At 39.4% G+C, this 44,823-nt stretch carries 43 protein-coding genes and 6 pseudogenes; 40 read left to right on the top strand and 9 right to left on the bottom strand.

Going from position 1 to position 44,823, the window contains the following annotated elements:
- Nucleotides 1-126, bottom strand: a pseudogene (locus AC4HAF_RS08975) (transposase); the annotation flags it as partial.
- Nucleotides 117-260, bottom strand: a pseudogene (locus tag AC4HAF_RS08970) (IS3 family transposase); the annotation flags it as partial. The pseudogenes AC4HAF_RS08975 and AC4HAF_RS08970, both read right to left, overlap by 10 nt.
- A gap of 339 nt (nt 261-599) precedes the next feature.
- On the opposite strand from AC4HAF_RS08970, the gene AC4HAF_RS08965 reads away from it, so the two are divergent.
- From AC4HAF_RS08965 to AC4HAF_RS08945, 5 genes and pseudogenes are all read left to right on the top strand, one after another.
- Nucleotides 600-1,493, top strand: coding sequence for a Ppx/GppA phosphatase family protein (locus tag AC4HAF_RS08965; protein WP_491097485.1), 894 nt, complete (start codon nt 600-602; stop codon nt 1,491-1,493).
- Nucleotides 1,494-1,509: 16 nt separating this feature from the next.
- Nucleotides 1,510-2,562, top strand: coding sequence for a polyphosphate kinase (locus tag AC4HAF_RS08960; RefSeq protein ID WP_491097484.1), 1,053 nt, complete (start codon nt 1,510-1,512; stop codon nt 2,560-2,562).
- Nucleotides 2,563-2,565: 3 nt separating this feature from the next.
- Nucleotides 2,566-2,919 carry a phospholipase D-like domain-containing protein gene (locus AC4HAF_RS08955; RefSeq protein ID WP_491097483.1) on the top strand — a complete coding sequence of 118 codons (354 nt, stop codon included), beginning with the start codon at nt 2,566-2,568 and terminating at the stop codon, nt 2,917-2,919.
- Nucleotides 2,898-3,680 (top strand): hypothetical protein, encoded by a 783-nt coding sequence (locus AC4HAF_RS08950; protein WP_491097482.1) that lies wholly within the window; start codon nt 2,898-2,900, stop codon nt 3,678-3,680. The genes AC4HAF_RS08955 and AC4HAF_RS08950 overlap by 22 nt, the downstream gene beginning before the upstream one ends.
- A gap of 64 nt (nt 3,681-3,744) precedes the next feature.
- Nucleotides 3,745-3,960 (top strand): annotated as a pseudogene (locus AC4HAF_RS08945) (23S rRNA (uracil(1939)-C(5))-methyltransferase RlmD); the annotation flags it as partial.
- 200 nt (nt 3,961-4,160) lie between these two features.
- Here the strand turns inward: AC4HAF_RS08945 and AC4HAF_RS08940 are convergent.
- Together AC4HAF_RS08940 and AC4HAF_RS08935 are read right to left on the bottom strand one after the other, a co-directional pair.
- Nucleotides 4,161-4,774, bottom strand: a pseudogene (locus AC4HAF_RS08940) (IS982 family transposase); the annotation flags it as partial.
- A 317-nt stretch (nt 4,775-5,091) separates the two neighbouring features.
- On the bottom strand, nt 5,092-5,979 hold the full coding sequence (locus AC4HAF_RS08935) for a LysR family transcriptional regulator (RefSeq protein WP_491097481.1): 888 nt from the start codon (nt 5,977-5,979) through the stop codon (nt 5,092-5,094).
- 109 nt (nt 5,980-6,088) lie between these two features.
- Between AC4HAF_RS08935 and AC4HAF_RS08930 the strand changes: the two genes are divergently transcribed.
- From AC4HAF_RS08930 to AC4HAF_RS08895, 8 genes and pseudogenes are all read left to right on the top strand, one after another.
- Nucleotides 6,089-7,051 carry an NmrA family NAD(P)-binding protein gene (locus AC4HAF_RS08930; protein WP_491097480.1) on the top strand — a complete coding sequence of 321 codons (963 nt, stop codon included), beginning with the start codon at nt 6,089-6,091 and terminating at the stop codon, nt 7,049-7,051.
- 784 nt (nt 7,052-7,835) lie between these two features.
- On the top strand, nt 7,836-9,701 hold the full coding sequence (locus tag AC4HAF_RS08925; protein ID WP_491097479.1) for a BglG family transcription antiterminator: 1,866 nt from the start codon (nt 7,836-7,838) through the stop codon (nt 9,699-9,701).
- Nucleotides 9,702-9,949: 248 nt separating this feature from the next.
- Nucleotides 9,950-10,413, top strand: a pseudogene (tnpA, locus tag AC4HAF_RS08920) (IS200/IS605 family transposase).
- 245 nt (nt 10,414-10,658) lie between these two features.
- Entirely contained in the window at nt 10,659-10,964 is a 306-nt protein-coding gene (locus AC4HAF_RS08915) for a PTS sugar transporter subunit IIA (protein WP_491097478.1), read from the top strand.
- 14 nt (nt 10,965-10,978) lie between these two features.
- Nucleotides 10,979-12,250 carry a PTS sugar transporter subunit IIC gene (locus AC4HAF_RS08910; protein ID WP_491097477.1) on the top strand — a complete coding sequence of 424 codons (1,272 nt, stop codon included), beginning with the start codon at nt 10,979-10,981 and terminating at the stop codon, nt 12,248-12,250.
- Between the two features lie 11 nt (nt 12,251-12,261).
- Nucleotides 12,262-13,170, top strand: coding sequence for an alpha/beta hydrolase (locus AC4HAF_RS08905; RefSeq protein ID WP_491097476.1), 909 nt, complete (start codon nt 12,262-12,264; stop codon nt 13,168-13,170).
- Between the two features lie 23 nt (nt 13,171-13,193).
- Nucleotides 13,194-14,486, top strand: coding sequence for a glycoside hydrolase family 140 protein (locus AC4HAF_RS08900; RefSeq protein ID WP_491097475.1), 1,293 nt, complete (start codon nt 13,194-13,196; stop codon nt 14,484-14,486).
- Between the two features lie 19 nt (nt 14,487-14,505).
- Entirely contained in the window at nt 14,506-14,814 is a 309-nt protein-coding gene (locus AC4HAF_RS08895; RefSeq protein WP_491097474.1) for a PTS sugar transporter subunit IIB, read from the top strand.
- A 346-nt stretch (nt 14,815-15,160) separates the two neighbouring features.
- On the opposite strand, the gene AC4HAF_RS08890 is transcribed toward AC4HAF_RS08895, so the two are convergent.
- Nucleotides 15,161-16,183, bottom strand: a complete 1,023-nt coding sequence (locus AC4HAF_RS08890) for a LacI family DNA-binding transcriptional regulator (protein WP_491097473.1) — start codon at nt 16,181-16,183, stop codon at nt 15,161-15,163.
- Between the two features lie 201 nt (nt 16,184-16,384).
- Between AC4HAF_RS08890 and AC4HAF_RS08885 the strand changes: the two genes are divergently transcribed.
- The 13 genes from AC4HAF_RS08885 to AC4HAF_RS08825 all read left to right on the top strand — a co-directional run bounded on the left by AC4HAF_RS08885 (nt 16,385) and on the right by AC4HAF_RS08825 (nt 27,538).
- Nucleotides 16,385-17,218 (top strand): transketolase, encoded by an 834-nt coding sequence (locus AC4HAF_RS08885; protein ID WP_491097472.1) that lies wholly within the window; start codon nt 16,385-16,387, stop codon nt 17,216-17,218.
- Nucleotides 17,208-18,155, top strand: coding sequence for a transketolase family protein (locus tag AC4HAF_RS08880; protein WP_491097471.1), 948 nt, complete (start codon nt 17,208-17,210; stop codon nt 18,153-18,155). The genes AC4HAF_RS08885 and AC4HAF_RS08880 overlap by 11 nt, the downstream gene beginning before the upstream one ends.
- A gap of 1 nt (nt 18,156) precedes the next feature.
- Entirely contained in the window at nt 18,157-19,593 is a 1,437-nt protein-coding gene (locus tag AC4HAF_RS08875; RefSeq protein ID WP_491097470.1) for an L-fucose/L-arabinose isomerase family protein, read from the top strand.
- A 4-nt stretch (nt 19,594-19,597) separates the two neighbouring features.
- Nucleotides 19,598-21,052: an FGGY-family carbohydrate kinase gene (locus tag AC4HAF_RS08870; RefSeq protein WP_491097469.1), complete on the top strand. Its 1,455-nt coding sequence runs from the start codon at nt 19,598-19,600 to the stop codon at nt 21,050-21,052.
- Between the two features lie 559 nt (nt 21,053-21,611).
- Complete coding sequence (locus AC4HAF_RS08865) at nt 21,612-22,688, top strand: DUF8617 domain-containing protein (protein WP_491097468.1); 1,077 nt, start codon at nt 21,612-21,614, stop codon at nt 22,686-22,688.
- Nucleotides 22,689-22,986: 298 nt separating this feature from the next.
- Nucleotides 22,987-23,481, top strand: a complete 495-nt coding sequence (locus tag AC4HAF_RS08860) for a hypothetical protein (protein WP_491097467.1) — start codon at nt 22,987-22,989, stop codon at nt 23,479-23,481.
- A gap of 229 nt (nt 23,482-23,710) precedes the next feature.
- Nucleotides 23,711-24,160 (top strand): MerR family transcriptional regulator, encoded by a 450-nt coding sequence (locus AC4HAF_RS08855; RefSeq protein WP_491097466.1) that lies wholly within the window; start codon nt 23,711-23,713, stop codon nt 24,158-24,160.
- A gap of 211 nt (nt 24,161-24,371) precedes the next feature.
- Entirely contained in the window at nt 24,372-24,794 is a 423-nt protein-coding gene (locus AC4HAF_RS08850; RefSeq protein WP_491097465.1) for an MmcQ/YjbR family DNA-binding protein, read from the top strand.
- Nucleotides 24,795-24,908: 114 nt separating this feature from the next.
- The gene (locus AC4HAF_RS08845) at nt 24,909-25,298 is read left to right on the top strand and encodes a PaaI family thioesterase (protein ID WP_491090703.1); all 390 of its coding nucleotides are present in this window, start codon (nt 24,909-24,911) and stop codon (nt 25,296-25,298) included.
- 49 nt (nt 25,299-25,347) lie between these two features.
- Nucleotides 25,348-25,821 carry a hypothetical protein gene (locus AC4HAF_RS08840; protein ID WP_491097464.1) on the top strand — a complete coding sequence of 158 codons (474 nt, stop codon included), beginning with the start codon at nt 25,348-25,350 and terminating at the stop codon, nt 25,819-25,821.
- 115 nt (nt 25,822-25,936) lie between these two features.
- A complete protein-coding gene (locus tag AC4HAF_RS08835) occupies nt 25,937-26,347 on the top strand; it encodes an acyl-CoA thioesterase (RefSeq protein WP_491097463.1) in 411 nt (136 codons plus the stop codon).
- A gap of 82 nt (nt 26,348-26,429) precedes the next feature.
- Nucleotides 26,430-27,275, top strand: coding sequence for an SDR family oxidoreductase (locus tag AC4HAF_RS08830; protein WP_491097462.1), 846 nt, complete (start codon nt 26,430-26,432; stop codon nt 27,273-27,275).
- Between the two features lie 38 nt (nt 27,276-27,313).
- On the top strand, nt 27,314-27,538 hold the full coding sequence (locus AC4HAF_RS08825; protein WP_491090698.1) for a DUF4649 family protein: 225 nt from the start codon (nt 27,314-27,316) through the stop codon (nt 27,536-27,538).
- Between the two features lie 100 nt (nt 27,539-27,638).
- Here AC4HAF_RS08825 and AC4HAF_RS08820 read toward each other — a convergent pair whose 3' ends face one another.
- Nucleotides 27,639-28,001, bottom strand: coding sequence for a thioesterase family protein (locus AC4HAF_RS08820; protein ID WP_491097461.1), 363 nt, complete (start codon nt 27,999-28,001; stop codon nt 27,639-27,641).
- Between the two features lie 182 nt (nt 28,002-28,183).
- Here AC4HAF_RS08820 and AC4HAF_RS08815 point away from each other — a divergent pair, with 182 nt between their 5' ends.
- The 6 genes from AC4HAF_RS08815 to AC4HAF_RS08790 all read left to right on the top strand — a co-directional run bounded on the left by AC4HAF_RS08815 (nt 28,184) and on the right by AC4HAF_RS08790 (nt 32,396).
- Nucleotides 28,184-28,312, top strand: coding sequence for a DUF4044 domain-containing protein (locus tag AC4HAF_RS08815; RefSeq protein ID WP_491097460.1), 129 nt, complete (start codon nt 28,184-28,186; stop codon nt 28,310-28,312).
- 54 nt (nt 28,313-28,366) lie between these two features.
- A complete protein-coding gene (gene obgE, locus AC4HAF_RS08810) occupies nt 28,367-29,677 on the top strand; it encodes a GTPase ObgE (RefSeq protein WP_491097459.1) in 1,311 nt (436 codons plus the stop codon).
- A gap of 552 nt (nt 29,678-30,229) precedes the next feature.
- The gene (locus AC4HAF_RS08805; RefSeq protein ID WP_491090695.1) at nt 30,230-30,391 is read left to right on the top strand and encodes a hypothetical protein; all 162 of its coding nucleotides are present in this window, start codon (nt 30,230-30,232) and stop codon (nt 30,389-30,391) included.
- Between the two features lie 128 nt (nt 30,392-30,519).
- Nucleotides 30,520-30,891, top strand: a complete 372-nt coding sequence (locus AC4HAF_RS08800) for a GntR family transcriptional regulator (RefSeq protein ID WP_491097486.1) — start codon at nt 30,520-30,522, stop codon at nt 30,889-30,891.
- Nucleotides 30,892-30,894: 3 nt separating this feature from the next.
- Entirely contained in the window at nt 30,895-31,746 is an 852-nt protein-coding gene (locus tag AC4HAF_RS08795) for an ATP-binding cassette domain-containing protein (RefSeq protein ID WP_491097458.1), read from the top strand.
- A complete protein-coding gene (locus tag AC4HAF_RS08790; RefSeq protein WP_491097457.1) occupies nt 31,743-32,396 on the top strand; it encodes an ABC-2 transporter permease in 654 nt (217 codons plus the stop codon). Before AC4HAF_RS08795 ends, AC4HAF_RS08790 begins: the two co-directional genes overlap by 4 nt.
- Nucleotides 32,397-32,490: 94 nt before the next feature.
- Here AC4HAF_RS08790 and AC4HAF_RS08785 read toward each other — a convergent pair whose 3' ends face one another.
- The 3 genes from AC4HAF_RS08785 to AC4HAF_RS08775 all read right to left on the bottom strand — a co-directional run bounded on the left by AC4HAF_RS08785 (nt 32,491) and on the right by AC4HAF_RS08775 (nt 37,540).
- Nucleotides 32,491-33,996 (bottom strand): ATP-binding cassette domain-containing protein, encoded by a 1,506-nt coding sequence (locus tag AC4HAF_RS08785; protein ID WP_491097456.1) that lies wholly within the window; start codon nt 33,994-33,996, stop codon nt 32,491-32,493.
- Nucleotides 33,997-34,613: 617 nt separating this feature from the next.
- Nucleotides 34,614-35,354, bottom strand: a complete 741-nt coding sequence (locus AC4HAF_RS08780; protein ID WP_491097455.1) for an amino acid ABC transporter ATP-binding protein — start codon at nt 35,352-35,354, stop codon at nt 34,614-34,616.
- Complete coding sequence (locus AC4HAF_RS08775; RefSeq protein ID WP_491097454.1) at nt 35,354-37,540, bottom strand: ABC transporter substrate-binding protein/permease; 2,187 nt, start codon at nt 37,538-37,540, stop codon at nt 35,354-35,356. Before AC4HAF_RS08775 ends, AC4HAF_RS08780 begins: the two co-directional genes overlap by 1 nt.
- A 182-nt stretch (nt 37,541-37,722) precedes the next feature.
- On the opposite strand from AC4HAF_RS08775, the gene AC4HAF_RS08770 reads away from it, so the two are divergent.
- From AC4HAF_RS08770 to AC4HAF_RS08735, 8 genes and pseudogenes are all read left to right on the top strand, one after another.
- Entirely contained in the window at nt 37,723-38,649 is a 927-nt protein-coding gene (locus AC4HAF_RS08770) for a CPBP family intramembrane glutamic endopeptidase (RefSeq protein WP_491097453.1), read from the top strand.
- A 73-nt stretch (nt 38,650-38,722) separates the two neighbouring features.
- A complete protein-coding gene (uvrB, locus tag AC4HAF_RS08765) occupies nt 38,723-40,714 on the top strand; it encodes an excinuclease ABC subunit UvrB (protein WP_491097452.1) in 1,992 nt (663 codons plus the stop codon).
- 90 nt (nt 40,715-40,804) lie between these two features.
- Nucleotides 40,805-40,912: pseudogene (locus AC4HAF_RS08760) on the top strand (8-oxo-dGTP diphosphatase); the annotation flags it as partial.
- 102 nt (nt 40,913-41,014) lie between these two features.
- On the top strand, nt 41,015-41,830 hold the full coding sequence (locus AC4HAF_RS08755) for a transporter substrate-binding domain-containing protein (RefSeq protein WP_491097451.1): 816 nt from the start codon (nt 41,015-41,017) through the stop codon (nt 41,828-41,830).
- A gap of 181 nt (nt 41,831-42,011) precedes the next feature.
- Nucleotides 42,012-43,130, top strand: coding sequence for an aminotransferase (locus AC4HAF_RS08750; RefSeq protein ID WP_491097450.1), 1,119 nt, complete (start codon nt 42,012-42,014; stop codon nt 43,128-43,130).
- 51 nt (nt 43,131-43,181) lie between these two features.
- Complete coding sequence (locus AC4HAF_RS08745; protein WP_491097449.1) at nt 43,182-43,994, top strand: transporter substrate-binding domain-containing protein; 813 nt, start codon at nt 43,182-43,184, stop codon at nt 43,992-43,994.
- A 146-nt stretch (nt 43,995-44,140) separates the two neighbouring features.
- On the top strand, nt 44,141-44,317 hold the full coding sequence (gene rpsU, locus AC4HAF_RS08740; protein WP_000048058.1) for a 30S ribosomal protein S21: 177 nt from the start codon (nt 44,141-44,143) through the stop codon (nt 44,315-44,317).
- A 279-nt stretch (nt 44,318-44,596) separates the two neighbouring features.
- The coding region (locus AC4HAF_RS08735) for a transposase (RefSeq protein WP_491097448.1) at nt 44,597-44,823 on the top strand (227 nt) is incomplete at its 3' end.

Genomic DNA, 44,823 nt, shown 5'->3' with positions numbered 1-44,823 from the left:
CTTGGCTAGAAAGTCTCCAGATTCATAGTGTCTCAGGTCAATACCGATAAAGGCGTTGATCTGATTGGCAGACTGAAAACGACGAATGTCACCGAGTTCGCCAATGATGCTAGTTGCAGTTGTTTTAGTTTTGTCTTAATGTGTTTATTGTTGTAGTAAAAAATATAATCTGTAATAGCTTGTTCTAAGTCATCAAGTGAGTGGTACAACTTTTCATAGCCATAAAACATCTCAGATTTCAGAATACCAAAGAAGGATTCTCCAGCATGAGCATCGACAGCTCCATAACAATAGCGATATTCCCTGATGCAATGACTAGAAACGATGGGGCGTGTTCCTAGTGGTGTCCAGCATTTCCCGAGTTTACTGATACGACTAAAACCAGCCTCGTCCTGATACATCAGTCTGACTTTATTATAACGAAGACTATGCTTAAAGCACTTTCTTTCCTTCCTGAAGATAGATTTTATTTTTAAAGGGCCCCTAATCTACTTTTATAGGATAAAAATCAATGAATTGTAAACTTTTTGTAATTTTTTAAAAAGTCGATTTTTTAATCTTCTAAGAATAGTATAATGATAACTACGAGGAGGAATATTATGAATTATGGAATTGTTGATATTGGTTCAAATACAATCCGTTTGAATGTTTATCAAGTTAGTGAACAGGACTGTTCAATATTATTTTCGAAGAAATATACTGCTGGTTTAGCATCTTATTTTAAAAAAGGTAAATTATCTCTTGATGGTATTGATATCTTAAAAAATACGATTAAAAGTATTCTCGAGATTGAGAAATCCGTTAAAATGGAAAAACTTCTCTTTTTTGCGACTGCATCATTACGAAACGTTGATAATAATCAAGAGGTTATTGCTGAAATCAAAGAAGAGCTTCAAGTGAATATTCACCTTTTATCTCAAAAGGAAGAAGCGCGCCTAGGACATATAGGGATTGAGGAAGTTTATGGTAAAACAGATGGCCTTTCAGTTGATATTGGTGGCGGTTCATCTGAAATTACCATCTTCCAAGGGAAAGATAGCCTAGGAGATGCTAGCTTGTCAATCGGTAGTCTTAGCCTATTTAAGGAATATGTGAAAGAAGTCTTACCTACGAATGAAGAATTTGATATCATGAGAAATTCAGTTAGAGTCATGATGAAGACCAATAAAGATTTTGGGGAATATCATACGCTTTTTGGTATCGGTGGAACAATTCGAGCTATTGGACGTGTGATTAAGATAATGGAAAAAACAGATAGTGAGACTCATTTTACCACCAAACACCTTAAAAATTTATCTAAGAAAGTCATTGCTCGCGATAAGAAAGCAATTAAAGCTATTTTTAAAGCAGCACCTGATCGTATTCACACTCTTATGCCTGGAATGGCTATATTATTAGAAGTTTGTAGAAAATTTGATGTTGAAGTTGTTTTTGTCTCTAATAAAGGGATTCGTGAAGGTTATTTATTAGACTATTTAAAAAACAAATCGTAAGAGAAAGTAGGAACGTATGGAACAAGTTCCTTTTATGCAAAATAGAGAGGTTGCTTGGTTACGATTTAATGAGCGTGTTTTAGATGAGGCACAAATGAACGAAGTTCCGTTGCTGGAACGTTTGAAATTTATTAGTATTTTTACTAGTAACCTTGATGAATTTTTTATGGTGCGTCTAGGTACCTTACATGATTTAAAATTATTGAAAAAGGTAACGCTTGATTCAAAAACAGGTATGAATCCAGACCAACAGATTACTAAGATTCTGGAAATGGTTCCTGCCATGTATCAGAAAAAAGATACCATTTATTTAAAACTTTTATCATTATTGGAAGAAAATCATATTCGTTCTCTAGAGTTTTCTCAATTAAATAATGAACAAGCTGAATTTGCAGAGCGATATTATCATACTCAAATTGAAAAATTACTGTCTCCGCAAGTTATCAATAAAAGTCATCCTCTTCCTTTCTTAGAAAATAAAAAACTTTATATCGTGACTGAATTAGAATCGGAAAATGAGAATTTACTTGGTCTAGTCCCTATCGATAAACACTTTCCTAGTTTATTAATGTTAACAGGTCATAAGATTGACTTTATGCGTATAGAAGAATTGATCCTAGGAAAAATTGAATCCATTTTTAAAGATTATAAAGTACTATCTAAGACGATCATATCTGTCACTAGAAACGCAGATTTAAATACAGATAATGAGAATCAAGATCTCTTTGAAGACTACAAAGAGTTTATGAAATTTATCGTTAAGAAACGAAAGCGTCTTAGTACTATACGCTTGGAATCACAAGGAAAATTACCTCATACGGTTAAAAAATTCTTGTTATCAAGTCTAAAATTAGGAAGTGATCATTACTTTATCTCACAGAGCCCATTAAAGATGGACTTTGTTTTCCCATTGATAAATGCTGTTCCATCAGCTTATAAGGAAAAACTTCTATATACCCCTATTCATGCTTATAACCCATTTTTAAATAGTCCATCTATTATTAAAAAAGTTCGTGAAAAAGATCAGTTTTTATCCTATCCATACGATGATATTAATGGATACATTTAACTCTTGAAAGAAATTGCTAATGATTCAGAATGTGTGGCTATTAAAATTACCATTTATCGCTTGGCCAAGAATTCTCAGATTGTCAAATATCTCTGTCAAGCTGCTGAAAATGGGAAAGAAGTGACCGTTTTGATGGAATTGAAGGCTCGTTTTGATGAAGAAAGTAATATCAAATATGCGGGTATTTTAGCAGAAGCTGGCTGCAATATCATTTATGGATTTGAAGAATATAAAACCCATTCTAAAGTTTTTCTAGCCATTTTCAAGGATAAAAAAGCAATGTTAGTTATATTACCCAGATTGGTACAGGAAATTATAACGAATCAACTTCAAAATTGTATACAGATTTTTCTCTGATTACAGCAGATCACGAGATTGGTTTAGATGCTAGTGATTTCTTTAAAAACCTTTCTCTGGGAAATCTTAATGGCAAGTATAAACATTTACTTCAAGCTCCGACTAGTATGGGACAGCAATTTGAAGAGTTAATAAACCGTGAAATTGTAAAAGGGAAACAGGGTTACCTTTTCTTCAAATTTAATTCCTTAACGGATTATCATTTTATCCATAAACTGGTTGAGGCTTCTCAGGCCGGGGTTCGAGTGAAATTAATTGTCCGTGGTATTTGTTGCCTATTGCCAGGTGTCGAAGGAAAAAGTGAAAATATTGAAATTCACAGTATTGTAGGACGTTATTTGGAACATCCGCGAGTTTATATATTTGGTAATGATTCGGAACAAGTTATTTATATTGCTTCGGCTGATTTAATGACGCGTAATATGAAAGAACGGGTTGAAATTGCTGTGCCTGTCTTTGACGTGGATATTCAGGCACGGATTCGAGATTATATGGAGAAACAATTCAGTGATACCGTAAAAGGCCGTCAGATACTTCCTAGTGGAGAATATTCCGCTATCAAAATGGAAATGGACAATCGTGCAATCTCATCACAGGATCAATTTATTCAGGAAGCTGAGAGAAATTACCAGAAGCAACTTGATTTAGTATTGGAAAATGAAAGACAAGAAATAGATGAAACAGCAATTTTAAATGACCCAAAATCTCATTGGTTGCTAAAACTGAGGTCTCATTTTAAAAAAATAATGAAAAAATCGTAAGAAAATTTTTTTCAGCATGATTAAAAAATTTGACAATGATTTAGACAAACTTATTGGAACCATTGGCCTCACTGAAAACTTCATCAAAGCCAGCAGCGCCGTGCAGCCTAAGAAAATCACCTACATTTCCTGCAATCCAGCCACCGTGGCGCGTGACATCAAACGCTATGAAGAGCTTGGCTACAAGCTGAAAAAAGTGCAGCCGGTCGATCTGTTTCCACAGACGCATCATGTGGAAGCAGTATCACTGCTTGTACGATCTGATTTGTCAGCGAAGTAAAAGGAGATGATCTGCCCATGCGCTATAGGATAGCCCTTGTTGCTTAATTTAGGGATATGCTAAGTATAGTTATTCCAAGAAAGTGAAACAACGAAGCTTGATTGATAAATGGGGACAAAGAAATACTAAAATATTGCGAAGAGAATTAGTCATATAAAGTATTGTTAATTATTATATATTATACCCGTTGTGCTAGTTAATTAGGCATAGGCGTGAGAATATTTCAAACTGGTGCCAAATTCATTATGACTGCTTTCGAGCATAAAAGAATAGTTAAGCAATATCGCCTCCGCTCTAAATTTGAGTGCCGCTAGGCTTCGGTAGCGTAAACATTCAATCCCCAAACTGCTCTAAACTTGAAAATACAGTCTCTGTAGGCTTCCTCAATCGACTGATTCTATAATTGTCAAACCACGAATACTCAATCATATTTTTCCTTAGTTGTGAAATCAACTTAATACCACAACGTGCTAGTTCCGCTTTTGTTTCCCCATCCACATAGCTTTCATCTCCATAAATAATTGGAATCGGACTGTTTTCAAGGAGTTCCAAAGCGACATTACCGTTATAAACAGAGGCTAGAGTTACCACATAATCTATTGGGAACACACTATCACTCACAAGTACTGAAAACGTGATACCATAGTAGTGCAGTTCTTAGTAGCGTTATAGCCAATATTTGCCACTTCTGATAATAGTGTTGCTCTCAGATTACGAATGGGTTGACACAAAGCACAAGGAAAGCTGTCAATCAAGCCGAAAACAGGTCTAAGACCATAAAATAGCACATGCGCTGAATGCTTTGGTCAAGATTTTTGAAAAAATGACTTGTGTTTGATCGGGAGTTGCGAGATAATGGACTTGACATTGCATATCATACCCTCATTTCGTGGTTGTTTTGAGTTTATGATACGCAAAGTTTTTTAGTTTGGCTAGAATTAACTAGCACAACGGATAGTAAATTGTTTTTTGATTGCTTATCGAAGATTACGTTTTACTGGGATGTATCAAAAGAAATTAAGACTAACGGAACATAGTTACATTTCCCACTCATAATAGTTACTTAAAAGAAAATGAGTATCTCTTTTAAGCACAAATAGAAAGTCTATGTTATTAGGAATTGCGAAGGAACTAACTACTAAAAACTATCTTAGCTAACTCCACCAGATGTTCAATAGCAGGTGTTTTCTCTTGTTGAGAGGTCGCTATTCCATAGGTTAGTTGGTCATCAACAGCTAAGGGAATGGTTAAAAGGTGTTTATTTTCAGGTAGAGTCACAAAAGATGGCATTATAGCGATACCAAGACCTCCCTGAACCATAGTGTGGCTAAGGATAATCGAATCGGTAAAGGAAACATGAGCATTTGGGCATTGTTTTTGGATGAGTATTTGGATGTCACTTTGTTGGGGTGGTGCCTGAAGGGCGTTGAAAAGGATGAGATTTTCAGCTTTCAAATCCTCCAATGTGAGGTACTCCTTTTTGGCAAGTGGTGTTTCTTCTAAAAGCAAGCAAACAAATTGCCCTTCAAGTAAGGGGGTAAATGAAATGGCATGCAAATGTTCAACATCATCAAGAGTTGTTAAAATCGCATCACAATCTCCGTTTAATAGCTGTTTTTGCAAGTTATTGTGGTTGGCATTAGAGAGATAGAGTTGGGCAGTCGGGTCCGTTTCCTTATATGCTTGAATTAGGAGTGGGAGGCGGTGCATTTCCAAAAGGGTATTGGTGTAGCCAATAGCAAGGGTTGTTTCTGACCGTTGGGAAATACTGCGAGCACGGTTGATAGCTATTTCCATTTTTTCAGAGATTTTTTTACAATCATCGTAAAAGCTAACTCCTGCATCTGTTAGACGAACATAACGCTTGCCTCTGTGGAAAAGGGAAAAACCAATTTCCTCCTCTAGAGTTTTTATGGTCTTAGTAACAGCTGGTTGGCTGATGTGAAGACTCTCTGCGGTATGTGAGAAATTTAGTGTTTCTGCTAAATGTAAAAAGACAGATAATTTTTGAAAATCCATAACAGTTCCTCTGATAACTTTTTGTTATTAAGTATAGCAAACTTCTATTTCAAAAGAAAGCGGTTTTATGCTATTCTTTTCACATAGAAATAAAGAGGAGGGCGTGACCATGCGCTATATCGTAACTGGAGTTGACGGACAACTAGGTCGTCGTATTGCTAAAAATATGTTGGAGGCTGTGGACGGAACAGAGTTAACTTTCACAGCATCACATCTTGACTTTCTCAAACCTGAACAAGTAGCAGAATGGGAGGCAGCAGGTGTTCGTGTTGCCGAGGCAAACTATGATAATTTTGATCAAATGGTAGAGTCTTTTAAAGACGGAGACCGTATTTACATTATGTCAGGTCTTGAAGTTGGAAAACGTACCAAACAGCATCGAGATGCGATTGACGCGGCTATAAAAGCAGGTGTTAAACACATTGTTTACAATTCGTGTATTGGTGCAACTGAACCAGAATATAAGAAAGTTTACATTACACCAGATCACACTGCAACAGAGCTTTACTTGCGTACTTTAGACAATATTACTTGGAATACGATGCGTAATAATCTTTATTTAGAAAATTATTTGACCATGTATCCAATGCTTGCTTTCATGGCAGACAATGAGTGGTATTCAACGGCTAAAGATGGTTGTGCTACTTTTGTTCACAAAGATGATGTTGCGCGTGCGGGTGCTGCCCTTTTACTTGGAAAAGGAGAACCTAACATGTCATACAATATCTGTGGTTCAGAGCATATTTCAGTTGGTGAAATATGCGAATTGGTTGCGAAAGCATCAGGTCGCCCCTTGAAATATTTTGGTGTTGACCCAGAAGAATATTACCAATATCTTGAAAAACTTCACATCCCACGTTTGATTACAGGCGACTTTTCACAATCTCCTGTTCCGTTCTGTGGAGCTGATATTGTTACCAATGACGAGGCGGTTTTGAATGGTATGGAAGATGTTGAATCGACAGCGATTAAAGATTTAACGGGTCAGGATCCTAAAACAGCAGCCGATATTGTTAATGATTATAGTTACATTTGGGAAGAAAACATTACCAACTGGAACCAAATGCGTTAGTGACTTGATAAATCCTAAAAACCAAAAGGAAACCGAAGTGTCGTTCTTCAGTTTCCTTTTTTAGTGTTTAATTGGCGATGAATGAGGTCTAGGAGGACACCGACATAGCAGATGCCTGCCAGCATGTCGATACCAATTTGCCAGCTAAAGCTGGTGTAGTGATTTGGCTCTACAAAGGAGAGCACGGTTAGTCCTATTGCTTAGCCGCAGAGGCAGGTGGGTGTTGAGATGAGTTTTGGCAACAGGCTACCGATGATGGCAGCAGTACCACCCATGATAGCAAGGGTTAGAAAGACGGTCACATTGGGATTGAGTGGGCGGTTGGTTAACAAGAAGAAGTGAGAAACCAATACTTTCTATTGACTATTGTATTGATTATGATTCAAATACTGATGAAGAGACTCATATTTTTGAAGTTTTAAATATTGGACAAGTTCTAACAACCTTACTTTATGAAGGATTAGTTATACATAAAATATTACGTTTCAGTCATAAGATAGATTTCGATGGTATCTTGGAATGGACATATTAATATAGTGTCCCCTGTTGAATACATTGCCCAGGGATGATTGTTGTAAAATAGAGAAATAGTAATTCAATGGTGAGTATGTTGATATTTTTGTTATTTGGAACCTAGTTTATCATACTAATATGATGGTAAGAATATGCTAATGATTTTATAAAATACCGTTATAAAAACGGTAAATGATGGTATAGAGATTTTTTAGGTGATCTGATATGATATGTTTAGTATAAAATCAGGGAAAGCGGGGCTCATCGAATAATGGATAATAAACTCTATGATTTATTGATGTTGCTCTCTGTTGAAGATTTTCAAACATCTAGTGACTTAGCTCAAAAATTGGGAATTAGTGAGCGAACAGTTCGTACCCGAATGAAAGACCTATCGGAAATTCTTCCGAAATTTGGTGCAACTATTGTTTCAAAACGTCATTTTGGTTACCAAATCACAGTTAAAGATGAAGCAGCTTTTCTTAAAATTACAAGAGATAGTGATGTTATTCCAGAAACTAGTGAAGACCGTCAGCAGTTTTTGCTGAAATTTCTTTTAGAAAATGACGATTATGCTAAAATTGATGATATTGCAGCCACCTTGTTTATTTCTAGAAATACCTTGACAAAAACCTTAAGACGAGTTGAAGATATTTTAGCAATCTATGATTTAAACTTAGAAAGAAAACCAAATTACGGTATTAAGGTTATAGGGAAAGAGTTTGATAAAAGAACGTGTTTTGTCAATAATCTTTACTCCTATTATCATAATAATAAAATTGCATCTTATGTGATGAACATGCTTGTTGATGGTAACCAGTCATACAAGGTAACAATGTCCGAGGTTGCCATGGAGAACTTCGTTCGGTATGTTATCATTAGCATGATGCGAATTAAGACTGGTCATTCGATCAATGTCAAAAAAGAAACAACAGAAATTAGTCAGGCAACGAAGAGAATAATTGCTAACTACTGTTTACAATTAACTGACCAACTTGAACTTGTGTTTTCAGAGACAGAGCAGGAATATTTAGCGATTCATTTTAGCTCCAAGTTATCATCAGATTCCTATAGTGAATATGGTCCTAATTTTATTATTAGTAGTAAAATTGATGAACTCGTTTTTAAAATGTTGACTCAAGTTTACGATAGCTTTGCTTTAGACTTTAGAAATAATTTAGAATTACGTATGTCTCTAAATCAGCATCTTGTTCCAATGGATATTCGTATACGGTACAATATTCCAGTGACAAATCCTCTGCTTGATATGATTAAACAAGAGTATCCTTATCCTTATACATTGGCTAGTGCAGCTTGTATTAGTTTAGCAGAGTACTACGGTAGAAGAATCCCAGAAGATGAGATTGCCTATATCGCGATTATTTTTGCTTTGGCAACCGAAAAGCGAAATCGACAAATTCAAAAGAAAAATATCGTTCTAGTTTGTGTATCTGGTAAGAGTAGTTCCCAATTATTTAAGTTTAAGTATAAACAGGCTTTTGGTGATTATATTAATGATATTTTTGAATGTACAGTAGCCGAGCTGGATTATTTTGATTTTGAAAAGTATAATATTGATTATATTTTTACGACAGTATCTTTAAATCGTAAGTATCCAGTACCGATTTATGAAATCAATCTTTTCATTGATGTAAATGACATCTTAAACTATCGTCAATTTTTTGAAGCTGGTGATTATAATCATTCTGAAATTTTAAATTATTATTCTACTAATCTGTTTTTACCTCGGTTGAATGCCAATAGCAAGGAAGAAGTTATTTCATTAATGTGTCAGCATATTGAGCATTATGGTCTATTGCCTGATGGTTTTGAACAAGCAGTTTTGAAACGTGAGGAGCTAGGACAGACAGATTTTGGGAATATGGTTGCCCTCCCTCACCCGTATCAGGTGATGAGTGAGCAAAGTTTTGTTACCGTTGCTATATTAGAAAAACCTATTCTTTGGAAAAATAATATGGTGCAGGTTGTCTTTCTTTTATCAATAGGACAGAAAGATGATCCCTATTTAGAAGACTTTTATAAAAGAACAAGTGAACTTTTTTTTGATGAAGAAGCTATTCAAATATTAATCGCTCATCCCAGTTTTGAAACGTTAGTTAAAATATTGCAAAAATAGGAATTGTACGTTTCCTATCCATTAAAGATTTAGTGGTAGTCAAGAAGTAACATAGTATTAATAAAAGGATTTAATTTAATCAGGAATTAAATCCTTTTATTATGTGACTTTTAGTCCGTCTCGCTCCGTAGGTGCGAGACAAATAAACCACCCGCTATGCGGGTGCGCAACAGAGGTTATACCAAAAAAACTCCAAACGCGCTACAATAGAGGTGTTCAAGCCTATTGTAAAGCGAAAGGAGAAAAGTATGGCTCAAAACGCGCATAATTTATCACACACAAAGTGGATGTGTAAATACCACATTGTGTTCACCCCTAAGTATAGACGAAAAGTAATCTATAATCAATATCGCAGCAGTTTAGGTGAGATATTTCACCGATTATGTCGCTACAAAGGTGTTGAGATTATTGAAGGGCATTTGATGCCTGATCATGTTCATATGTTGGTCAGTATTCCGCCTAGAATTAGCGTTTCGAGTTTCATGGGGTATTTAAAAGGTAAGAGTGCTCTTATGATGTTTGACAAACACGCCAACCTCAAATATAAATTTGGGAATCGCCATTTCTGGGCAGAAGGCTACTATGTCAGTACAGTTGGACTTAACGAAGCCACGATAAAGAAATAGATACAGGATCAAGAAAACCATGACATCGCACTTGATTCTTGAGTGTGAAAGAATACGAAGATCCCTTTAGGGATAATGGCAAGTAATGTGAATGCCTCTTTAAGAGGCTGGTGACGAGTCAATAGCAGTGAGGCTTGAACAACGTGAAAGCCAGCGTCTTTAGGCGCTGGCTGGTTATCTGGGCTTATAGCCCTGCTTCAAACCACCCGTTTGACGGGTGGTTATGATTTTGTTACCGTTTTCAAAACGGAAAAAAAGAGTATGGAGTTCAGAACTACAATAGAATATGATATAGATTATAAAAGCAAAATAATTAGAAAGGAGTGGGAGAATGGATAACCAAATGGAAATTATTATGGGCTTGATTGTTAACGGAGGAAATGCTAGAAGTTTGGCTATGCAAGCTATTTATGCTGCTAAAAAGGGTGACTTTAAAGAAGCTAGCCGTAAATTAGAAGAATGTAATGATTCTTTATTAATTGCTCATCATGGACAGACTGAGTTATTAACTAAGGAAGCTAGTGGTGAAAAGAGTGAAGTATCTCTTCTTATGGTACATGCTCAGGACCACCTCATGAATGCTATTACGGTAAAAGATTTAGCAACTGAAATCGTAGAATTATATAAAAATAAATAAAAGGAGAAACTATTATGAGTTTTGTCGAAACGTTTACTGCTAAAGGCCAAGAGATTGCTAATAAAATTCAGAGCAATCGGTACATGTCTGCTATTTCAAACGGACTGATGTCAACCTTGCCAATAATGATGATTGGAGCCTTTAGCACCCTTTTATCATCTATGCAAATTGAAGCTTACCAAAATTTAATTGCTCCAATTAAGGAAATATTAGCCTTACCTGCTTCATTTACAACAAATATGTTGTCACTTTATACGGTTTATGCGGTCGCCAATGAGCTGACTAAGTCATTTAAACAAGAAGGAGTCGGAGCAGGCTTTATTGCCCTTTTCTCATTTTTAATATTGACCCCAATTTCCAAATTTACAGTTAAAGGAGGGGAAATGCCAATTCCGGCATTGACATTTGATTTCTTAGGAGCAAAAGGACTATTTGCCGCTATGATTGTAGGCTTATTAGCTGCTCGAATTTATATTTTTGTTATTGAAAAAAATTGGACCATCAAAATGCCTGATGGGGTGCCTCCATTTATTTCAAAGACATTTTCTAGCCTTATTCCAGCTTTTATTGTAGCAATTATATTTACGGTTATCTCAGGTTTATTCGCTCAAACTAGCTATGGTAGCTTTCATCAATTCGTATATTCTGTTCTTCAAATTCCTTTACAAGGCCTTGGTGGAAATATTTGGTCACTGATGATAGCGCTTTTAATTATGCAATTACTTTGGGTTTTTGGTATTCATGGTGCTATTGTAGTTCTTGCAGCTATTCGCCCTATTATGACTGCGCTTGACCTTGAAAATTTAGCTGCTTACCATGCTGGTAAAGAAATGCCAAACTTAGTATCTGGCTCATTTTGGGGAGTTTATGCCAACTTAGCTCCAATGTTAGGGTTAGTTTTGGTATTGATGTTTTTTACTAAGAGTAAACAATTTAAAATGATTGGTCGTCTTGGTGCACCAGGTGCACTATTTGGAATTCATGAACCATTAATCTTTGGTTTACCAATTGTAATGAATCCAATTTTAGCTATACCGTATATTCTTTCACCAGTTGTTTGCACTCTACTTGGGTATTTCTTAACTGTTGTAGGAATCTTACCGGTTACAATCGGTATGCAAGTGCCATTTGGTGCACCCGTATTCGTAGCAGGATTACTTCAGGGTAGTTGGTTACTCGGCTTGGCACAGCTACTGATGATTCCATTAAGTGCAGCAATTTATTATCCATTTGTAAAAATTCTAGATAAACGTAACATCGAGCAAGAGCAGTCTGCTGCTGAATAAGGTAACGCGTTATGAAATATATTGAACAAAGAATTGGTAAAAACGGGGCCTATGCTAAATATTATTTTCAAGAACCCAGTCATGAAATTGACTTGAAGCGTAAGTACCCATCTATAGTAGTTTGTCCAGGAGGTGCTTATTATTGGACATCTTTCCGAGAGGATGAGCAAGTGGCACTTCGATTTTTAGCAGAGGGATTCCATGTAGTAGTAGTTCACTATGCGACAGAAGGTATTGCTGCATATGCGAGTGATGATCCTAGTAAGTTGCCACAAAATCCTGTATCGGTCTTTCCAAATCCATTAGTAGAATTAGCAACTGCGACAGCTTTCTTACGTGAGAATGCAGAAGAATATAATGTTGATGAGAACTTTATTGTAGTTTCAGGATATTCAGCTGGAGGAAATCTTGCAGGCCAATTAGCGACGCTTTGGGATGAAAAATGGCTTGAAGAATTGGTTGGCAAACCTAGAGATCTATATCGTCCAACTCATGCCATGCTTGGATATGCTGCACTTGATTTTAATGCTAGTAAAAACCAGAATTCTGGGCTTAATAAGATAGCTCTAGCTACAACAGGCCATCTTGATGGAGATAAAGAAATCAGTGAAGCGATGAACCCAATTGCTCATGTTTCTGACAAAACACCACCATGTTTCATTTGGCATACGAGAGAAGATGTTCTAGTGCCGGTTGATAACGCTTTACGCTTTGCGCTTGAACTTGAGAAGCATAGTATTGCTTATGAACTTCATGTTTTTGATAAAGGCAAACATGGCTTAGTGCTTGGCGATTTACGAACTGGATTTAAGGCTAGCAATAAAAATGCACAGGTCTATAAATGGATAGATTTATTCCTTGAGTGGTTGTATCCTATTAAAACAGACTTAGGTGGTTTTTATAAACCAATTGACGGTTAGTAAAGGGGAATGGAGGACGGCAAATGCTTCAGGTTGAAAATGGAAGGCGTTATTTTACGCAAAATGGGAAACCTGTATTTTATTTGGCAGATACTTGTTGGAGTGCATTTACTAATATTACTGAAGAAGACTGGGAGTATTATCTTGAGTATCGTAAAGCGCAAGGTTTCAATGTTATCCAAGTTAATATGCTTTGGCAATGGGATGCTAGCCAGCCTACTTTTAGTATCATGCCGTTTATAGAGAACGATGATGGAACTTTTGATTTTAGCAGGTACAACGAGGCATATTTTGATCGAGCTGAACGTATGATTCATATAGCTTATGATAAAGGATTTCGCATTGCATTAGTTCTTCTTTGGTGTAATTACCTTCCAAATACTTGGGCAAGTGATATGAAATTACGCAGCAGAGGGATTTTACCAAAGCATCTAGTACCTTCCTATGTGGAAAAAGTAGTAAATCGGTATAATAAATATGAACCGATTTATATCATAAGTGGAGATACGGATTTTCAAACAGATGAAGTTATTAATGATTATTATGGAGCTGCTCTCAATGTGGTTAAGAATTTAGCTCCTAATGCTGTAACTAGTCTACATATTAGAGGACGTGAAGCTGATCTTCCCAATGTTCTAAAGAATAATCCTAATTTGGATTTTTATATGTATCAGTCTGGACATAATAGTGAATTTCCAGAAATGACGTATCAATTAGCGGAATCTTTCTATAATATGCCACAGGTACGGCCTGTAGTAAATTCTGAGCCTTGCTATGAGATGATGGGGTTCAGTCACAGAGTTTATGGTCGTTTTACACGTGAAGATGTTCGAAAAGCTGCTTGGCAGAGTGTTCTGGCTGGTGCTCATGCAGGAATAACGTACGGAGCACATGGTATATGGAGCTGGCATAACGGCCAATTGAGTTTTGATTCTTCAGTTGGTGAAGCATTTGAAACTCCGTATGATTGGCATAATGCTCTGGAATTTGAAGGAGCTTGGGATTATGGTTTCTTAAGACGATTTGCTGAAGAACATAATTTTTCAAAATTAATTCCATTTCAAAATTTGCTTGTGCATGACAATACCAATGAAATCAGAGCTGCATATGTTGATAATACGTATTATGTTTATGTGCCATACAATATAAAACTTAAAGTCAGGGGGGATTTAAGTCATAGGGATTTCATATATTGTGATTTAGAAAGTAAGCGTGAAATGCAAGTTAAAGCTCTTTACAATAAAGATAAGAATGTTACTTACGTTGACCTTCATCGATTTGTCAAAGATGCTTTATTGATAATTAAAGATAAATAAATTAAAGGAGAGTTAATATATGATAAATATAACATTAGTTTGTGCAGCAGGAATGTCAACAAGTATGTTAGTAAAAAAGATGAAGGATAGTGCAGAGCAACGAGGAATTGATATGGAAATTCGTGCTATGGCAGAATCTGCATTTGAAAAATTCGAAGGACAGACAGATGTACTTTTGATTGGACCACAGCTTAGTTTTGTTTATAATAAATTAAAAACAGAATATGAACCAAAGGGTATAAAGGTTGCTGTCATCAATATGATGGATTATGGTATGATGAATGGTGAAAAGGTACTTGATACAGCACTAAATCTTTTAAATGGATAAAAAATAGTGACCTTTCGAAATATTTTGAGAAGTATCCTGTGTATTTAAATACTAGATTTGTGAAAATTAGTAGTTTATCATCATTGCTAACTATATCTGAGTAAAAATTTCCTTTTAAGAGGCTAATGCTGGCCTCTTTTTCTAATGTTTCAAGATGAAATAGCAGTACAAATGGCATCGTCAATGCTTTCGCAGGCTTTCTTAATCTTTTAGTGCATTGATAAATGAGTCATTCGAGGAGATATTATATTGTAGTAAATAAAGCAGTTGAGTAATTTTAGTTTTGAAACTCATATTACAAAACCGCTTAAAGTCAACTTTGGAGCGGTTTTAATATGGGATGAAATCATAACCTTTTCACGGAATGTCGTTCTATTAATTTTGCATTAATTCGATACTGAGTGTAGTTTTCTTGATTATTTTGCTGATTAATAATTGTTGACACTTTTTCAAGAGCCTTGTTAACCATAAATTGTCTATCAATATCAATTGTTGTTAACTCTGGTTTGATGACATTCGATTCTGAAATATTATCAAAACCGATGACTGAAACATCTTCGGGGACTCTAACTCCGATGGCTTGCAGTGTTTTAATAAGACTTATTGCTATCGAATCATTATCACAAAAATATGCAGTTGGCTGTTGTTTTTTTTGTAATAACTCAGGATGAGGTGCAATCTCATGAGCAGGAAAGATGAGCCTAGAGAAGTTGTCGGTATTTAAATGATATTTTTTTAAGGCGGCCTTAAACCCTGCTTGCCGTTCTTGAAAATTTCGAATGCGCTGTTTTGACATGGCATATCCTATCGAGGTATGACCATGTTCAATTAAATAGGTAGTCGCCAAATAAGCCCCTTGAAAGTTATTTTTAGCTATGAAATTATTATTGATGTGGTCAAAGCAAGCATCAATAACGATGATATTACCATGCAAGTCTAGAATTGTTTCAACAGTTGTTTCAGGTAGGTCTGTTCCGAGTAAAATAATAGCCTCAGAGGGTTGGCTTTTTTCGAGAGCATTGAGCTCATCCTCCACATTATCAATTGAAATAGAGTTTATCAGTAGGTCGATAGCATATTTCGGAGCGTAAACAATAAAATCATTGATGAGTTCATTGAAGTACGGTAATTGTTGAAAATTATAGGTGAATCGATGAAGAGAGTTACAGGCAAGTAAACGGACAGTATGTTGAGGTTGATAAGCCTCTTTTTTTCGTGATTTTCGTAGTGGCTGGTAATGGTGTTCTTTAGCAAGACTCAGAATTTCTTCACGCTTACTGTGACTGACGCCAGGCTTATTGTTTAAAACTAAGGATACAGTGGATTTTGAGACGCCTGCTAAGCGAGCTAAATCTTCTAACTTAATCATATTTCTCCTCATTCTTGATATTTGATAGATTTATCATAACGTTTAAGATTTAGTTTGTCAATTTAGTTTAGTAAACTAAGCTAAAATATTTTCTTTATTTTATAAAATGAATTGAAACTCTAGAAATCGCATGCTAAAATAACAATCGGTTAAGCGCTTACTTTTTGTGAGTTGCAAGTTTTTAAAATAAGGAGTGAGAAGATGGATACATTATCGTTACGACGAAAGGCCTTAGAATTGAAAAAGGACTTTATCACGATGATTTATGAAGCTGGCACAGGTCATATCGGATCAGATTTATCGTGTACAGATATCTTGGTTAGTCTATACTATCATCAACTCAATGTAGACCCTGCTTTCCCTAAGGATCCAAAACGAGATCGCTATATTCAAAGTAAGGGGCATGCAGTTGAAATTTTGTGGGCAATTCTAGCTGATAAAGGATTTTTTGATAAAGCGGAGCTCAAAACCTTTTCACAGTTTGGTTCTAGGTTGCTTGGACATCCAAACAATAAGGTGCCAGGTATTGAAATGAATACAGGATCACTTGGTCACGGACTGGCCTTAGCTGTAGGAAGTGCCCTAGCAGCTAAACTAGATGGAGAATCTTACCACACCTACATATTAATGGGAGATGGTGAATTAGCTGAGGGCTCTGTGTGGGAAGCGGCAATGGCTGGAGCTAACTATAAATTAGATAATCTAACGGCTATTATCGACCGTAATCGTTTACAAATCACAGGGTCAACAGAAAATGTTATGGCACTAGATAACGTACATGATAAATGGACAGCTTTTGGCTGGCATGTTGTTGATGTTGCGGATGGAAATGATGTTGAGCAATTACTTAAAGCTTATCAAGATAAGGAGCCTGGAAAACCAACGATTATTATTGCTAATACGGTAAAAGGTAAGGGATTATCTGATGCAGAATGTGTGGCAAGCTGGCACCATCATGTTCTTAACGCTGAGGAATATCAAAAAGCAATGAAAGAATTAGATGTAGCAATGGAGGCCTTGGAAAATGGGAAATAAAATAGCAAACCGCGCGGTTATGTGTGATGTCTTGATTGAAGCAGGTAAAGAAAATCGAAACCTAGTGGTTTTAACCAGTGATTCGCGTGGTTCAGCTTCCTTAGTCAAATTTGGGCAAGAATTACCTGAGCAACACATTGAAATTGGGATTGCTGAACAAAATTTAGTGAGTATTGCCGCTGGCTTAGCACTTAATGGGAAACGACCTTTTGTAGCCTCTCCAGCTTGCTTTCTTAGCATGAGAAGTATCGAACAAGTTAAGGTTGATGTTGCCTATTCAGACAAAAATGTCAAATTAGTTGGTATCAGTGGCGGTGTTAGCTACGGTGCTCTAGGGATGAGCCACCATTCGTTACAAGATTTTGCAGTGACACGCGCAATTCCTAATTTAGAAGTCATTGTACCTGCAGATCGCCATGAAACGAAAGCTGTATTTGACTATTTAGTCAAGTTGGATAAACCAGCTTATATCCGTTTAGGGCGAAATCCTGTTGAAGATTGTTTCACAGAGACCAATGTCACATTTGAAATTGGTAAAGCTCATGAAATGGTAGCCGGAAATGACATCACCATTGCAGCCATAGGAGAGACCGTTCGACCAGCAATGGACGCTGCGGTTAGCTTGGCGAAAGAAGGTATCTCTGCACGAGTTCTTAACTTTGCTAGCTTGAAGCCGCTAGATAAAGAGGCGATAAAAAAGGCTATTGCAGAGACAGGAGCGATTGTTACTGTTGAAGAACATAGCGTGAATGGTGGTTTAGGAGAAGCCATTTCATCAGTTGTTGCCCAAGAAGGCAAGGGAATTGTAAACATCATGGCGTTACCAGATGATCATATTATCACAGGTACTAGTCAGGAAGTCTTTAATCATTACGGTCTTTCTTCGGAAGGCATTAGTCAAACTGTCAAAACACTATTAAAGAAAGTAGGAAAATAATATGGATAAAATAACTCTTGGTTTTGCACCAACACGTCGTAATTTGTTTAGTGCAGATGCTGCAATCGAATATGCCAATTACACCCGTGAAAAATTAGATGCTTGGGGGATTGATTACGTTGATATAAAAGACATTAATGAAGACGGTCTGATTTATGATGATGCTAGTGTTGAAGCTGCAGCAGCTAAATATAAGGCTGCTGGTATTGATGGACTTTTTATTGCGAATGAGAATTTTGGAACAGAGTATGCAGTTGCTCGCTTAGCGAAAAAATTAGATGTACCCGTTTTGCTCTGGGGACCAAAAGATGAAACACCTGCTCCAGATGGCTCACGACTTCGTGATAGCCAATGTGGACTTTTTGCAATAGGTAAGGTCTTACGTCGTTTTAAAGTGCCATTTACCTACATCAAAAATTCAGATGTTGATGACCCAGCTTTTGAGCGTGGCGTGAAAGACTTTGTTAAGGTCTGCAATGTTGTAAAAACCTTTAAAAATACTCGCATCTTGCAAGTTGGTCCACGTCCATTTGACTTTTGGACAGTTATTTGCAACGAAGGAGAACTTCTTGAGCGATTTAATATTTCATTGTCACCAGTACCAATTCGTGAACTAGTCGATGAAATTAACCGTGTTAAGGCAGAAGAAGGTGACAAGGTTGCTACTGTTGAAGAGTGGTTTTACACTAATACTGATGTTCAAATCACGGCAGATGAGCTCAATATGGTTGCAGCTTTGAAGGTTGCACTTGAAAACCTTTGTCATTTCTATGGCTGTAATGCAGGAGTAATCCAATGTTGGACAGCTTTGCAAGAAGAAATTGGTATTTTACCATATGCTTCTCTATCTTTGTTGCAAGAGGAAGGTATTCCATTTGTTTGTGAAACAGACGTCCATGGAGCAATCTCAGAACTACTTGTTGAAGCGGCATCGCTTGGCGAATACCGTGCTATCTTTGCCGATGTCAACTGCCGTCACCCTGAAAACCCAAATGGTGAATTGTTACAACATTTAGGCGTCTTTGCTTATCAGACAGCAGAAACAAAACCAATTCTACCACCTCGCCACTTCGTCTTTGACTACCCAGGATCAGTTGGTTTTAGAGCAAAAACAAGTGACTACACCCTCTGTCGATTTGATGGAGATAATGGTGACTATTCGCTTTTGATTGGTAATGCTAAAGGCATCGAAGGCCCTTATAATCAAGGAACATATTGCTATGTGGAATTTGATAATCTCAATCGTTTAGAATCTCATCTGGTTTATGGACCATATATTCACCACGTTGCAGCTATTCCTTCAGATGTTGTCCCTGTGCTTTATGAGGCTTGTAAATATCTAGGCATCAAACCAGATTTATACGATCCAATCGAGGAAGAAGTTAAAGCTTACTTAGCTGGTGATGAACCAACATATTTCCGTCCAAATAGAGGATAATGTTATGGCTTATGTACTCGGCATAGACCAAAGTACGCAAGGTACTAAGGTGCTTTTATATAATGATGAGGGAAATATTGTAAAGAAAGTCAGCAAATCACATCAGCAATTAGTCAATGAAAAAGGTTGGGTTTCTCATGATCCATTAGAGATTTATAACAATGTGTTATCTCTTGTTCGAGAAATCGTTGCTGGTATTGATAAAACTGAGATCAAAACAGTTGGAATCACGAATCAAAGGGAGACCGCTTTAGTCTGGAATAGAAAGACAGGCTTGCCAGTCGAGAATGCGATTGTTTGGCAGTGTGCCAGGGCTAAGGAGATAACAGAGAGTTTCAATATTTCCGAGGCTTCCATGGTCAAACGAAAAACAGGTTTGCCTTTATCACCTTATTTTTCAGCAGCTAAATATGCTTGGATTCTAAGACAGATGGACGAGTTGCCGGAAGAGTTAGCTTGTGGAACAATAGATTCATGGTTGGTTTATCAATTAACCAAAGGGGAGTCTTTTGTTACAGATGCCTCCAATGCTAGTCGGACGCAGTTAATGAATTTAACGACCTTATCGTGGGATGAGGAACTTTGTCAATTATTTGACATCTCAATGACTTATCTCCCTGAAATTAGGCCATCTGACAGTCATTTTGGTTGGACAGACTTTGATGGAATTTTTCCTGCTGCGATTCCTATTCATGCCGTGATGGGGGATTCTCATGCAGCACTTTTTGCTCACAAAGGTGAGGAACCAGGAGCTATCAAGGCAACGTATGGAACAGGTTCCTCTATCATGATGAATATTGGAACTGAGGTCAATATGATTCCGAACCATCTGGCAGTCTCGGTTGGCTGGCAGTCTCAAGGAATATGTCATTATGTTCTTGAGGGGAATGTTAATTACTCGGGAGCTGTTATTACTTGGTTACAGGAACAGGTTGGGCTGATTAAGTCACCGGATGAATTAGAAGACTTAGTTGCAAAAGCCAATCCAGAAGATCAAACCTATCTTATTCCAGCTTTTTCAGGATTGGGGGCACCCTATTTTAGAGATGATATCACCGCTTCTTTTGTAGGAATGACTCGTATAACTGGCCGCGCTGAACTGGCTAAAGCAACGTTGGAAAGCATTGCCTATCAGATCAATGCTGTTATTAGCGCAATGAAAGATGTTTCAAATTTACCAATTAAACAAATCAGTGTGGATGGTGGACCGACTAAAAATCATTATCTTATGCAATTCCAAAGCAATTTGACTAACGCCGATATTAACATCGCAACGATTGAAGAGTCTTCCTGCACTGGCGTTGCTTATATGGCAGGTATAGCTAGTGATGTCTATCCCACGACTATTTTGAATCAGCTGACAACACATAAAGTGTTACCAGAACCATCCTTCCAAAGCGTTCGCCTACAAAAATTAGCTAAGTGGGAAAAGATCATTAAAATGCTGATAGAAGACTGATGATAAAATTTAGGAGTAGAATATAGTAAAATATTCTTTTGGACTGATGCCCAAATGTTAGTTTTTTGCCTAACTTTTTTGGAGGTGTAGTTCAAAGGGTCAGAATCTTTCTATCTCAAATTAAAACAGACTACACCTCGTTTAGCTAGCTTATACATTGAGAATATAAAAAGATAAGAAATGTACCGTGATAAGAAAGGTACACAATACTTCTATTACAAATGCTAAATCTTGAAAATTATTGAGATGGCTGAAGAGCTACCCAGAGCAAAAAGAATTAAAAGATGACACATCTGTAAAAATTGAGAAATTTACGATGAAATGATATGGTAAGTGTGTCGCTCTGCTCGTAAAAGACTAGAACCTTTTGATAAATCGAAATGGCAAAAAGCCTTGAAATCAAGGCTTTTTTGCCGTGTGGAGACAAGTGTCGGAGCTATAGTTGGGATTATAGTGGACGGTTTGATAGCGAGGAAAGGAAAAGTACCCCCCATTTATTTATGATATAATAGGATAAAGAGTTATTCGAACTATTTATTATTAGTGTAGGAGGTTCATTATGGGTAAATGGACTTGTCAATGTGGATATCCAATGAATGACCATGCTGCCCCAGATCCGAATGCTTTTTCAATATATTCGGATGAGTTGTGGGAAGAGATAACGGATACTGTAGATAAAAATAATAAGATTGATTACTATGATATTTCTGATGCCTCATACTATGCCTGGCAGTGCCCTAATTGTCACGGTTTGATGGTATTTGGTGAGGATGAGAATCCCGATCGATATACTTTTTATAAGTGGATAGATTTAGATAGTGATGAGAAAGAACAGATTAACCAAGGTTCTGATTCGAGTTCATCAGGCACAGTTTACAGAGTGGCTGTAGTCACTTTCTCTGAGCTAGGTGAGGAGTACACCTATGTTTGTGAGGATGAATCAATCAAGGAAGACCATTTTGTAGTTGTGCCTGTAGGTGTTAGCAATGTAGAAAAGGTTGCTCATGTTGTAAAAGTGTATCAGGCTATGCAAAAAGACATTTCATATCCAATTGACGAGCTAAAACATGTGATTAAGCGTTATTCTGCTTTTGATAAGGAGAGAGCAGAGGCGATTGTAGCTGAGTTAGTAACGACGGGTCGATGTTTAGAAATAGATGATTTTTCAAAATCAATAGCAGCAGACGACTATTTTGATATCTTGCACAATCAGTTAGGACACTGGTGGCTGGAATTGAATGGGGTTCCCATTCCGATGAAGGTAACTCTACTAGAAGACAAATATGAAAAATATCGTGTCGACTGTGCTGTTCATATCAACCCCTACAAAATTCACTATAGTACTTTCCAATCTTTGAAGTTATGTACTGATTTTGAGATTGATGCAGCAAGATGGGTTGATGTCATTTCTGATGAGTACGTTTGGGGAAATTCTTGGGAGCTAAATGGAACTCAATTTGGAATTACTTGTGAGGAATCGCCAGAGTTTGAAGATGAAGTAGATTTTGAAAAATACAGTCGTGTTCCATACTATAGTAGCTGGCATTCTAGTTGGAGTGATAGATATGGCTTTAACATTGCATGGAAACCGCATGAATCTGATGAAGATTTATCTGTAGATTTCTATATCACTTAGTAAGTAAAGTATGCCAAGTCTGTGAATTTAGGGGATAGTCACAGTACTGATTTGAAGATGAACAGAAAATGATATCAGTGTTCGTTTCGTATTTTGATAGAATGTTGGACAGTTTAGTATAGCAGTTTCGAGGAATTGTGGATATGAGAGAAGTTAATATAGAAATTGATGTTGATTTCGGTTTATGGAACGATTTTAAAATATTCTCGTAAGGGTGCAGTAATGCTCAGCAGTCCACTACTCGCGGAACTATTTGACGAAGGCATTCCATTTTTGCAAGACTTAGTGAGGTATCATTATGATTAAATATGTGCAGGTGGTGAAAGGTTATTCGATAGGAATATCTTTTGTTGGTATACTTGCCTTTATCATGCAGGAAATTCCCTATCTCGTCATGCCGATTATAAAACTAGAATCAAATCCAATCATGCATCTTCAGCATGAGGCCAAGGGAATAGAGGTGTCACAGTCTATATGTGGTATATTAACCATCTTATTTTTAATCTTTCTTGTAAGGGAGAATGCTGTCCTGTTTCCTCTTGGCTCCACTAGAGAAAAATTCTTTTTTAGCTTGATGCTTATCCTGCTCTTTATTAATTTTGCTGGGTGGACAGTTTATTTTGGAGATTATCACATAAGCTGGCTTATTGTCAGTAGCCAATTTGCAGCTGTTCCATTGTACTATTTCTGTTTTGGTATGTGGCAACATAACCTTCCGCTAGCATGGGTAGCAATAGTATTTTTCATCCTTCATACTGTAAATGGTTATATGAACTTTATTGGAACAAACTAGTATAGTCAGATATTTCTATTTCTGAAGTTGTGAGTGAAGAAAAATGTTGTAATTCTGATTATATGAGAAAAGCCTTGGTATCAAGGCTTCAGACTGAAGACAAACCTCCAAAAAGAAGTTTGTCTTCAGTCTGAGAACCAGTGTCTGCTGGTTCTTATTTTTTACTTGACTTACAGCTGGTTACTAGTGATAAAATAATCTTATATAATGTTAAAGAAAGGATTTTCCTATGTCTGAGCAAAATACCTATACCATTACGCAAGTCTCTGAAATGTATGACATCAATCCCAATACCGTGCGCTATTATGAGCGGATTGGACTTTTGCCCCATATTCCGCGCAAGGCCAACGGCAATCGCTATTTCACCGATGATCTCAACAAATGGCTGGAAATGGTCATCTGTCTGCGCCATTCAGGTGTGCCGATTGAGGCTCTGATTGATTACTGTCAGATGTTAAAAGAAGGAGACGCAACCCTGCAGGCTCGTGAAAAACTGCTGCGGGAGCAGCGCGCGATGCTCCTGAAAAAGCAGAATAACCTGCAGCGCAGTATTGAGCGCTTAGACCATAAGATTGGTTTATATGAATCTGGTGAAATCACCAATAATGAGACCTATTACAAGGAGTATGGAATCATTTTTGACGAAAAGGGCAGCTGGAAAGAAATGCTTCATGATTAAAGCAGCTGTTTTTAGCCATCTTATCCGGGAAAAATATCAGCTCTGCCATCCCAGTCAAAAAGCCTAAGCAGCAAGGCTTGACAGAAATAGCTGGCTAAGCAGTTGTTTTCCCTAAAAATGTTATAATAAACTTAAAACGTTAGCCTTGGGCGGTGGAAAATGCAGGGAGTTCAGCTGCAGAACAAAGAAATTTTATTATAAGAGGTTTTCTATGACTAGTGAAACGATGCGCGGGCAGCTGGAAGCATACGCTAAAGAAAAATACAAAGTGGAAACTGAACAGCTTCCCTTCAATCACGAGGATTACAGCATATTCAGGCATGCAGACAGCGGCAAGTGGTTTGCGGTGTTCATCGTGAAAACACGGTCTGAGTTTGGTTTGGACGGCGAGGGAGATGCGGAGATTGTCAGCTTGAAAATCGGTGATCCGCTGCTGGCAGATATTCTGCTGCAGCAGCAGGGATTTCTGCGCGGCTATCCAAGCAGTAAATGGAACTGGGTATCCGTTGTACTGGATGGTACAGTGCCTTTAGCAGATATTTGCCAGCTGTTGGATGAGAGCTATAAAGCTACTTTAACGAAAACAAAAAATAAAAAAGTGCCTCTTTCCAAGAGAAAGTCAGATCGTGATTAATCTGTACGATCCTTTCTTTAAAAACCTTAGAACAGCAAAAAAGCTGTCACCTCTGGCTAATTGATAACCAAGTCCGTTTACTGTCTGAATCTTGAAAGGTTGAAAGGAAACATAATGAGTGATGAACATTTGCACGAAATTCGTGTGTTTGAAAATTTTGATATGGTTTCGTTTGAGAAAGGCCATGTGGTCGTGACTACAGAAGTCGTAGACAAGTCCTTAAATTATTATGGTTTTGCACACGGTGGCTATATCTTTACCCTCTGCGACCAAATCAGCGGTTTGGTCTCTATTTCAACCGGGTTTGACGCGGTGACGCTTCAGTCCAGTATCAATTACTTAAAATCCGGGAAGCTGGGGGATACCTTATTGATTGACGGCCGCTGTGTTCACGATGGACGGACAACTAAGGTTGTTGACGTTACGGTTACCAATCAATTAGATCAAGAAGTAGCCAAAGCTACCTTTACAATGTTTGTGACAGGCGAGCGTGCAAACGATTGATCATTTAGTTTGCCATCACTAAAGCGCATGCCAATGGGAGAATGATTCGATGAAAAAAATAATGATCTGGATTTCAGCTATTTTTCTTGTCATTGTTCTAGCTGGAGGTATCTATATTATGGGGTGGGGAATGCCGGGAAATGCCCTGCATACCAAAATCAGCTACGGACACTCTAAAATCTACACTCTGAAAGATCGAAAAGCGGCTGCTAATCTGATAAGGAGAAATTTCATTACTTTTAATGGCTGCCGCCTGGAAACATTGGACTATACTTCAGATAAAACGTCTCAGGAAATGTTAGCAGCAAAAAAACATCTGGATGCTGACAGGTACAAGGAGAAGTATGATAAAAAAGACGCTTCCAAGACCTATGATGAGTGCATTGTTTACCAATCAAGCTTCAGCACTGACGGCAGCCCTGATGCAGGTTTTAGTGCTAACAGTCATTACAGCCATTGGAATTGGATTTTAGTCCGAAAAAAAGGCGGTCCTTGGCGGCTTTACAGCTATGGGCATGACTAAAAAATCAAGGCAGCGACAAGCACTGTCTTTATTCAGTGAATTAAAAGGCTCAGACACCAAGATGCTGCATGTCAAGCCAAATTAGTGCACTATTTTTTTGTGAAAGGAAACAGACATGACTCCATATAAGCATTTGGTCCAATATTATGAAACAGACCGCATGGGTATTACCCACCATTCCAATTATATCCGCTGGATGGAAGAGGCGCGTGTTCATTTTCTGACAGAAATCGGCTGGCCCTATGATACCTTGGAAGAAGAAGGCATCATATCGCCGGTCGTTTCGGTTAACTGTCAGTACCTGACAACATCAACCTTTGCTGATGAGATTGCCATTGTCATTACTGTAGAAAACGTTAAAGCCGCACGATTGGTCTTTCATTATGAAATGACCAATCAAAAGGGGGAAACGGTCTGTCGGGCTCAGTCAGAACACAGTTTCTTAGCTCAAAGCGGCAGCTTTGTCAATATTAAAAAAGAATACCCGGATTTTTACAGCAAATTATCAGAACTCAGTCAGTCCTAGCCCTACTGTCATAGCAGACAAAAAGAGCCCTTTTTTGGTTTTTTGATGATATAATGGAGTGAAGATCACAAGGAGGTTCATTATGACAATTGCTATTACGGGCGTAACAGGCAAGCTGGGCGGTTTGACTGCTGAACTCATTGCCAAAAAGGATATTTCAGCCAGACATTTGGCTCGAAATCCGCAAAAAGCAGTTTCCTATGACAACGCTGAAGTTGTTAAGGCAGCTTTTGAGAATTCTCCGGCAGCGATTGAGGCCTTAAAAGGCATTGATACCTTGCTGATGGTGTCTGCTTCGGAAAGTCCCAATCGTTTGCAGGAGCATTTTGATTTTATTGATGCAGCCGATAAGGCGGGTGTCAAGCATATTATCTATACTTCTTTTTATAATGCCAATGCTGAGGCAGCTTTTACTTTAGCACGCGATCATGCCAAGACAGAAAATTATATCAAAGAAAAAGGATTTGACTATACATTTCTGCGGGACAATTTTTATTTGGATTTCTTTTTAGACCTTTGTTTAGAAAATGGTGAAATTCGCGGACCGGCCGGCAAGGGGAAAGTATCTGCTGTAGCCAGGCAGGATGTTTCCGAAGTGGCAGCAGCTATTTTAACAAGCCCTGATAAATGGAAAAATCAAACATTAAATATGACCGGACCGGAAGATCTGTCAATGGCTGATATAGTTAAGACTGTTGCAGAGGCAGCGAAAAAATCTGTCCCTTATATTGATGAAACGATTGAAGAAGCCTACCAATCACGCAAGGCTTGGCCGGCGGAAGCCTGGGAATACGATGCCTGGGTCAGCACCTACACAGCCATCAAAGACGGGGAGCAAGCAGGAGTTTCTTCTGATATTGAACATGTCCTTGGACGCCCGGCAACATCTTTAACAGAATTGCTGAGATTGCGTCTTTCGGATAAATAGATTATTTGAGCGTAAAAGATTTGCAGAAAGGAGCAGATATGATTACTTTAACGTATATGGATGCCTATCAAACTCAAAGAGAGGTCTCTTTTGAAACAGCTGAGGAATTTATGCAGGCACTCAGCGGCTGTATTACCCTGCCGGATTATTACCGAGTTGTATCGTTGACTTATAAGGGTCGAGATGTTGGTTACAAAGGAGTGATTGGGGATTTGTATCAAACGGTCAGCCAAATGGACTGGAAACAGTTTGAATCAAACTAAGACCTAATTAACTGAAAAAAGCTGCCTGTCAGACAGCATGAACTGAAAAAAGCGGAAAAGGCCTGTATTTACCTAGACAGATTTTCCCGCTTTTTACTTTTTAATCTAATTTATCAAGAAATTTTTTAATATCAACAACAACGCGCGTGTGTTTTCCCTTGCCGATAAGTTTGTCGCCCTCATAAACTTCAATAGTAAAATGAGAGCGCCGTCCGTCTTTTTCAGCATTCAAAATTCGGACTTCCACTGGTTTTCCGATTTTGGTAGCAGCTAAGTGTTGGACAGCAATGTGAGCACCGACCGTTGTTTGTGAGACTTCTAAATCTTCTTCACAATATAAGAAAGCTGCATTTTCTATGAAAGCAATCATACTGGGAGTTGACAAAACGTTAAGACTGCCCGAACCCCAGTTCATGGCTGAGTGTTCAGGGGTAGTAACATAAGACTTACTGAAAATTGACATGGCTGCCTCCTTTTGCTGTCGAAAGATAAAGTAGTAATGGTTAGTTCATATTTTAACTGTAACACATTTAAATTTAAAGCACAAATAATTTCTGAAAGCGTTTCCTCTAAGCTGCTGTTTGCTTATTCCTTTAATTCGTGGTAAGATAATTAAGATAAAATGCAGTGAGAGAGGTAAAAAAATTGGCTTTTGGAGATAATGGACCGCGTAAGAAGACACCGTTTGAGAAACTGACCTTAGTTGTCGTTATCATTATGGTTTTGGTTACAGTCGGGGCACTGGTTCTCAACGCACTTAGCGCCGTTATTTAAAAAGAAACGCTCACGGGCGTTTTTTTAAGCGAATTACAATAAGGTAGAAAAGATATGAGCATGTTTTTAGATACTGCTAAGGTTTCAGTAAAAGCTGGCCGCGGCGGTGATGGTATGGTTGCATTCCGCCGTGAAAAATATGTCGCCAACGGCGGTCCCTGGGGCGGTGACGGCGGCCGCGGCGGCAATGTCATCTTTGTAGTTGATGAGGGACTTCGTACTCTTATGGATTTTCGCTATAACCGCAAATTTAAAGCGAAAAATGGTGAAAAAGGCATGACCAAAGGAATGCACGGCCGCGGTGCCGAGGACCTTTATGTGCGTGTACCGCAGGGAACAACGGTTCGCGATGCGCAAACCGGTAAGGTTCTTGCCGATTTAATCGTAAACAATCAGGAGTTTATTGCGGCTCACGGCGGCCGCGGCGGCCGCGGAAATATCCGTTTTGCAACCCCGCGCAACCCCGCGCCTGAGATTTCCGAAAACGGTGAACCCGGCGAGGAACGCGAACTGGACTTGGAGCTGAAAATTCTGGCTGATGTTGGTTTGGTTGGTTTTCCTTCTGTTGGGAAATCAACCCTGCTCAGTGTTATTACAGCAGCCAAACCTAAAATCGGCGCCTATCATTTTACCACCATTGTTCCTAATTTGGGCATGGTGCGCACTAAGTCCGGCGAGTCCTTTGCAGTGGCTGATTTACCGGGCTTGATTGAAGGTGCCAGTCAGGGTATTGGCCTTGGAACACAGTTTCTGCGCCATATTGAGCGGACACGTGTTATTTTACATGTCATTGATATGTCGGCAGCAGAAGGACGTGATCCTTATGAAGATTATTTGGCAATCAATAAAGAATTGGAAACCTATAACCTGCGGCTGCTGGAGCGTCCGCAAATTATTGTTGCAAATAAAATGGATATGCCTCAGGCTGCGGAGAATCTTGAAAAATTCAAAGAAAAGCTGGCGGCCAACTATGATGAGTTTGAGGATCAGCCGCAAATTTTTCCAATTTCGGGTATTGCCCACCAAGGGCTGGATGCACTATTGGATGCGACAGCACAGCTTTTGAATCAGACAGATGACTTCTTGATTTATGACGAATCAGAGATGCAGGAAGAAGCTTACTATGGTTTTGATGAGGAAGAAAAAGCCTTTGATATTTCCCGAGCTGATGATGCTGCTTGGGTACTCTCCGGTGAAAAACTTGAAAAACTCTTTGTCATGACCAATTTGGAACGCGACGAATCTATTATGAAATTTTCGCGCCAATTGCGGGCTATGGGTGTTGATGAGGCTCTGCGCGAACGCGGGGCTAAAGATGGGGATATTGTCCGTATCGGTAAATTTGAATTTGAGTTTGTGGATTAACTCGCTAAGAGTGATTATGCTATTAAAATAGCAATCACTCTACGCCAAGTGCTATGACACTTGGCTAAGCGACTTACTAGCTCGAAAAACGATTAGTCTCGAATCGTTTTTTTCACGTCGTGACTTTTTCATGAATAAAGGAGAAGCTGCTAGCGGCCTGCCTATCAACATCACTAAGGCAGTCAAATCAGTAATAACGACTGGTTTGACTGCCTGTCGTAACACTAGGCTTTGGGTTGGCAAAGGTATCCAGTAGAAAAGTGAAAATTGCTAGGATATTTGGCTAAGCGACTTACTAGCTCGAAAAACGATTAGTCTCGAATCGTTTTTCTCACGTCGTGACTTTTTCATGAATAAAGGAGAATCTGCTGGCGGCCTGCCTATCAACATCACTAAGGCAGACAAATCAGTAGTATCGACTGATTTGTTTACCTGTCGTAACATCAGGCTTTTGGCTGGCAAAAAGAATGCTAGCCACTATAGAATGAGTTAAGCTCAGCCGGGCTTTACGAGTAACTAAATGTTAAGCCTAATCAAGATGGAGGTTTTATTATGGGTGACAAGCCGATATCGTTTAAAGATAAAGATGGTAATTTTGTGTCAGCAGCCGATGTTTGGAATGCTGAGAAATTAGAAAAACTTTTTAATAAACTCAATCCCAATCGCAGGCTGCGGTTGGAACGCGAAAAACTTGCCAAAGAAAAAACAGAATAACGCAAAATACCAGCCTGATGTGAATATCAGCTGGTATTTTTTTTAAAATTTTCCATAAACAGCATATAACACTTGACAAGAGTTCTATACTGTTATATACTGTTTACAACAAGAAGGAAAATCAGATGATGCAAATAATAATTAATAACACTTCTATGGTTCCAATTTATGAGCAGATTGCAGAGCAAGTAAAGAAAGGCATCCGAACAGGTCAGTTAAAAGAAAATGATCTCTTACCGTCCGTCCGTTCGTTATCCAAGGATTTAAAAATCAGTGCACTGACCGTAAAAAAGGCCTATGATGTTTTAGAAAGCGACGGTTTTACAGTCACTGTCCATGGCAAGGGCAGCTATGTTGCCGCTGTAAACCCGGAACTCTTATTGGAAGAGCAGAAAAAAGAAATAGAGAGCGATTTTGAGCGCGCCATTCAAAAAGGAAGGCGTTACGGCCTTTCTGACAAGGAAATCAGGAGTCTATTTGATTTGATTTTGGAGGACTAAGCCATGTTAAAAATCAACGATTTAAGGAAACAATATGATCGCTTTTCTCTGAAGGCTTCGCTAGACATCAAAGAGGGAGTGATTACCGGTTTGATTGGACAAAATGGATCCGGCAAAACGACACTGTTTAAGTCTATCTTAGGTTTGATTTCAGCAGACGGCGGGCAGATTAGTCTTTTTGGGAAAGACAGTCGGCGTTTGACTGCTAAGGACAAGGAAAAACTGGGCGTAGTGCTTTCTGATTCTGGATTCAGCGGCTATTTACGGATAATAGACATTCTTGCGATTTTAGAAGCTATGTATCCGGCTTTTGACAAGGCATTCTTTCTTAAACAGCTGGATAGATTTCAGCTGCCAAAAGAGAAGTTTTTAAAAGATTTCTCAACAGGGATGAAAGCTAAGTTAAAAGTTTTGGTTGCTATTTCGCATCAGGCAGAACTGCTCATACTGGATGAGCCGACAGCGGGTTTGGATGTCATGACCAGAGATGAATTGCTGGACTTATTGAGAGATTATATGGAGCAGGACGACAGACGCTCTATCTTGATTAGTTCCCATATTTCAAGTGACTTAGAAAGTCTGTGCGACGATCTTTACATGATAGATAATGGCCGAGTTATTCTGCACGAGGAAACAGATGTTTTACTGAGTGATTATGCTGTCTTGAAAGCTACAGAAGAACAGTTTGCTGAATTGGATAAATCTTTTATTCTTCGTTTTAAAAAAGGAAAATTTGGCTATAGCTGCCTGACCAATCAAAAACAATTTTACTTGGAAAACTACCCCGCAATTGCTCTTGAAAAGGGGACAATTGACACGGTGACAGCCTTGATGATAAGGGGGGATAAACTATGAAAGGGCTTTTGATAAAAGATTTTAAATTGATTGGGCAGCAAAAAAACTTCTTTTATTTGCTGCTGGCTGTTGTGATTGGATTGGTTGGCTTTTCTGATGACATTGCTTTTCCCTTATATTTTATGACGTTTTCCGTTTCCTTATTTGCTTTAACAACTACCAGCTATGATGAACTTGACAATGGAAGTGCCTTTTTGTTCACCCTTCCTATCACCCGCAGTAACTATGCTCTTGAAAAATATATTCTGGCTGTTCTGCTGAGTTTCAGCTCTTGGATAGCTGCTCTCCTTTTGGCAATAGCAGCTGCAAGTTTGAGGGGAATGTCAGTCAAAGATATTTTGATGACAGCCAGCTTTATTTTCCCTTTGGTTGTGATAATGCAGACCATCATGCTTCCGATTCAGCTGAAGTTTGGAGCAGAAAAAGGCCGTATCGCGATGATTGCAAGCATTGCCGGACTGGTTGTTCTAGGTATTGTTCTTCTTAAAACTGCTAAAATGTTTTTTGACATTGATTTGGCAAATTTGCTCAATCACCTGCCTGTTCTCAGCGCAGAAGCACTCGTCGTCTTATTAATTCTTGCAGCTCTTCTGATTTTGGCGATTTCCTTAAAAATCAGTATTGGTATTATGAAAACTAAAGAATTTTAAAAATGAGGTTAACTAAGAATGATAAAAGAGTGGGAAACAACATCGAAATCGCCATTTCATGACTATTTACCGATTTTTCCCCACTCTCTTTTAGTTATTGAATCTTTCTGAGGTGCTTTTGATCAAGTTCGTAAACAGTGCTGCCAATTTCCTCAATAAACTTTCGGTCATGGGAAACGCTGATGATGCAGCTGGGGTAATCCTTAAGAAGTTGCCGGATAAGCGGCTGGCTGGTTGGCGAGAAGTGGCGTGTTGGTTCATCCAGAATGAGCACATTATTTCCTTCCAGAACCATTTTAGCCAGAAAGAGCTTGGCCTTTTGGCCGCCGGAGAGGTCAAGGACGGAGTGCTCGACTTCTTGGCGTGTGAATTGCAGGCTGGCAAGGATGGTTCGTACCTTTTCAGGACTTGCGGCATCCGATAAAAAGCTCAGAGCAGTTTGGTGGGGATCTAAAATCTCCTCGTCATTTTGGGGCATGTAGCCCAAGGAAAGGTCTGTTCTTGTTCTCAGTTCTTCCAAAACTTGCTTGAGCAGAAGTGTCTTGCCAATGCCATTTTGCCCTGTAATGACCAGCTTGTCCTGGCCACGAATTTGCCAATCGACTTTTTGTCCGCTTACTAAGTCTTTTGTCTCCCATTTGAGAATGATCTTACCAGCAGGCAGAGCCTGAATATCTGAAAAGAAAAGGGCAATCGTATCCATATCCTGAGGAATTTCAGTGAATTGGTCCGCCTCTTTGTTTAGGCGGCCTTTTTGAGCTTGGTGGGCATGCATTTTTTTGGCTAGAAGCCGTCCTGTAACATCATTTTTGGTCTTGCGCAGTTCATGTTCTATACGTTGCTGAATGCGCTGGTATTTCTGAGTTTTTTGGGCATGTTCTTCGCGCTCCTTATTGGCCAGCTGCAGTTGGCGTTCAAACCGTTCACGTCTTTGCTGACGATAGCTTTGGTAGTCTCCATGAAAATAGCTGGCCCGCGCTTCTTGACGTTTTTTCAATAATTCAAGATGAAGTATAGCAGTAGCAGTGTTTGTTAAGAGCTCTTCATCATGTGAGATAAAGATAACAGTCTTATCTGTTCTTTTGATAAATTTTTCCAGCCATTGCAGACTTTCTAGGTCCAAATCACTGGAAGGTTCATCAAAGAGCAAGAGATCAGGGTCACTGGCTAAGATTTTCAGCAGCTGCAATTTCAATTTTTCCCCGCCTGAGAGGTTTCTGACAAATTGTTGATGGTCATCAAAGCGATTAGTATCAAACTGAAAGAGCTCTGCCATTTGATAAAAAAGATTAAAATCAAAGCGGTCATAGTCTATATCATGGTAGAGGCAGTCGCTTAAGCTGCGGTCTAAATCTGCTGGCGCTATATTCTGAGGGAGGTACCCTGTACGGCTAAAGCGGTTGGTGATTGTTCCTTCCATGGTGGTATAGCCAGCAATCAAGCGAGGATTGAGAATGGCTTTAAGCAGGGTAGACTTACCAGTTCCCTCTTCACCGATAAGAGCCAGTTTGTCGCCAGGGTTGACCACAAGATTAAGATCTCGAATAAGTGTTTGCAAATCTTTCTGGTGGGTAATCGTTAGATGCTGGAGTTGCAGCATGGACTGTCCTTCTTTCTTTTTCAAACAATAAAAGCCGCTACTTTATCTAGTAGGGCTTTCTTTATGCCATCAAAAACAGCAGCAGTCTATACTTTTTGAAAATAAAAATGGTAGGTCGGTGAGTCACTTTTAGTACCGGCTGCAGCTTGTCACCTAGCATCATTTTGATTTTATTTGAGTATCGGCTGCAATTTTTTGGATCTTGGTGCACACAAAAAATTCTTCTAGATAAAGTATATCCACTATGAAGAATTTTAGTTTTTCAATGCACCATACCTCCAATGATATTATAAAATCAGTTTAGCAAAACGCTTTCAAAAAGTCAATGGGGCACGTTACAATAAAAAATTTAAAGGTCTTAAAGGACTTTGCAGCAGATGAGATTGAAAAGTTGAGGCTGTCAAAACAGTTACGGCAGTTAAAAAGCAAGACCGATGATGTCTTGCTTTTTAACTTAGTAAGGGAGCTAGTTAATCCACTATAGTGGCTGATATGACGACGTAAAAAAACTTAGTTCGACAATAACTAAGTTTTTTTACTAGTAAGGTGTTTAGCAAGGTCTTATAGGACCTTGCGTAGTTTAGCTGGTGACTTTAGTCACAGATAAACTTAACACATTAAACATTCAGCACTTTATCCAAGAAGTCTTTAAGACGCGGGTGCTGTGGGTTATCGAAAATTTCTTCAGGGGAACCGTCTTCAAGGAAGCGTCCGCCATCGGTAAAGATAACGCGGTTGGCGACCTTACGCGCAAAGCCCATCTCGTGGGTGACAATCAGCATGGTCATGCCTTGTTCAGCCAAGTCCTTCATGACATTAAGCACATCGCCGACCATTTCAGGGTCAAGAGCTGATGTGGGCTCATCAAAGAGCATGATGTCCGGATTCATGGCGAGGCTGCGAGCGATAGCCACGCGTTGTTTCTGGCCGCCTGAGAGACTGTCAGGATAAGCTTGCGCCTTGTCAGAAAGACCGACTTTTTCCAAAAGTTCCATACCGTGCTTTTGAGCTTCTTCTTTAGATTCTTTTCCGAGTTCAATCGGGGCAAAGGTGATGTTTTCAAGAACGGTCATGTGCGGGAAAAGGTTGAAATGCTGAAAAACCATTCCGATATTTTCCCGAGCTTTATCGACATTGGTAGAAGGGTCTGAGAGTTCATAACCGTCAACAATGACCTTGCCGCTGGTAACAGATTCGAGAAGGTTCAGCGTGCGCAGGAAGGTCGATTTTCCGGAGCCTGAAGGACCGATAATGCAGACAACATCTCCCTCATTAAACTGCACATCAATACCTTTGAGGACCTCATTTTGCCCGAAAGATTTATGTAAATCCTGAACATCAATTTTTAAATCAGTCATTATTTAATCCTCTTTTCTAAGCGTTTTGCCAGACGTGTCAAGAGTGTAATGATTACAAGGTACATCAGAGCAAGAATGGCATACATGCGGAATGATTGGTAGTTGCGGGCAATGATAATCTTGCCGGCTTGGAAAAGCTCAATCAGTCCGATAGCTGAGATAATGGTGGTATCCTTAAGTGAAATAACAAATTGATTGATAAAGTTAGGCAGCATCATTTTGAAAGCCTGCGGCAGAATGATTTTTTGCATGGTCGTCTTATAAGAAATACCCAAGCTGCGGCTGGCTTCCATCTGTCCGATTGGAACAGCTTCAATACCGCCGCGGACGATTTCAGCAATATAAGCACCGCCATTTAAGGTAAGCGCAATAGTACCTGCGACGAAATCATTGATAGGACTTTGCTGACCGGTAACAGATTCAATCAGATTAGGGATTCCCCAGAAGATGAAGGCAGCGACAATCATCAGCGGAATACCGCGCACCACATCAACAAAGACGGCAGCGATAACACGCAGTGCCTTGTAAGGGCTGACACTCATCATACCAAAGATAATGCCGACAATCAGGGCAAGGCCGAATGACAGAAGCGCTAAGCTCAGGGTTGTTCCAAGGCCGGATAAGAGCTGTTTGTAATTGTTGGTGATCAGCCCCCAAATGGTAGATTCATCGACAGCTGATTCTGATTTAGCGTTTTCTTTGTTATCAGACAGGTATTTGTTGACGATTTTATCATACCGGCCTGATTTTTTAAGAGCTGCTAAGCCGTTGTTAAACATTTGAATGAGCTCAGGATTGCTGCCTTTTTTAACAGCAAAACCATATTCGCCGGATTTTTCACCCGGAATCGGTGTTTCAAACTTACGTCCCTGCTGGATGGCATATTTAAGGACTGCTTCATCATCCATGAGGGCGTAGATAGAGCCGGAATTCAAACTGTCATACATGGTTGACGCTTCATCAAATGATTTTAAGGTGTAACCGTACTTATCCTTATTTTTTTCAAGGAAGGCATAAGAAGCTGTTCCGTTTTTGGCTCCGACTTTTTTGCCTTTCAAATCTTTGTAAGACACAAGACCGCTTCCCTTACGAACGGCTAATAAGGTATTTGACGTATAGTAGGGGTCGGAAAAATCAAAGATTTTTTTGCGCTCATCGGTAATGGACATTCCGGCCATAACAGCGTCTGCCTGACTTGACTGAACAGTATTGAGAGCAGCGTCAAATCCCGGATTTTCCGTTTGAATCTTAAAGCCCTGCTGTTTGGCAATGGCTTTGATCAGATCAACGTCAATACCGACGTATTTACCGCCGTCATTTTGAAATTCAAAAGGAGCAAAGGAAGAATCCATTACGATCTTGTAGCTGCTTTTAACCGGCTTTGCTTTGGCCTTGGCATCACCTGTGCTCTGTGATTTAACAGTGTCGGCAGAAGCAGATTTAGACGAAATCCACTTGTTCATGATCTCATCATAAGTTCCGTCAGCTTTCATTTGTTTTAAGGCTTTGTTGAAATCTTTGACGAGGTATTCATACTTACTGCCTTTTTTGACGGCGAAAGCAAAGCTGCCAATAGGCTCGCCTTCCATTTCGATACGGAGATTCTGACCTTGATTGATAGCGTATTGGGCAACAGGTTTGTCATCCATAACGGCATCAACAGAAGCAGATTCTAAACTGTTATACATAGAATCGCCGGTGTCAAAAGATTTGATTTTATAGTGGTACTTATCCTTCTTTTTTTCGAGAAAGCTTTGGGCAGCTGTCCCGTTTTTAACACCTACCGTCTTGCCTTTGAGCTGACTGTACTTGGTAATCTTGTCTTTGCTGCGAGTAACAATGACAATTTTGGTATCATAATAAGTGTCTGAAAAAGTAAAGACTTTTTTACGCTCTTTGGTAACAGTTGTTCCTGCCATCAAAGCATCGGCCTGTCCGGACTGAACGGCATTAACCGCCGCATCGAAACCGGGGAAGGACATTTTGTAGTCCCAGCCGCTGATTTCAGCTGCTTTTTTAATGATATCTACATCAATTCCCTTATAGACCTGGTCGCTGTCCTTAAATTCAAATGGTGCATAAGTAGAATCTGAAACAACCTTGATGGTATCAGCAGAAACTTTTGCGCCAAAGATAAAAGCCAGTGTCAAAAATGCTGTCATAAGAGCAACTATCTTTCGCTTCATGTTCGTACTCCTTCATAAAAATTACTTTATTATATCAAATATTAAAAATTTAGGCAAGAACAGTCCTGCATGCCATGTAAGAAAACATAACATAGATATGCCGTTGACTTTTAAGAGGAAAAAGTGTAAATTGCTATATATTATAAGGAACTTTTACCAATGAATTAAAGGAAGAATCACCTATGCAAAAAAGAATTTTAGAAGCTCCGACACTCCTTTATCAGAGAATACCTAGCTGGCTCTTTATTATTTTAGCCTGTATTATGGTCTATCTTTTTGTTTTTCTGGGGAGTTTTGCCGGAGGAGCTGTACTGTCTCTGCCGATAATGACGCTTTATCTCATTGATCCGATAAAGTTCAGTCTTACTGCGGCCTTTAGCAGCTTATATTTTCAGCTGTTCTTATTTTTCTTTGTTTCTCTAGTGGTCTTTGCCTGGGTGAAGTGGGCTGAAAAGCGCCCGATTTCCAGTTTGGGGCTATTCAGGAAAAATTGGTTTCAAGCCATCATTAAAGGCTGGGGTGTAGGCATGCTTGTTTTTTCGGCAGCTTTTCTGCTAACCTACCTTTTTGGCGGTGTTGAACTGCAGTCTGTTGATTTTTCGGGAGGAGCCGTTTTGTCTGTCTTGTCAACTATCCCCTTTTGGTTTATTCAGGGCGGGACAGAAGAACTGCTGACACGCGGCTGGCTTTTGCCTTTGATCAATAAGCGCAGCAATCTTGCGGCAGCTATCGGAATTTCCAGCAGTCTTTTCGGACTGATGCACTTGGGAAACAGCCGCGTGACTGTCTTTTCGATACTCAGTATCATTTTGTCAGGTGTTTTTATGGCACTGTATATGTTAAAGACGGATAACCTTTGGGGCGTTGCCGGCCTGCATGGTGCTTGGAATTTTACTCAGGGAAATCTCTTTGGAGTAGCTGTCAGCGGACAAGGTGCAGGGACATCTTTATTTTACTTCAGCAGCAAAGCCGATGCAGCCGAATGGATTTCAGGCGGCGCCTTTGGAACAGAAGGGAGTCTTCTGACCAGTCTGGTACTTGTTGTGGCTATCGTCATACTTGGTTTTTTGCTTAAAAAAGAAAAGGTCACCCTTGCTAAGGACGCTTGAGTTTGAAACTCAGGCTTTTTCTTTTAGGCTTTTCTTGTGATAAAATAGAGAGTAGAAAATGAGGTGGCAGTGAATGATAGATAAAACAGAGAATAATCAGTTTAAACTGGTTTCCAAATACCAGCCTTCCGGGGATCAGCCGCAGGCCATTGAACAGTTAGTAGATAATATTGAAGGCGGTGAGAAAGCGCAGATCCTGATGGGAGCGACCGGGACAGGTAAGACTTATACCATGAGTCAGGTGATCCAAAGGGTCAATAAACCGACTCTCGTTATCGCCCACAATAAAACTTTGGCCGGTCAGCTTTATGGGGAATTTAAAGAATTTTTCCCTGATAATGCAGTCGAATACTTTGTATCTTACTATGATTACTATCAGCCGGAAGCCTATGTGCCGTCCAGCGATACTTATATCGAAAAGGACAGCTCCGTCAATGACGAAATTGACAAGCTGCGCCACTCGGCAACCTCGTCTTTACTGGAGCGCAACGATGTTATTGTGGTGGCGTCTGTGTCTTGTATTTACGGTTTGGGTTCACCCAAGGAATACGCAGACAGTGTTGTCAGTCTGCGTCCGGGTCAGGAGATTTCTAGGGATCAGCTGCTCAATAGTTTAGTTGATATTCAGTTTGAGCGCAATGACATTGACTTTCAGCGCGGTCGTTTTCGTGTGCGCGGCGATGTGGTGGAAATTTTCCCGGCATCCCGTGATGAGCATGCCTTTCGGGTTGAATTTTTCGGGGATGAGATTGACCGCATTCGGGAAATTGAAAGTCTGACCGGCCGTGTCTTAGGAGAAGTCGATCATTTGGCTATTTTCCCGGCGACTCACTTTATGACCAATGACGAGCATATGGAGATTGCCATAGCAAGGATTCAAGAGGAATTGAAAGAACAGCTCAAGCTCTTTGAATCGGAGGGCAAACTCTTAGAAGCTCAGCGATTGAAACAAAGAACCGACTATGACATTGAAATGCTGCGGGAGATGGGCTATACCAACGGTGTCGAAAACTATTCCCGCCATATGGACGGAAGAAGTGAAGGCGAGCCACCTTACACTCTTTTAGACTTTTTCCCAGAAGATTTTCTGATCATGGTCGATGAAAGCCATATGACCATGGGGCAGATTAAGGGGATGTATAATGGCGACCGTTCGCGTAAAGAGATGCTGGTCAACTACGGTTTTCGTCTTCCGAGTGCCCTGGACAACCGCCCGCTGCGCCGGGAAGAATTTGAAAGTCATGTCCATCAGATTGTTTACGTGTCTGCCACTCCGGGAGATTATGAGCTTGCACAGACCGATACAGTCATCGAGCAAATTATTCGTCCGACAGGTCTTCTTGACCCGGAAGTAGAAGTCCGGCCGACCATGGGGCAGATGGACGACTTGCTGGGCGAAATTACGGTGCGTGCTGAAAAAGGCGAACGAACCTTTATCACTACTCTAACGAAAAAAATGGCAGAAGACCTGACCGACTATCTCAAGGAAATGGGTGTCAAGGTTAAGTACATGCACTCGGACATCAAGACCTTGGAGCGGACCGAAATTATCCGCGACTTGCGGCTGGGTGTTTTTGATGTGCTTGTAGGGATTAATCTGCTGCGCGAAGGAATCGATGTACCTGAGGTCAGCTTAGTTGCGATCCTTGATGCTGACAAGGAAGGCTTCCTGCGCAATGAACGCGGGCTTATCCAAACCATCGGCCGGGCGGCACGAAACAGTGAGGGTCATGTGATCATGTACGCTGATACCATGACCCAGTCCATGAAAAATGCTATTGACGAAACGCACCGCCGCCGCCAAATTCAAATGGCTTACAACGAAGAACACGGCATTACTCCTCAGACAATCAAAAAAGACATTCGCGATCTTATCGCCATCAGCAAATCCGCAGACAGCGATGTAGCTGAAGCACAAACGGACTACAGTGCCATGAACAAAACAGAACGCCAAGAAGTCATCAAGAAGCTGCAAAAGCAAATGCAGGAAGCAGCCGAACTGCTTGACTTTGAACTGGCTGCAGAACTTCGCGATATGGTGCTGGAATTAAAAGCGATGGATTAAGGGGAGAAGTAATATGTCAGAAAATAATTTTAATATCCAAGAAGTCAATACAATAACAGAATTTGTAATCTGATTGCTTAACTGTCTATCTTAGCCTATGCTTTGTTCAATTTGCTGCGTGTGTCTGAAGAAGGAGATTTGTCTGAATTATTTTACAGTGAACGCTTAGCAGATAAGTCTGTCAGTTCCTTATTATGAATAACAATGAATTTTTATAAAAAAATACTTGACAAATGAATAAATATAAAATATAATAATCCTATCTTAACAAAAATAGGAATTTAGGAATTGAGGATTATTATGAAAATTATTAAAAAAGTGATTGTGGGAGTTTTTGCTGCTTTGTCTTTGATTAGCCTTGCTGCCTGCGGGTCGTCATCCAAGGACGATTCTTTGAAAAAGATTGAGGACAAAGGAAAACTTGTTGTTGCCATGAACCCTGAGTTTGCTCCGTTTGAATTTAAAACCTTGGTCAATGGTAAAGATACCATCGTCGGAGCAGATGTTGAGATTGCCAAAGCCATCGCTAAAGAACTGGGTGTCAAAGTCGAATTTTCGGCCATGTCATTTAACAATGTCCTGTCGAGCGTTCAGTCAGGTAAGGCGGATATTGCGATTTCAGGCATTTCGGCAACTAAAGAACGTCAAAAAGTGTACGATTTTTCAGAAACTTATTACGAGTCCGTCAATGTGGTCATTGTCAAAAAATCTGAATTAGCCAAATATAAGAAAACTGATTCACTGAAAGGGCTCTCGGTAACTACTCAAAAGGGAAGCATTCAAGAAGATGTTGCCAAAAAACAATTGACAGGTGCTAAAATCATCTCTCTCGTTCAAAACGGCGAGATGATCAATGAATTAAAATCCGGTCAAGTGAACGGCGTCGTTTTGGAAAAGCCGATTGCAGAAGGCTATGTGGCTAAAAACAGCGACTTGGCCATTGCTGAAATCAAATTAAAATCGGGAGCTTCTGATTCCTATGCTGTTGCCATGCCTAAGGGCAGTCCTTCTCTTAAGAAAAAAGTTGATAAGGTCATTAAGCAGCTGAAGAAGTCTGATAAAATTGACGGTTTTGTCAAAGAAGCCTATAACTTATCTGTTTCCAGCAAAGAATAGCAGTTCTGTGTTAGGATAAGCCGTTTATGAAAAATCAAGAAAAGCCCTCGGCAGGTGTTTGCGAGCCTGCTGAGGGCTTTGTCTAGTAATGGGAAAACGGGCTGTCTGTCCTTACTTTCTCGGCATTGACAAGTGCCTGCTTATTAAGTATTATCATAGTAGGAAAATAAAAGGAGTCAAGATGAAATTACCACGTTTTGGAGTGGAAGAATGGCTGAATGTTCATGAAAAGGATGCTCTCTATGATATTGCCGGTGTATCTATCTCGGCTTTGACCTTGGAGGAGCTTTTTGAGCTGACACAGCAAGATCTGAGGAGTTTTTTTCAGGAGCTGTCCCGAAAAAAGCTGGACTACGGCTGGATAGAGGGTTCGCCCGAATTCAAAAGGGAAGTCTGCGGGCTTTATAAGACCATTCAGCCTGAGCAGATTTTGCAGACCAATGGTGCAACTGGTGCCAATATGCTGGCGCTCTACGCCTTAATTGAGCCTCAGGATCACGTTATCTCAGTATACCCCGCCTATCAGCAGCTCTATGACATTCCTAAATCTCTCGGAGCAGAAGTGGATTTGTGGCGAATCAGAGAGGAAAACAATTGGCTGCCGGATCTGGATGATTTGCGCAGGCTGATTCGTCCCAATACTAAAATGATTTGTATCAATAATGCTCACAATCCGACAGGGGCTGTTATGGACGAAGCTTACCTGCAGGAGTTAACAGCTATTGCTGAATCCTGCGGGGCTTATATTCTGTCTGATGAGGTCTATAAATCGTTTTCTGATCAGCGAGAAGTCCCAGCCATTGCTGACTTATACGATAGGGGGATTTCAGTTGACAGTCTGTCAAAGGCCTACTCTCTGCCCGGTATACGTGTAGGCTGGGTAGCTTCAAATAAGGAAGTAGCAGACATTCTCAGAGACTATCGCGATTATACCATGATCTGTGCCGGTGTCTTTGATGATATGCTGGCTGCCTTTGCCTTGAAAAACCGTCAGGCTATTCTTAAGCGAAATCAAAAGATTGTCAGTGAAAATCTTTTGATTTTAAAAAATTGGCTGGCACAGGAGCCGCGGGCCCATGCTATCCTGCCGGATCATGTTTCCACTTCGCTGATTAAGCTGGATGTACCGCTTCCCATTGAAGATTTTTGCAAACAGCTTTTATCAGATTACGGTGTGCTGCTGGTTCCGGGCAATCGTTTTGATCTTGAGGGCTATGTCCGCCTTGGTTACTGTGGTGATAAAGGTGTTTTAAAAACAGCCTTGTCAAAATTATCCCAATGCCTGAAACAATTTGACTGATAAGGGTAATAAAATTTATAATAGACTTATCAAAATAGAAAAGAGAAAAAAATGACACTTAAAAAATTATTGCTGACTTTCCTCAGCCTTTTGGCTGTAGTGGCCTTGACTGCCTGCGGTGCTTCCAGTTCAAAAGATATGCAGGACAAAGTGAAAGAAAAGAAAAAACTTGTTGTTGCTGTCAGTCCGGATTATGCGCCTTTTGAATTTAAGGCTCTGATTGACGGCAAAGATACCGTGGTCGGTGCTGATATTGAACTGGCAAGGGCGATTGCCGATGAATTGGGAGTCAAGCTGGAAATATCATCAATGAGTTTTGACAATGTGCTCTCCAGTATAAAAACTGGCAAGGCTGATATCGCTATTTCCGGTTTATCTTATACCAAGGAACGTGCCAAAGTTTATGATTTTTCAGATGCTTATTACAAGACAGAAAATGCTATCTTAATCAGAAAGTCTGATCTTAATAAATACACATCGCTGGCAGCTTTCGATAAGGCCAAGGTTGCTGTTCAAAAAGGAACTATTGAAGAAGGCTTGGCAAAAGATCAATTGAGCAAATCAAACATTACTTCTTTAACCTCAATGGGTGAGGCTGTCAATGAGCTGAAATCAGGACAGGTTGATGCTATTGATTTGGAAAAACCGGTAGCAGAAGGGTACATCTCTCAAAACAGTGATCTCGTTTTGGCAAAAGTTGCCTTGAAAACAGGTGAAGGTGATGCCAAAGCTGTTGCGCTGCCGAAAGACAGCGGCAAATTAGTTAAGACAGTAAATAAGGTTATTAAAAAGCTTAAAAAAGAAGGTAAGTACAAACAGTTTATCAGCGATGCAGTTAAGCTGACCGGCCGGCAGGTTGATTAAGAATACTGATTTTTAGATTTGGTTTTCAGTGTTCTTGAAAATAAATTTTAAAATAGCCTGAAAATGCCTTGACATTTATTTCCACATTTTTGTATAATGTTTAAGAACGTGTAAATGTTACAATGAAATTGAGGGGAGTGAGATACATGTCAAAGACTGTAGTGCGTAAAAATGAATCACTTGACGATGCTCTTCGTCGTTTCAAACGTTCTGTAACTAAAGCTGGTACACTTCAAGAGTCACGCAAACGTGAATTCTACGAAAAACCTTCTGTGAAGCGTAAACGTAAATCAGAAGCAGCTCGCAAACGTAAAAAATTCTAAAGTGATTATTATTGAAAAAGCTGAAACTTTGTTTCAGTTTTTTTAGTTCTTTTCAAATCTGCCAACAAGATATTGCGGGATAAAAGGCCTTGTTTCTTTTTAGCAGTGACAAAGCTTTGGCGGCAGCCAAACAGGAATCGCTGCTGAAGATGGTAAAGAAAAAAACAGCCTAACTTAGGCTGTTCCAGACTGAAGACAAAGCTCTTAGAAATTGGTTTCTAAGAGCTTTTTGCTCTGTTTAGGAGTATACTAAAAGAAAACGGTTTGTGAGGTAAGGCCATGTTTCACAAAGAAAAGCCAGATTATAGCCGCTATCAATACGGGTTCTATACGCTTGATCAGCTTGTTCCTGAGGATCACTTTCTGCGTAAAATCGAGGCTGTGATTGATTTTGACTTCATCTATGACTTAGTTGAAGAAACTTATAGCAGTGATAATGGGCGTCCGAGTTTAGACCCTGTGATGCTCATCAAAATCCCTCTCATTCAATGTTTCTATGGCATTCG

The organism is Streptococcus sp. ELY_90, from assembly GCF_058314475.1.
Note: the sequence above shows the minus strand (reverse complement) of the source record. Positions and strands in the feature narration are given on the sequence as shown.

What these genes read in the sequence shown, in the direction of transcription:
- AC4HAF_RS08785 (WP_491097456.1), bottom strand. Translation starts at nt 33,996, where the DNA reads ATGCTGCAACTCCAGCATCTAACGATTACCCACCAGAAAGATTTGCAA.
- AC4HAF_RS08890 (WP_491097473.1), bottom strand. Translation starts at nt 16,183, where the DNA reads ATGATTAAGTTAGAAGATTTAGCTCGCTTAGCAGGCGTCTCAAAATCC.
- AC4HAF_RS08745 (WP_491097449.1), top strand. Translation starts at nt 43,182, where the DNA reads ATGACACTTAAAAAATTATTGCTGACTTTCCTCAGCCTTTTGGCTGTA.
- AC4HAF_RS08885 (WP_491097472.1), top strand. Translation starts at nt 16,385, where the DNA reads ATGGATACATTATCGTTACGACGAAAGGCCTTAGAATTGAAAAAGGAC.
- AC4HAF_RS08800 (WP_491097486.1), top strand. Translation starts at nt 30,520, where the DNA reads ATGCAAATAATAATTAATAACACTTCTATGGTTCCAATTTATGAGCAG.
- obgE (WP_491097459.1), top strand. Translation starts at nt 28,367, where the DNA reads ATGAGCATGTTTTTAGATACTGCTAAGGTTTCAGTAAAAGCTGGCCGC.
- AC4HAF_RS08900 (WP_491097475.1), top strand. Translation starts at nt 13,194, where the DNA reads ATGCTTCAGGTTGAAAATGGAAGGCGTTATTTTACGCAAAATGGGAAA.
- AC4HAF_RS08780 (WP_491097455.1), bottom strand. Translation starts at nt 35,354, where the DNA reads ATGACTGATTTAAAAATTGATGTTCAGGATTTACATAAATCTTTCGGG.
- AC4HAF_RS08750 (WP_491097450.1), top strand. Translation starts at nt 42,012, where the DNA reads ATGAAATTACCACGTTTTGGAGTGGAAGAATGGCTGAATGTTCATGAA.
- AC4HAF_RS08755 (WP_491097451.1), top strand. Translation starts at nt 41,015, where the DNA reads ATGAAAATTATTAAAAAAGTGATTGTGGGAGTTTTTGCTGCTTTGTCT.
- AC4HAF_RS08905 (WP_491097476.1), top strand. Translation starts at nt 12,262, where the DNA reads ATGAAATATATTGAACAAAGAATTGGTAAAAACGGGGCCTATGCTAAA.
- AC4HAF_RS08860 (WP_491097467.1), top strand. Translation starts at nt 22,987, where the DNA reads ATGATTAAATATGTGCAGGTGGTGAAAGGTTATTCGATAGGAATATCT.
- uvrB (WP_491097452.1), top strand. Translation starts at nt 38,723, where the DNA reads ATGATAGATAAAACAGAGAATAATCAGTTTAAACTGGTTTCCAAATAC.
- AC4HAF_RS08775 (WP_491097454.1), bottom strand. Translation starts at nt 37,540, where the DNA reads ATGAAGCGAAAGATAGTTGCTCTTATGACAGCATTTTTGACACTGGCT.
- AC4HAF_RS08865 (WP_491097468.1), top strand. Translation starts at nt 21,612, where the DNA reads ATGGGTAAATGGACTTGTCAATGTGGATATCCAATGAATGACCATGCT.
- AC4HAF_RS08790 (WP_491097457.1), top strand. Translation starts at nt 31,743, where the DNA reads ATGAAAGGGCTTTTGATAAAAGATTTTAAATTGATTGGGCAGCAAAAA.
- AC4HAF_RS08825 (WP_491090698.1), top strand. Translation starts at nt 27,314, where the DNA reads ATGATTACTTTAACGTATATGGATGCCTATCAAACTCAAAGAGAGGTC.
- AC4HAF_RS08895 (WP_491097474.1), top strand. Translation starts at nt 14,506, where the DNA reads ATGATAAATATAACATTAGTTTGTGCAGCAGGAATGTCAACAAGTATG.
- AC4HAF_RS08845 (WP_491090703.1), top strand. Translation starts at nt 24,909, where the DNA reads ATGAGTGATGAACATTTGCACGAAATTCGTGTGTTTGAAAATTTTGAT.
- AC4HAF_RS08850 (WP_491097465.1), top strand. Translation starts at nt 24,372, where the DNA reads ATGACTAGTGAAACGATGCGCGGGCAGCTGGAAGCATACGCTAAAGAA.
- AC4HAF_RS08855 (WP_491097466.1), top strand. Translation starts at nt 23,711, where the DNA reads ATGTCTGAGCAAAATACCTATACCATTACGCAAGTCTCTGAAATGTAT.
- AC4HAF_RS08880 (WP_491097471.1), top strand. Translation starts at nt 17,208, where the DNA reads ATGGGAAATAAAATAGCAAACCGCGCGGTTATGTGTGATGTCTTGATT.
- AC4HAF_RS08915 (WP_491097478.1), top strand. Translation starts at nt 10,659, where the DNA reads ATGGATAACCAAATGGAAATTATTATGGGCTTGATTGTTAACGGAGGA.
- AC4HAF_RS08870 (WP_491097469.1), top strand. Translation starts at nt 19,598, where the DNA reads ATGGCTTATGTACTCGGCATAGACCAAAGTACGCAAGGTACTAAGGTG.
- AC4HAF_RS08930 (WP_491097480.1), top strand. Translation starts at nt 6,089, where the DNA reads ATGCGCTATATCGTAACTGGAGTTGACGGACAACTAGGTCGTCGTATT.
- AC4HAF_RS08935 (WP_491097481.1), bottom strand. Translation starts at nt 5,979, where the DNA reads ATGGATTTTCAAAAATTATCTGTCTTTTTACATTTAGCAGAAACACTA.
- AC4HAF_RS08840 (WP_491097464.1), top strand. Translation starts at nt 25,348, where the DNA reads ATGAAAAAAATAATGATCTGGATTTCAGCTATTTTTCTTGTCATTGTT.
- AC4HAF_RS08910 (WP_491097477.1), top strand. Translation starts at nt 10,979, where the DNA reads ATGAGTTTTGTCGAAACGTTTACTGCTAAAGGCCAAGAGATTGCTAAT.
- AC4HAF_RS08965 (WP_491097485.1), top strand. Translation starts at nt 600, where the DNA reads ATGAATTATGGAATTGTTGATATTGGTTCAAATACAATCCGTTTGAAT.
- AC4HAF_RS08805 (WP_491090695.1), top strand. Translation starts at nt 30,230, where the DNA reads ATGGGTGACAAGCCGATATCGTTTAAAGATAAAGATGGTAATTTTGTG.
- AC4HAF_RS08770 (WP_491097453.1), top strand. Translation starts at nt 37,723, where the DNA reads ATGCAAAAAAGAATTTTAGAAGCTCCGACACTCCTTTATCAGAGAATA.
- AC4HAF_RS08835 (WP_491097463.1), top strand. Translation starts at nt 25,937, where the DNA reads ATGACTCCATATAAGCATTTGGTCCAATATTATGAAACAGACCGCATG.
- AC4HAF_RS08830 (WP_491097462.1), top strand. Translation starts at nt 26,430, where the DNA reads ATGACAATTGCTATTACGGGCGTAACAGGCAAGCTGGGCGGTTTGACT.
- AC4HAF_RS08875 (WP_491097470.1), top strand. Translation starts at nt 18,157, where the DNA reads ATGGATAAAATAACTCTTGGTTTTGCACCAACACGTCGTAATTTGTTT.
- rpsU (WP_000048058.1), top strand. Translation starts at nt 44,141, where the DNA reads ATGTCAAAGACTGTAGTGCGTAAAAATGAATCACTTGACGATGCTCTT.
- AC4HAF_RS08925 (WP_491097479.1), top strand. Translation starts at nt 7,836, where the DNA reads ATGGATAATAAACTCTATGATTTATTGATGTTGCTCTCTGTTGAAGAT.
- AC4HAF_RS08795 (WP_491097458.1), top strand. Translation starts at nt 30,895, where the DNA reads ATGTTAAAAATCAACGATTTAAGGAAACAATATGATCGCTTTTCTCTG.
- AC4HAF_RS08960 (WP_491097484.1), top strand. Translation starts at nt 1,510, where the DNA reads ATGGAACAAGTTCCTTTTATGCAAAATAGAGAGGTTGCTTGGTTACGA.
- AC4HAF_RS08820 (WP_491097461.1), bottom strand. Translation starts at nt 28,001, where the DNA reads ATGTCAATTTTCAGTAAGTCTTATGTTACTACCCCTGAACACTCAGCC.